At 46.4% G+C, this 52,368-nt stretch carries 50 protein-coding genes, 1 tRNA gene and 1 riboswitch (1 of these 52 cut by a window edge); of the genes, 12 read left to right on the top strand and 39 right to left on the bottom strand.

Annotation, left to right across the window (positions count from 1 at the left end):
• Positions 1 to 131 (bottom strand): UPF0236 family transposase-like protein (locus KKC1_RS17370; RefSeq protein ID WP_143288680.1); only part of this gene is annotated, 131 nt, incomplete at its 3' end.
• Positions 131 to 268, bottom strand: a complete 138-nt coding sequence (locus KKC1_RS15990) for a hypothetical protein (protein WP_153802846.1) — start codon at positions 266 to 268, stop codon at positions 131 to 133. The genes KKC1_RS15990 and KKC1_RS17370, both read right to left, overlap by 1 nt.
• Before the next feature lie 435 nt (positions 269 to 703).
• On the opposite strand from KKC1_RS15990, the gene KKC1_RS05405 reads away from it, so the two are divergent.
• A complete protein-coding gene (locus tag KKC1_RS05405) occupies positions 704 to 1,558 on the top strand; it encodes a uroporphyrinogen decarboxylase family protein (RefSeq protein ID WP_088553469.1) in 855 nt (284 codons plus the stop codon).
• A 226-nt stretch (positions 1,559 to 1,784) separates the two neighbouring features.
• On the opposite strand, the gene KKC1_RS05400 is transcribed toward KKC1_RS05405, so the two are convergent.
• Both KKC1_RS05400 and ytxC read right to left on the bottom strand, forming a co-directional pair.
• Positions 1,785 to 2,396, bottom strand: a complete 612-nt coding sequence (locus KKC1_RS05400; RefSeq protein ID WP_088553468.1) for a DUF445 domain-containing protein — start codon at positions 2,394 to 2,396, stop codon at positions 1,785 to 1,787.
• A gap of 105 nt (positions 2,397 to 2,501) precedes the next feature.
• Entirely contained in the window at positions 2,502 to 3,395 is an 894-nt protein-coding gene (gene ytxC / locus KKC1_RS05395; protein WP_088553467.1) for a putative sporulation protein YtxC, read from the bottom strand.
• Between the two features lie 163 nt (positions 3,396 to 3,558).
• Here ytxC and KKC1_RS05390 point away from each other — a divergent pair, with 163 nt between their 5' ends.
• Together KKC1_RS05390 and KKC1_RS05385 are read left to right on the top strand one after the other, a co-directional pair.
• Positions 3,559 to 3,747, top strand: a complete 189-nt coding sequence (locus tag KKC1_RS05390; protein ID WP_088553466.1) for a ferredoxin — start codon at positions 3,559 to 3,561, stop codon at positions 3,745 to 3,747.
• Positions 3,748 to 3,995: 248 nt separating this feature from the next.
• A complete protein-coding gene (locus tag KKC1_RS05385) occupies positions 3,996 to 5,945 on the top strand; it encodes an acetoacetate--CoA ligase (protein ID WP_088553465.1) in 1,950 nt (649 codons plus the stop codon).
• A gap of 82 nt (positions 5,946 to 6,027) precedes the next feature.
• Here KKC1_RS05385 and mobB read toward each other — a convergent pair whose 3' ends face one another.
• The 9 genes from mobB to moaA are packed head-to-tail and all read right to left on the bottom strand — an operon-like array spanning position 6,028 to position 13,938.
• Positions 6,028 to 6,525: a molybdopterin-guanine dinucleotide biosynthesis protein B gene (mobB, locus tag KKC1_RS05380; protein WP_088553464.1), complete on the bottom strand. Its 498-nt coding sequence runs from the start codon at positions 6,523 to 6,525 to the stop codon at positions 6,028 to 6,030.
• A gap of 56 nt (positions 6,526 to 6,581) precedes the next feature.
• Positions 6,582 to 7,829, bottom strand: a complete 1,248-nt coding sequence (locus tag KKC1_RS05375; RefSeq protein WP_088553463.1) for a molybdopterin molybdotransferase MoeA — start codon at positions 7,827 to 7,829, stop codon at positions 6,582 to 6,584.
• A 12-nt stretch (positions 7,830 to 7,841) separates the two neighbouring features.
• Positions 7,842 to 8,870, bottom strand: a complete 1,029-nt coding sequence (locus tag KKC1_RS05370; protein WP_088553462.1) for a molybdopterin-binding protein — start codon at positions 8,868 to 8,870, stop codon at positions 7,842 to 7,844.
• Positions 8,871 to 8,902: 32 nt separating this feature from the next.
• Positions 8,903 to 9,685: a formate dehydrogenase accessory sulfurtransferase FdhD gene (gene fdhD, locus KKC1_RS05365; protein WP_088553461.1), complete on the bottom strand. Its 783-nt coding sequence runs from the start codon at positions 9,683 to 9,685 to the stop codon at positions 8,903 to 8,905.
• Positions 9,660 to 10,280, bottom strand: coding sequence for a molybdenum cofactor guanylyltransferase (gene mobA, locus KKC1_RS05360; protein ID WP_088553460.1), 621 nt, complete (start codon positions 10,278 to 10,280; stop codon positions 9,660 to 9,662). The genes fdhD and mobA overlap by 26 nt, the downstream gene beginning before the upstream one ends.
• Complete coding sequence (locus tag KKC1_RS05355; RefSeq protein WP_088553459.1) at positions 10,280 to 11,386, bottom strand: ABC transporter ATP-binding protein; 1,107 nt, start codon at positions 11,384 to 11,386, stop codon at positions 10,280 to 10,282. The genes mobA and KKC1_RS05355 overlap by 1 nt, the downstream gene beginning before the upstream one ends.
• On the bottom strand, positions 11,387 to 12,148 hold the full coding sequence (locus KKC1_RS05350) for an ABC transporter permease (protein WP_088553458.1): 762 nt from the start codon (positions 12,146 to 12,148) through the stop codon (positions 11,387 to 11,389). It abuts the gene before it with no gap.
• 12 nt (positions 12,149 to 12,160) lie between these two features.
• Positions 12,161 to 12,949 carry a molybdate ABC transporter substrate-binding protein gene (modA, locus tag KKC1_RS05345; protein WP_192868089.1) on the bottom strand — a complete coding sequence of 263 codons (789 nt, stop codon included), beginning with the start codon at positions 12,947 to 12,949 and terminating at the stop codon, positions 12,161 to 12,163.
• 5 nt (positions 12,950 to 12,954) lie between these two features.
• The gene (gene moaA, locus KKC1_RS05340; protein WP_088553456.1) at positions 12,955 to 13,938 is read right to left on the bottom strand and encodes a GTP 3',8-cyclase MoaA; all 984 of its coding nucleotides are present in this window, start codon (positions 13,936 to 13,938) and stop codon (positions 12,955 to 12,957) included.
• 61 nt (positions 13,939 to 13,999) lie between these two features.
• Positions 14,000 to 14,135, bottom strand: a riboswitch (molybdenum cofactor riboswitch).
• A gap of 122 nt (positions 14,136 to 14,257) precedes the next feature.
• On the opposite strand from moaA, the gene KKC1_RS05335 reads away from it, so the two are divergent.
• The 3 genes from KKC1_RS05335 to KKC1_RS05325 are packed head-to-tail and all read left to right on the top strand — an operon-like array spanning position 14,258 to position 15,632.
• The gene (locus tag KKC1_RS05335) at positions 14,258 to 14,908 is read left to right on the top strand and encodes a YeeE/YedE thiosulfate transporter family protein (RefSeq protein WP_143288679.1); all 651 of its coding nucleotides are present in this window, start codon (positions 14,258 to 14,260) and stop codon (positions 14,906 to 14,908) included.
• Positions 14,889 to 15,116 carry a sulfurtransferase TusA family protein gene (locus tag KKC1_RS05330; RefSeq protein WP_202819956.1) on the top strand — a complete coding sequence of 76 codons (228 nt, stop codon included), beginning with the start codon at positions 14,889 to 14,891 and terminating at the stop codon, positions 15,114 to 15,116. The genes KKC1_RS05335 and KKC1_RS05330 overlap by 20 nt, the downstream gene beginning before the upstream one ends.
• 12 nt (positions 15,117 to 15,128) lie before the next feature.
• Positions 15,129 to 15,632, top strand: a complete 504-nt coding sequence (locus KKC1_RS05325; protein WP_088553454.1) for a YeeE/YedE thiosulfate transporter family protein — start codon at positions 15,129 to 15,131, stop codon at positions 15,630 to 15,632.
• A 43-nt stretch (positions 15,633 to 15,675) separates the two neighbouring features.
• On the opposite strand, the gene KKC1_RS05320 is transcribed toward KKC1_RS05325, so the two are convergent.
• Positions 15,676 to 16,587, bottom strand: coding sequence for a selenium metabolism-associated LysR family transcriptional regulator (locus tag KKC1_RS05320; RefSeq protein ID WP_088553453.1), 912 nt, complete (start codon positions 16,585 to 16,587; stop codon positions 15,676 to 15,678).
• Between the two features lie 380 nt (positions 16,588 to 16,967).
• Here KKC1_RS05320 and KKC1_RS05315 point away from each other — a divergent pair, with 380 nt between their 5' ends.
• The 4 genes from KKC1_RS05315 to tatA all read left to right on the top strand — a co-directional run bounded on the left by KKC1_RS05315 (position 16,968) and on the right by tatA (position 20,869).
• Positions 16,968 to 19,142, top strand: coding sequence for a molybdopterin-containing oxidoreductase family protein (locus KKC1_RS05315; RefSeq protein WP_192868088.1), 2,175 nt, complete (start codon positions 16,968 to 16,970; stop codon positions 19,140 to 19,142).
• A 16-nt stretch (positions 19,143 to 19,158) separates the two neighbouring features.
• Complete coding sequence (locus KKC1_RS05310; RefSeq protein ID WP_088553451.1) at positions 19,159 to 19,902, top strand: 4Fe-4S dicluster domain-containing protein; 744 nt, start codon at positions 19,159 to 19,161, stop codon at positions 19,900 to 19,902.
• A complete protein-coding gene (locus KKC1_RS05305; protein WP_088553450.1) occupies positions 19,892 to 20,563 on the top strand; it encodes a formate dehydrogenase subunit gamma in 672 nt (223 codons plus the stop codon). Before KKC1_RS05310 ends, KKC1_RS05305 begins: the two co-directional genes overlap by 11 nt.
• A 123-nt stretch (positions 20,564 to 20,686) precedes the next feature.
• Positions 20,687 to 20,869, top strand: coding sequence for a twin-arginine translocase TatA/TatE family subunit (tatA, locus tag KKC1_RS05300; RefSeq protein WP_088553449.1), 183 nt, complete (start codon positions 20,687 to 20,689; stop codon positions 20,867 to 20,869).
• Between the two features lie 113 nt (positions 20,870 to 20,982).
• Here tatA and KKC1_RS05295 read toward each other — a convergent pair whose 3' ends face one another.
• The 15 genes from KKC1_RS05295 to KKC1_RS05225 form a co-directional block, all read right to left on the bottom strand.
• Positions 20,983 to 21,180 (bottom strand): TatA/E family twin arginine-targeting protein translocase, encoded by a 198-nt coding sequence (locus KKC1_RS05295; RefSeq protein WP_088553448.1) that lies wholly within the window; start codon positions 21,178 to 21,180, stop codon positions 20,983 to 20,985.
• A gap of 25 nt (positions 21,181 to 21,205) precedes the next feature.
• The gene (locus KKC1_RS05290; RefSeq protein ID WP_088553447.1) at positions 21,206 to 24,328 is read right to left on the bottom strand and encodes a molybdopterin-dependent oxidoreductase; all 3,123 of its coding nucleotides are present in this window, start codon (positions 24,326 to 24,328) and stop codon (positions 21,206 to 21,208) included.
• Positions 24,321 to 25,634, bottom strand: coding sequence for an NrfD/PsrC family molybdoenzyme membrane anchor subunit (gene nrfD / locus KKC1_RS05285; RefSeq protein WP_238134209.1), 1,314 nt, complete (start codon positions 25,632 to 25,634; stop codon positions 24,321 to 24,323). Before nrfD ends, KKC1_RS05290 begins: the two co-directional genes overlap by 8 nt.
• Positions 25,635 to 25,657: 23 nt before the next feature.
• The gene (locus KKC1_RS05280) at positions 25,658 to 26,368 is read right to left on the bottom strand and encodes a 4Fe-4S dicluster domain-containing protein (protein WP_088553446.1); all 711 of its coding nucleotides are present in this window, start codon (positions 26,366 to 26,368) and stop codon (positions 25,658 to 25,660) included.
• Between the two features lie 206 nt (positions 26,369 to 26,574).
• Positions 26,575 to 27,903, bottom strand: a complete 1,329-nt coding sequence (locus KKC1_RS05275) for a sigma-54-dependent transcriptional regulator (protein ID WP_088553445.1) — start codon at positions 27,901 to 27,903, stop codon at positions 26,575 to 26,577.
• Positions 27,887 to 29,740, bottom strand: coding sequence for a sensor histidine kinase (locus KKC1_RS05270; RefSeq protein WP_088553444.1), 1,854 nt, complete (start codon positions 29,738 to 29,740; stop codon positions 27,887 to 27,889). The genes KKC1_RS05275 and KKC1_RS05270 overlap by 17 nt, the downstream gene beginning before the upstream one ends.
• A complete protein-coding gene (locus KKC1_RS05265; protein ID WP_088553443.1) occupies positions 29,733 to 30,758 on the bottom strand; it encodes an ABC transporter substrate-binding protein in 1,026 nt (341 codons plus the stop codon). Before KKC1_RS05265 ends, KKC1_RS05270 begins: the two co-directional genes overlap by 8 nt.
• Before the next feature lie 385 nt (positions 30,759 to 31,143).
• Positions 31,144 to 31,220: transfer RNA gene (locus KKC1_RS05260), tRNA-Val, on the bottom strand.
• Between the two features lie 285 nt (positions 31,221 to 31,505).
• A complete protein-coding gene (locus tag KKC1_RS05255; RefSeq protein ID WP_088553442.1) occupies positions 31,506 to 32,246 on the bottom strand; it encodes a GltB/FmdC/FwdC-like GXGXG domain-containing protein in 741 nt (246 codons plus the stop codon).
• Complete coding sequence (locus KKC1_RS05250; RefSeq protein WP_088553441.1) at positions 32,246 to 33,511, bottom strand: NAD(P)/FAD-dependent oxidoreductase; 1,266 nt, start codon at positions 33,509 to 33,511, stop codon at positions 32,246 to 32,248. The genes KKC1_RS05255 and KKC1_RS05250 overlap by 1 nt, the downstream gene beginning before the upstream one ends.
• Positions 33,512 to 33,531: 20 nt before the next feature.
• A complete protein-coding gene (locus tag KKC1_RS05245; RefSeq protein WP_088553440.1) occupies positions 33,532 to 33,999 on the bottom strand; it encodes a 4Fe-4S dicluster domain-containing protein in 468 nt (155 codons plus the stop codon).
• Between the two features lie 24 nt (positions 34,000 to 34,023).
• Positions 34,024 to 35,508, bottom strand: coding sequence for a glutamate synthase-related protein (locus tag KKC1_RS05240; protein ID WP_428844928.1), 1,485 nt, complete (start codon positions 35,506 to 35,508; stop codon positions 34,024 to 34,026).
• 33 nt (positions 35,509 to 35,541) lie between these two features.
• Complete coding sequence (locus KKC1_RS05235; RefSeq protein ID WP_088553479.1) at positions 35,542 to 36,636, bottom strand: class II glutamine amidotransferase; 1,095 nt, start codon at positions 36,634 to 36,636, stop codon at positions 35,542 to 35,544.
• 98 nt (positions 36,637 to 36,734) lie between these two features.
• Complete coding sequence (gene glnA, locus KKC1_RS05230; protein WP_238134208.1) at positions 36,735 to 38,066, bottom strand: type I glutamate--ammonia ligase; 1,332 nt, start codon at positions 38,064 to 38,066, stop codon at positions 36,735 to 36,737.
• A gap of 234 nt (positions 38,067 to 38,300) precedes the next feature.
• Positions 38,301 to 38,894 carry an ANTAR domain-containing response regulator gene (locus tag KKC1_RS05225; RefSeq protein WP_088553437.1) on the bottom strand — a complete coding sequence of 198 codons (594 nt, stop codon included), beginning with the start codon at positions 38,892 to 38,894 and terminating at the stop codon, positions 38,301 to 38,303.
• Between the two features lie 312 nt (positions 38,895 to 39,206).
• On the opposite strand from KKC1_RS05225, the gene KKC1_RS05220 reads away from it, so the two are divergent.
• Positions 39,207 to 39,449 carry a YkoF family thiamine/hydroxymethylpyrimidine-binding protein gene (locus KKC1_RS05220; RefSeq protein ID WP_368731554.1) on the top strand — a complete coding sequence of 81 codons (243 nt, stop codon included), beginning with the start codon at positions 39,207 to 39,209 and terminating at the stop codon, positions 39,447 to 39,449.
• Between the two features lie 42 nt (positions 39,450 to 39,491).
• On the opposite strand, the gene KKC1_RS05215 is transcribed toward KKC1_RS05220, so the two are convergent.
• A complete protein-coding gene (locus KKC1_RS05215; protein ID WP_088553435.1) occupies positions 39,492 to 40,709 on the bottom strand; it encodes a glycosyltransferase family 4 protein in 1,218 nt (405 codons plus the stop codon).
• A 341-nt stretch (positions 40,710 to 41,050) separates the two neighbouring features.
• On the opposite strand from KKC1_RS05215, the gene KKC1_RS05210 reads away from it, so the two are divergent.
• Complete coding sequence (locus KKC1_RS05210) at positions 41,051 to 41,263, top strand: DUF1657 domain-containing protein (RefSeq protein WP_088553434.1); 213 nt, start codon at positions 41,051 to 41,053, stop codon at positions 41,261 to 41,263.
• A 56-nt stretch (positions 41,264 to 41,319) separates the two neighbouring features.
• On the opposite strand, the gene KKC1_RS05205 is transcribed toward KKC1_RS05210, so the two are convergent.
• The 9 genes from KKC1_RS05205 to KKC1_RS05160 all read right to left on the bottom strand — a co-directional run.
• On the bottom strand, positions 41,320 to 41,763 hold the full coding sequence (locus KKC1_RS05205) for an ATP-binding protein (RefSeq protein WP_238134212.1): 444 nt from the start codon (positions 41,761 to 41,763) through the stop codon (positions 41,320 to 41,322).
• Positions 41,764 to 42,312: 549 nt separating this feature from the next.
• On the bottom strand, positions 42,313 to 42,972 hold the full coding sequence (locus KKC1_RS05195) for an ABC transporter ATP-binding protein (RefSeq protein ID WP_088553431.1): 660 nt from the start codon (positions 42,970 to 42,972) through the stop codon (positions 42,313 to 42,315).
• 29 nt (positions 42,973 to 43,001) lie between these two features.
• Complete coding sequence (locus KKC1_RS05190; protein ID WP_088553430.1) at positions 43,002 to 44,138, bottom strand: ABC transporter permease; 1,137 nt, start codon at positions 44,136 to 44,138, stop codon at positions 43,002 to 43,004.
• A gap of 12 nt (positions 44,139 to 44,150) precedes the next feature.
• Entirely contained in the window at positions 44,151 to 45,449 is a 1,299-nt protein-coding gene (locus KKC1_RS05185) for an ABC transporter permease (RefSeq protein ID WP_088553429.1), read from the bottom strand.
• A 12-nt stretch (positions 45,450 to 45,461) separates the two neighbouring features.
• Positions 45,462 to 46,715, bottom strand: coding sequence for a Fe-S-containing protein (locus KKC1_RS05180; RefSeq protein WP_088553428.1), 1,254 nt, complete (start codon positions 46,713 to 46,715; stop codon positions 45,462 to 45,464).
• A gap of 76 nt (positions 46,716 to 46,791) precedes the next feature.
• Positions 46,792 to 47,403: an iron transporter gene (locus tag KKC1_RS05175; protein WP_088553427.1), complete on the bottom strand. Its 612-nt coding sequence runs from the start codon at positions 47,401 to 47,403 to the stop codon at positions 46,792 to 46,794.
• A gap of 31 nt (positions 47,404 to 47,434) precedes the next feature.
• Entirely contained in the window at positions 47,435 to 47,908 is a 474-nt protein-coding gene (locus tag KKC1_RS05170; RefSeq protein WP_088553478.1) for an iron transporter, read from the bottom strand.
• Positions 47,909 to 48,063: 155 nt separating this feature from the next.
• A complete protein-coding gene (locus tag KKC1_RS17760) occupies positions 48,064 to 49,302 on the bottom strand; it encodes an FTR1 family iron permease (RefSeq protein ID WP_088553426.1) in 1,239 nt (412 codons plus the stop codon).
• Positions 49,303 to 49,658: 356 nt separating this feature from the next.
• Positions 49,659 to 52,368, bottom strand: the 3' portion of a protein-coding gene (locus KKC1_RS05160) for an NAD(P)-binding protein (protein ID WP_088553425.1). 845 nt of this gene lie beyond the right edge of the window; only the last 2,710 of its 3,555 coding nucleotides appear in the window; its start codon lies beyond the right edge, outside the window; the stop codon is at positions 49,659 to 49,661.

Below are 52,368 nucleotides of genomic sequence, written 5' to 3'. Positions count from 1 at the left end.
AGGTAAACCCAAGTTCCTTCTTCTTTGTCCCAATAGTAGCGCCGCTTAAAGGTGATTTCACCAACTAGTGTTTGTAGTGTCCTGGGTTTCCGTTCCTTCAAGATATATCGCTTGGTATCTCGCGTTGCCATCAAAAAAGATCAATTGCTTCAAGGATTTCCGCCATCAGGTGTCGAAATACTCCTATGAGTAAGTTAAACAGCATCCATTCTAATTTCCTAAAGTCCAAGTTCCCTTCATTAAGTTCTTTAATTAACCATGTCTTCATTTTGAGGCCTTGCTCCTTTCTGTTGTGGTTTTGGGTATATTTACTCTTATGGAGCAGGGCCTCATTTTCCTTCTTGGCCCCCGATATTTATTGACTCATACTAACACTGGGATAGTATCATAATTTGGAGGGTGTCTAAGATAAATTTTTAGATTTTAAAAACAACCTTCACCCGCAGACGATTATAGGTTCGATTTTCCGTTTCTTTTCCCGGACCCTCTCCAGGCGCATTTTTACTCCATGGACTTTAATGTATATTTTTCCAGTAGGAACTTCACCTTCTTTAAAATCCGCTGCCCATTTTTCCCCTTCTTGCTGCATAAAAAATATGTATTTTATATAATTAAATTTAAAATAAAATATGTATTTTATATAATTAAATTTAAAATAAACCAATTAAAAATCAACTACTTAAAACAAAGGAGAAATGTGTCCATGGGTTTTAGCTGTCTGCTTCAAAAAATGAAAACAAAAATTCCCCGCGGAGAACTCTGGATCGCGGGGGAAATTCTGAAGGAACTGGGCCTTGAACAAACGCAGGAATCCCTTATCACTCTCAGCTCGAGCATCGGTTCCGATATTTGTTTTTTAAGCTACACCAACCCCATACAAAATCTTCCTATTAATTCAGGGGAGATGACCACCCTCATAAACAGGGCTGATGCCCTGGGTTTAGTCAGTGGAGTTACTGTCGATGGTCCTTTTGAGCGAACTATTAGAGAACACGATTTTTGGGAAGTCATAAAATGGTTTTCTAGCGACCCGGAACGTCTGGATGAACAACTGAAAAAAAACGCGGAGTTGGCGGCGATAGAATTAATGGCAGCCGATAATGCCGGTGCTGACGTACTCATCCTGTGCGATGACATAGCCTATAACCGCGGGCTATACTTTTCTCCCGAGTTGTTTAAAAGGATACTCTTACCCTTATATCGCAGACTGAGAAATTTAATAAAAAGCGATAAACCCGTAGGCTTTCACTCTGATGGCAATATCGAAACAATAATCACTTCTTTGATCGATGAAGGATATTCAATGTTTTCCTTGGAACCCGAAGCCATGAACCTGCTGGAACTATGTCGCAGACTGCCGGAAAATATTGTCATTCTTTCGGGAATCAAAGCCGAATGGTTGATGGGGCCAGACCTAGAGGATAATGAAATGGCTGCCATATTTCGGTACATTGACGATCTGAAAAATAGCTGTAAGCTGATACTGGCTTCATCATGCGGGCTATCTGACATTCGCAGCCTAAAAAAGCTGCAGGAAATTTACAGGCAGCTCGAGTAACCTAATTTTACTTTATGCAAGAAAACTTATCTAATGAATGAAACAATTACTGAACTCAGATATCGCCGCTAGTTCTACCTACAGGCATTCAGCCAGAATTTTCTCTTTAAATTCCTCGATGTATTGTCTCCTTGACCGTCCTTTTCCTAAGGCTATTATAGGTTCTACTCGGAGATTTTCCAAATTGCTTAGGGGGCTAAATAGACTCTTCCCCTTCTGTTACTTACTAATTTATACGTTCTAATACTAAAAGCAATCCTACTTGAGCAAGGCCGATAAAAAAGCCTATAACGGCTCCCAAAAACTCAATATGCTTAAGCTCCCGCGTAGCCACTTGCAAGACCACGTTTTCTAGCTTTTTGAGATCAAATTTATTCATCTTTTCCTCGATAATCTCTCCCACTTTAATCTTTTCTTTTAGTTCATCCCCTATTTCTAGCACTAACTTGCCTAGGATTACCGGTGCCTCTCGGCGAACAATATCCTCCAGCAAACTGGCCAGGAAATCCCTAATTGAATGCGGGATGAAGGAAGGTAAACGTTCTATGAGGTGGTCTCTAACTGCGTTTGTAATGAGCAACGCCGTTCGTTGTTGAGTTTCTGCGTTATTTAAGTACTCCAACAGATCGTCAATGGAAAACAGCTCTTTCTCTATCACTTCTCCTACATTACGGGCCATCTCGGAACGTCTCTTGGGAATTAACCCTTGCAGCCAGAAATTTGTAAGGGGTATCCTGAGCGGTTGGTAGGGCCAGAAAATCAGCTTGATAGCTATTACATTAGTGATCCAACCGATTACCGCTCCTACTACAGGTATGAGAAATATATGCCATTTCATAAAGAATCCCTCACCTCGTAATTCTTCCGTTACTATAACAAATACCAACAGTCGTAGCAAGTCAAATTAAAAAGCCGGCTTAAGCCGGCTGGACATCCGTATTTTTTATCGATTTAAATGTCTACATCTACTGCAACCGGGGCAATGCTGAACCTTTTCCCCAAAAACATTTTCTATAGTCTCAACCGTATTTTTTAGCTTTTCGTGACCGTTCCCGTGTAAAACAATTTTCCCCGGCGCGATAGTAATCAGGGCGCTAATTAATAGGTCTTCGTAATTTATTTCGCTTTCAACCAAATCGACCACTACGCCTTCAATACATTCATTTTTAATCATATTTTCCTCACCGTCGTAAATTTGAAAAACCCCGCTGGGTTTAAGAACAACGTGAACTTTATCCACCCTATTTTCCTGTACGTCCACGAAATATTTTAAAAGGCGAATAAATTCCTTGTATTCCTTCTCCATCAAATATTCGTCTACCGTTTGATCAACAACTTGCTCGAGTTCCAGTAGATAGTCCTTCAATCTGAAGTTGATGAAGCCTTCTACTATAAGTTTATCATTCCCCTCCAGATATTCTAATACCTTGTTTAAGATCTTACTCTTGCGGTCAAAACGATAAAATACTTCTTCCTGGTCAGCCTGTTTTAAATACTGAAGTACTCTGTGGTAAATCTGCCGACGTTCTTCCTCGTTAAGATAGTTGTAATTGTTACGAATAATTCTACTTACCAAGGAACCTTCCCATTGATTTAGTATGAGGTCTGCGACCGCCCTAGCAATATAGTGCCTGAAAATGGAAACTTTATTTATGGATAGGGTCTCTTTGGGGCCGGTATCATCTATATCACAACCTAAGAAGGTAAATTCACCCAATTCGTTATGCCAAATGTTAACCTTAATCCCTTGCTTTTGTAAATGTTTAAATTCAGTCCCTAGACAATGGCGAATAGCGTCCGGATATTTAGCAGAACCTATAGATATCGGTTGGGCCATCGTATTCACTCCCTTCTGCAAATAGTATATGTGCGAAAAATTTTTTGTATACAGGCGGTAATAAAAGGAGCAGGTTAAATGTAATTATTTGGCTCCTTAGCATAATTCTTTAGTTTTAGCAACAAAATAAAAAAAACTCATTCCAAGGGGGTGAAAAAAAAAAATGAAAGTTAAAGTAGATCCCGACGAATGTATCGAATGTGGAGCTTGTATTGCTACTTGTCCAGCCGTTTTCGATTGGGACGATAATGGAAAGGCTCATGCCATCGTTGATGAAGTACCTCCCGAAGAAGAAGATGCAGCCCATGAGGCTGTGGAAGGCTGTCCTACGGACGCTATCTCCGAAGAATAAGGTACCAAGGGAACCGTCTTCAAAAATGGTTCCCTTTTTAATTTGTAAAACTCTCAGCCAAGGCATGTATAATTTATTTTACATTTAATCTCCCTCTGAGAAATGGGTAACACACTGTAACCTTACCCAAAAGCATAAATATAGCCCTTATTCTTTCTTTTAATTAAAAATTACCTGGCATCTTTATTGCATCGAAGCTAAGAAAAAGTGTTCCTTGGTTCGAACTTTTAATTTAAAGGGGGATTTGAATGCGTAAACTCTGGGAACCTTCGGAGGAGCGTAAAAGAAACGCTAACATGACCCGTTTTATACAATTTATTAATAAAAAATACGGACAAAATTTTAATTCCTATGACCAGTTATATGAATGGTCCATAAACAACATCCCCGACTTCTGGGCCGCCATGTGGGAATTTGGCCAAATTAAGGCTTCCCGCCCTTACGACCGGGTGGCAACTAACCTAGATGACATGCTGGAATGCAAATGGTTTGAAGGCGCCAGGTTGAATTTTGCCGAGAACCTACTCCGCTATCGAGACGAACACACCGCCATCATATTTAAAGGTGAAAAATCAGACACGGTCCGAATTACTTACAGGGAACTCTACGATACAGTAGCCCGCCTGGCTGCTTCCCTGCGCGAGGCCGGAGTTGAGACGGGTGACCGGGTGGCCGGTTTCATGCCCAATATACCTGAAACCGTTATGGCCATGTTAGCCGCTACCAGTATCGGGGCCATCTGGACCTCGTGTTCTCCCGACTTCGGCTTTAACGGTGTTATGGACCGGTTCGGCCAAATTCAACCCAAGGTACTCTTCACCGCCGACGGCTATTTCTACAACGGCAAGAGACATGATTCCCTGGAACGGGCGGCCAGAGTAAAAGGGGAAATTAACTCCATAGAAAAAGTGGTAGTCATTCCCTATACCGAGGAAAAACCAGACATTAGCATCATTCCTGGTGCAGTTTACTTTCAAAATTTTCTGTCCCCTTCTGCCGATCGAGATATAGCTTTTGAGCAACTTCCCTTCGACCACCCGGTATACATTTTGTACTCCTCGGGTACTACAGGAGTGCCCAAGTGTATAGTACATGGAGCAGGCGGTACCCTTATCCAACACCTAAAAGAATTAATTCTGCATACCGACCTCAAGCGGGATGATGTCATTTTCTATTTCACTACCTGCGGCTGGATGATGTGGAACTGGCTGGTAAGTTCTCTTGCCGTGGGAGCAACCATAGTACTGTACGACGGGTCACCCTTTTACCCGGACGCAGGTGCCTTGTTCCAACTGGCGCAAGATGAAAAGATAACTGTATTTGGTACCAGCGCCAAGTACTTGGCTTCCGTAGAAAAGGCAGGCTTAAAACCCGGTGCAAAATACGATCTCATTAGCTTAAAAGCTATTCTCTCCACCGGCTCACCCCTATCGGTAGAAAGCTTTGAATTTGTCTACCGGGAAATCAAAAAAGATGTGTGCCTCTCATCTATTTCAGGCGGCACAGATATCATATCCTGTTTTGCTTTGGGCAACCCAATTGGACCGGTTTATGCCGGCGAACTGCAGTGCCGGGGACTGGGCATGAAAGTAGAGGCTTACGATGAGGAGGGAAATCCGGTTTACAACCAGAAGGGAGAACTGGTCTGCACTGCTCCCTTCCCATCGCAGCCCATTGGTTTCTGGAATGATCCCGACCGTAAAAAATATAAAAGCGCTTATTTCGAATTTTATCCGGGTGTCTGGCGTCATGGGGACTATATTGAGATTACCGATACCGGAGGAGTTATTATCTATGGCCGTTCGGATGCTACCCTAAATCCCGGCGGTGTCCGCATAGGTACGGCAGAGATTTACCGACAAGTGGAAGCACTGCCCGAAGTTGTAGATAGCCTTGTAGTGGGGCAGAACTGGGAAAACGATGTACGGGTAGTCTTATTCGTCAAACTGGCAGAAGGCATCGAGCTTACCGACGATTTAATCAGGAAAATAAAAACCACCATCAGGGAAAACGCTACACCCCGCCACGTTCCGGCCAAGATTATACAGGTGGCTGATATACCCTACACGATCAATGGTAAAAAGGTGGAACTGGCGGTGAAAAAGATAATTCATAATGAGCCCGTCTTAAACCGCGATGCTCTCGCCAATCCAGAAGCCCTGGACCTTTTCAAAAACATCCCCGAGCTCCAATCTTAACCATGCCTCAAACCTAGCTAACCTACAGTAATTTTACACTAAGAAACGCCCATGCTGCTGTAGCGATCCAGTATAAGTATAATTAGACCTTTTTAAGAAACTTTTCCTCGATGAGGTCAGCGAGGCCTGCAACATCATCCAGCCCGTAGACAGGAACACCGATATCAAAAGACACATCGCTCGCAATTGCCAGAAGTTCCTCAGGACGGCAAAGGAGCTCTTTTTCGCCTCGCGCCGCTCGAAATACCTCTATCTTCGGCTTATTTCCTCGTTTATAACCTTCGGTAAGAACAATGTCAACAGGCGGTAACATAGTTACCAGTTCATCTAGGCTTCTTTCTTCTTCTACCTTAGCTATCATGGCAAACTTAACAGGCGAAGAAATCACCACTACGTCTGCCCCAGCTTGGGCATGACGCCAAGTATCCTTGCCAGGATGGTCGATGTCGAAGTTATGGGCATCGTGCTTAATGGTAGCTACCCGATATCCACGCCTTTTTAGTTCCGGGATTAACTTCTCTAACAAGGTGGTTTTCCCCATATCGGACTTGCCAACAACAGAAACTATCGGTGGTCTCATTTTTGTTTTCCCTCACTTTCTCTTGCGTTTCTTTCTAAAATCAAGGAATACACCCGCTAATCCAGAATAGTTTCCAGTTCGGTCAGGTCGCCAGTGAGAATCGCTTCCACCTCTTCTCCTTTCAACAGTGGAGCACGACCGCCGGGAATATCCAACAAAGAGTTGGCAGCGAGGAAAGACTTCATAACGCCGGGACTCTGGACACCAGACAGGCTGGCCCATAACTGTCCCTCTATTAAGCCTACCCTCGCCCGCAGAAAACGGCGCTGGCGACCTTTTTTCCGGAAGTCCTCCAGGAGCTTCACCGCAACCCGGGGCCGGTAAAGGTTGGTGAAACCAGCCATTTTTCTAATCAAGGGTCGGACCAACACCTCAAAAGAAATCAGAGCCGCCGCCGGATTACCGGAAAGTCCCAGAATGAGTTTACCTTCTGCTTCACCTGCTACCACCGGCGTGCCGGGTTTCATATCGATTTTCCAAAATAACAGTCGAGCTCCTGCCCGGCTCATAGCTTCCTGAATCATGTCATACTCGCCTACCGAAGCACCGCCCGTGGTCAGCAACATGTCAGCTTTTCGGAGACCTTCACTAATTTTCAGAGCAATCTCTTCCACACGGTCGGGGACCATTCCTAACAGAACAGGCTCTCCTCCCGCTTTAAGGACCGAAGCGGCCAAAGCATACAGGTTGCTATTACGAATTTTGCCCGGAGGTAGTTCCCCATCCAGACCCACCAGTTCATCCCCGGTGCTCAGAATGGCCACCCGAGGCCTCTTAAATACCTCTACCCGAGGTATTCCTAAAGCCGCCAGCACACCTATTTCCGGCGCGTCAAGCAACACACCGGGTTTTAACACCAATTCTCCTTGACGGATATCTTCTCCCGCCCGCACGATGTTGCTGCCGGGCGCAAGGGAAACAAAAATTTCAACCCACCCGTTGTTTTCTCTGGTATCTTCAAAACGAATCACTGTATCCGCGCCCGGAGGGATCGGGGCGCCGGTCATAATACGGATAGCAGTCCCTGCTTCCACCCTGCCCTTGGCCAAATAGCCCGCAGGCAGAGTTTCCGCTACTTTAAGGCGGGCCGGAGTTTGGGGTGAAGCGTTGGCTATATCAGCTCCTCGAACGGCATAACCATCTAGAGGAGAACGGTCGAAAGGAGGCTGGTTGCTAGGAGCAAATACTTCCTGGGCCAGCACCCTTTGAAAGGCCGAAAGAAGTTCCAATACTTCTTTCTCAACAACTTTCACCTGTTCCAATAAGAGCTCTAAAGCGGTCTCTAGAGGTAACATTTCACGCATCCTAATTCCTCCTTAACTCCCTTTTCCAAAGGGACAGTGCGGGAAAGTGCAGTTAGGGCAGTTGTTGCACAGACCGCCGTGACCCATAAAAGCTATATCCTGCCGGGTTAGCTTTTCTCCTGCTAAAATTCGGGGTAAAACTAGATCAAAGACAGTAGTCTTGTTGTACATAACACACCCCGGCAAGCCCAAAACAGGAATATCTTCCAGATAAGCCAGCATAAACATGGAGCCGGGCAACACGGGAGCCCCGTATGCCACTATTTCACCACCTGCAGCCCGGACTCCGGCTGGAGTAACGTCATCCGGGTCTACCGACATACCGCCAGAAGTCAAAATAAGTTGTGCTCCTTCCGCAGCTAATTTTTTTACTGCCGTGGCAATTTCACCAATATCGTCAGGAACAATGATTTGACGCAGAAACTTACAGCCGTACCGGGCTAACTTCTCTTTGAGTACGGGCCCGAACTTGTCCCGAATCCTGCCGTAAAAAACTTCGTTTCCGGTGGTCACCAAACCCGCTTTTAGCGGCAGCAGCGGCTTGACTTCTATTATGCCTTCCTTCGCTTCGTTGCACAGGGCCTCTACCTGTTCAATTTTGGCTTCTTCGACGACTAGCGGAATCACACGGACACCCGCAACCAAATCCCCTTTTCTTACCACCCGATTGCTATGGAGGGTAGCTACGGCGAGCCAGTCAAAGCAGTTCACCCTGTTCAGGCAATTGACATGTACCTTAAGCAGGCCATCCTGGTGAGCAATGAGATTGACTTTTCCTTCACGGGGCTCGGTAATCTCCAGCTTACCTTTGCACACTGCACGAGCCAAGCGAAGGGCAGCTTCATTTTCATGCACCAAGCCTTCTCTTGTTTCCCAGACATAAATATGTTCTTTACCTATTTTCAGCAGTTCAGGGATGTCTTCTTCCTGGATAATATGACCTTTTTTAAAAGCAACACCTTTGAATTCCCCTGGTACAATTTTAGTTATATCATGACAGAGGACCATACCAACAGCATCTTCAACACGCACTTTCCGCATCAACAGCTGCCTCCTTCACGTAAAAGCGCTCCTTATTGAATCCTCTCCGGATAAGTATAAACATTAAGCCGCCTGGCGCGGGCAAATCCGACGACCGTAATACCCAATTCCTCGGCATGAGCTAAAGCCAAGCTGGTGGGAGCCGACCTGGAAACCAGGATGGGAATACCCATCTTTGCTACTTTGATTAATATCTCCGAAGAAATGCGCCCGCTAGTTAATAAAATTTTGTCAGCCGTTGGTGTACCGTCTAGAAAGCAACGGCCGATGATTTTGTCTACAGCGTTATGCCGGCCCACGTCTTCGCGATAAAGGAAAATCTTATCCCTCTCACAAAGGGCAGCGCCGTGCACTCCCCCGGTAGTTTTGTAAAGTTCCGAAATTTGTTGTACTTTCCGCATTGCTTCCAAAATCTCAGCAGCAGTCACCCTCAGGTTGCTGGTAATAGGCTTGGCTAGATTGGCATCTGCCCAATGATAAAAAGTAGTGCCTTTACCGCAACCGGTCGTAATGTAGCGTTTCAAAAAAAGCTTTTCGGCTATCTGCGATTCCCTCGCGGTTTCCACCCAGACCATGCCCTGTTCCTCATGAGCCCTTACCCTAATGAGGTCCTTGGGGTCTTTAATCAATCCCTCGGAGGACAAAAAACCAACCGCCAGCTCTTCCAAGTTATCGGGGGAACATAAGAGGGTGACAATCTCTTTTTCGTTCAAGTAAATAGTGATGGGCATTTCCTTCACAATCCTGTCAGTGAAAGTCTCCGTTACCTCCGCCGTTTTGCGAAGAGCTTCAACTTCCTGAATCCTTTGGTCCATGCTTCTCCCCCTTTGCCATCTCTCTTGCGTGTACCAGTTCCTGAGGCGTATTAACATTGAAGAACACTTTCTCAAGGTCGGCCAAAGGTCGCATCCGTTCTATTCCCACAAATTTTACTTTAACCGCCGGATAAAAAGCAATAATTTTAAATATGCGGTTTTCTAAACACATTTTGATGGGGGCAATGCATGCCTTACTGTATACCGCATGGAGTGGTTCCAGGTAGTCCCCTTTTTGAGGCACTACCACGTCATACCCCGGGGCCTCCTGGACCAGATAAGCGGCTAGGCGATGGTCAATAAAAGGCATATCACAGGCGGTAACAAAGCTGTATTCATAGGAAGAAGCAGTCAGTCCAGCATGTATCCCGCTTAATGGCCCTAACCCAGGTATCAAGTCCGTTATCACCCGTACCCCTAGCCCTGAATAAAGGTGCGGCTCGTTGGTAACAATAATAACTTCTCGAAAGGCTTTGCGCATCTCCTCCACTACATGTTCGATCATAGTCTGGCCGTGGACTGCCAACAGGGCCTTGTTTGTCCCCATGCGGGAACTTTTACCTCCAGCCAGCACCACACCGCTTGCCTTAAGCATTAACTCTCAGCCCTCTCCAACAAATGTAAAGCCGATTTTTTCAAAGCCACGGTAAGTTCCATCCCAACTTTAAGTTGATGGTTTAAGGCAACATGAGTAGGAACCAGAATTTCCAAGTCATAAGTATCGGGAGTTATCTTCAGGAATAGGCGATACCCTGGACCTTCCGGAATCATTTCCACGAGTGTGCCATTGAGAACATTATCCCGTACCGGTTTGCGCAACTCAACTCCTTTTCTAATCAGGCGGATATCTTCCGGCCGGATACCGAAAACCACTTGATCTCCCACCTGGCAGGGGTAGTAGGGAAGGCAAACATTAAACTTGTTCCCTGCGATTTTCAAAAGATTCTTTTCAGGGTTGACTTCCGTTACTCTGCCGGTGAAAATATTCTTCATGCCCACAAAGCGTGCCACCCGACGGCTCTGAGGACGGTGAAAGACTTCCTCTCTGGTTCCAAACTGGAGAATCCGTCCGTTATCCAACACCGCAATTTTACCGCCAAGAGTATACGCTTCCTCAAGGTCATGGGTTACCATCAATATGGGAATGTTAAAATCGCGATGAACCCGCAACAGGTCCAATCTTAGTTTTCGGCGAATGAGTTCGTCCAGGTTGGAAAAAGGCTCGTCCAGCAGCAAAATATCCGGCTTGGTGATTAAAGCTCTGGCCAAAGCTACTCGCTGCTGCTGACCGCCCGATAGTTCCGTCACCTTCCTCTGCTCCAGCCCCTGAAGCCTTAAAAGGTCGATCAAATAAAGGGCTTCTCGTCTGATTTCTTCTTTAGAACCTCTGGCTCCAAAAAAAATATTTTGGTAAACAGTTAGATGAGGGAATAAAGCATAATTCTGAAAGACATAACCTACCCGTCTTCGGTAGGGGGGAAGTTGTCGGCCCCTTCTTGCCCCGGCAGGTTTTAAAAAGTAGGATACGTTTTTAACCCTAATAACACCTTCATCCGGCTCTATCAGCCCGGCCACCATGTGCAAGAGAGTCGATTTTCCGGCTCCGGAGGGCCCCAGCAGACAGATCAGTTCATTTCCCGCCGATAATGCTAAATCTATGGTAAAGGATGGGAGTTTCTTTTTAACCTGCATTTCCAGCATCTAACCAAGCCCCTTTCCTGCCAGCACTTTCACCGAAACCAGAACCAGAAAAGAAATAACGACCAGAAAAGCAGACATCACCATCGCCGCCGGAAAATCAGTTTCCATGGCACTGTACACTGCCAGGGGCAAGGTCTGGGTTCGCCCCGGCATATTGCCGGCAAATATCAAAGTTGCTCCGAACTCCCCTAAAGCTCGCGCCCAGGACATAATCAGTCCGCTGACCAGAGAAGGAAGCGCTAGGGGAAAAGTAACCCGCCAAAAGACTTGCCAGGGAGTTTTCCCCAAGGTCTGAGCAGCCCATTCCAGGTTCTTATCTACAGCCTGAAATCCGCTTTTAGCCGACCGTATAAAAAAGGGAGCAGCCACGAAAGTTTGGGCCATAACCACAGCCGGCAGGGAAAAAGGAAGAACCAACCCCATTTTGTACAACACTTCGCCAGCCAGTCCCCTGCGGCCGAAGGCGAGAAGTAACGCCATACCCGCTACCGCCGGCGGCAGAACCATGGGCAAATCCAACAACGTATCCAGGAAGACTTTCCCGCGCCAATTGCTGCGGGCCAAAAAATAAGCGGTCGGTAAACCAAGGCTCAGAATCAGTACCATAGAAATGCCTGTAGAAAGGGCACTTACTCTGAGCGCTTCTCGCACCAGCGGGCTCCTCAACCCGGCTATCAGGTCCGCTTGGGAAAAGGCGCCAAAAATAGAGAGTATGGGTAAAAGGATCAAAAAAAACCACACCAATGTCAATAGCCAATACATACTACCACATCCTTAACGGATAGGCAGGAACCCGAATTGAAGTAAAATCTCCTGCCCCCGGGAGGACATAAGGAAATCTATAAATTCCGCAGCAAGCTCTTTCTGTTTACCGTTCTTCCCGACGGCAATAAAGTATTTTGCTTCCACGTTGTACTCCGGCGGAATTTCCAGTACTTTAACCTGTTTTTTTAAATCCGGAGTAACATCCGTAGCATAAACCAATGCTCCTCCCGCCTCACCGAGGGCCACCTTGGCTACCACCTGCTTAACATTACTTTCCCAAGAAACCACATTTTCAATTACGCGCGATTTATACTGGGAACCGTAAAGACGGCCTAAATTGTCCAGGACCTGCTCTGAATAGGCACCCACCGGGACCCGAGGGTCTGCCAACACCAGGTTTTTAATCTTCACCAGGTCTCCCAGGTTTTCTATCCCCGCCTGTTCTTTAGCAATAACCGCCACCAGTCTGTTTTTAGCCATCAGACGAGGCTGCTCCGCTAGATTTTGCTCGACCGCTTCAGCCACATATCTCTCGTCTGCCGAAGCAAAGACATCCGCCTGAGCGCCAGCACTCAACTGCTGCATCAAAACTTGGCTCCCGGCAAAGTTGAGCTGAACCTTTACACCGGGGTGAAGTGCTTGAAAGGCGCGGGCTATCTCCCGGAAACTCTCAGTTAGAGATGAAGCCGCAAAAACCGTGAGGACCTCTTGTTCTTCATTTTTCGCACAACCATTAATCAAAAGTGAAAAAGCTAATACGATCATGCCCAATACTTTCCATCTGTCTAAGGCACTCACGCCCATCAGCCTCCGATCTGAAACATACTCCGTCGCTGATCCTGCCATCCTTCAGAGTCCATGGAATGCCGACGCGGCTTCCCCTGAATGGCTTGAGAAATAAGGGCCTGCAATTCTTCTTCCCGCGCTCCCTGACGGAGCGGCCCTTTAAGGTCAATCTCCCACTCGGAGTGCAGGCAGGGCCTGATTTGTCCCTGAGCCGTCAGTCTAATCCGGTTACAATGATTACAAAAATGGTTGCTCATAGCGGTAATAAATCCAATAGTCCCTAAAGCACCGGGCAAACGGTAGTATTTAGCAGGACCTCCCCCGGGCACCTCTTCATAGGCTACCAGGCTGCCCAATTCTTTCTCAATTTGTTCCTTGATTTCGTAATAGGGCACCCTTTTCTCTTCAGCCCAGGCATTGCATGTGCCGATAGGCATTAATTCAATAAATCTTACGTGTAGCGGAAACTCCATGGTCAGGCGGGCAAAATCAAGAATCTCGTCATCGTTAGAACCACGTATGATGACGGTATTGAGCTTCACCGGATGGAGGGAGGAAGCCAGTGCAGCCTTTATTCCTTGCCATACATCCGTTAAATTTCCACCCCTGGTAATTTCTTTAAACCTTTCAGGGCGCAAGGTATCTAAGCTTATGTTGACGCGGTTAAGCCCTGCCTCCTCCAGGCTCTTTAGATATCGGGCCAGCAAAATACCGTTGGTAGTCAGTGCTAGATCGTCAATACCGGGAACAGCAGAAAGTTTCCTCACCAACCTGACAATCCCCTTCCGGATCAGGGGTTCTCCACCGGTTAAGCGGAGTTTTCTGATCCCCACCGCAGCGGCTGCCCGCACAATGGTTTCGATTTCCTCCAACCGGAGGATATCCTCATGTTCTACCAGCTTGACCCCTTCCGGTGGCATGCAGTAAACACATCGTAAATTACACCTATCAGTTATCGAAATTCTCAAGTAATTGATTTCTCTTTGAAACCGGTCCTGCATTAATCGCCAACCCCTTGTCCACTTAAAATAAACAGGCGCCCCCGCAATAAAAGGCGCCGCGTCAAATCTCGTCGGGTCTCCTTTCCAAATGCGGGGGGCATGCCGGTTTCCCGCCATACCCTGGTGCTGCCGGAGCAGCACGGCCCATTTGCCATAGCCTGAGCCTTAGGCAAATAGGCTCGGAGAACATGTTTTTGCTTATAGTATAAGGAAAACTTAAAAAGTAAGCAAGGGGTTCTTCTTAACAAAATCGCAATAATTTGGATTATGCAATTCTTTGTTGATTTATGGTATAATTTTTTCCACAGAGGTGTAAAAAGTGAAAAAAAATCAGTTTCACTTCTTTCTGCTTACCTTTCTTGCAGTAATTCTAACAGGACTGACGCTGGCTCACTTTTCGCCTTTAAAAGCAGTCTATTGGTTTTTTGGTCTCGGTTTTGGGTTTGTTATTCAGCGGTCCCGTTTTTGCTTTGCCAGTGCCTTTCGCGACCCCATTCTCTTTGGCACCCTAAGCTTGACGAAAGCCGTGCTTTTAATGTTAATAATATCCACCATCGGATTTGCCGCTATTCAGTACAATTTTTTTGTACAGGGATTGACCATTCCCGGAAAAATCTACCCGGTTGGTTTAAATACAGCGCTCGGTGGTTTCCTTTTTGGTCTGGGTATGATTCTCGCCGGTGGCTGCGTCTGCAGTTGCCTGGCTCGTATCGGTGAAGGTTCTGTAATTTATTTATGGACTTTAGCGGGCCTTATATCCGGTTCCCTCCTGTGTATCTGGAGCTTTGGCTGGTGGGAGCAAGCTTTACCGGTGTGGCGACCGGTCTTTTTTCCGGATTATCTCGGCTGGGGGCCAGCCTTAATTGCCCAGGTAACCGTACTGGCAGGTATCTATTTCATCCTTTGTCGGATGGAAAGAAGCAGCATTGACAAGAGGGGGAAGGTTCAGCGTGGCAACCCACAGACTTGACGTTTTAGGAGAGGTTTGCCCCGTACCTCTGTTAAAAACTCAACAAATATGTCGAAGATTAAAAACCGGAGATACCCTGGTGGTAGAGACAAACTTCAGCCGTTCAGTTAGAAATATCCTGGACTGGGCTGAAAAAAACCGTTATGAGTTTACCGTAGAGTCTACTGAAAACGGTATCTGGCAAATCTTTTTGACCAAACAGGAATAGGCTGGTGAAAAGATGTCTAAAGAAGTATTACGGTTTCATGGTGTTTCTACCGGCTGGACGTATTGGTTTGGCGGTCTCCTCCTAGCACTTTTAAATATCATCCTCTTCGCCGCAACCCAAAAACCCTGGGGGATTTCGCTTGCTATAGCTAAATGGGGAGTTAAAATAGCCAGAGTCTTCGGCAGCCACCCGGAAAAATGGGCTTATTTCCAACATGGACACGATATTAGAGGTGAAGATACCTGGATGATTCTCGGCATGATAGCTGGATCTTTGCTCTCGACCTTGTTGTCATCAGATTTCCGATGGATAAAAATCCGGCGACGCCGCCAAATCATCCTCGCCCTAGGGGGAGGAGCGTTGATGGGGTTTGGTGCCCGGCTGGCCCATGGGTGTAATGTAGGCGCCTTTTTTAGTGCCATTTCTTCCCAATCTCTTCATGGCTGGGTTTTTGCTATCTTCGTCTTTGCCGGAGCTTATATCGGAGTAAAGCTATTGACCCGGATGTACCTATAATCGCCGTAGCCCGGGAGCCTATTCCCGGGCTACGGCATTTAATTTAACAAAACTCCAGTGTCTCGGGGGCAATAAACCGGATAAAACGCTTGGCTACTGGTTTTAAAAATTTATTTTTCATATAAAGGAGATAATAATCTATTTGAATGGGCAGCTCTTTGATCGGTATGGCCCTTAGAGTCCCCCGCCGGATATCCTTTTGGACCCCCTGCCGGCAGCAAATGGAAATAGCAAAACCAGCTTCCACCGCCGCTTTGATCCCCTCTAAACTGCTCATCTCGCTCACCACATTAAGTTCCGAAAGTTTTATCCCCTGGTTCTCCAGAGCTCTTTCCAAAGCCTCGCGAACCCCTGAACCTTTTTCCCGCACAATAAACCGCTCTTTCATCAATTCCTTTATAGTTATCTCTTCTTTTTGGGCCCAAAAGCCTTTATTAGGAACAATGACTACTACTTCGTCCGTAGCAATTTTCTTGGTGACCAGTCCCTTCTGACCAGGCAATTCAGTAGAACCTTCCACCAGGCCCAGTTCGACCTGTTGTTCGATGACCTTCTGAATAATTAACTTAGTGTTACCCACTTCTACCTTTAGCTTTACCTGCGGATATTTTTCCTGAAAAGCCCAGATGCTGCAGGGCAGGGCATGATTGCCGATAATGGAACTGGCTCCAATGACCAGCTCATCTTTTTCCACCCCGAAGACCCGATCCAGTTCCCTTTCCATCTGCTGGTGAATCTCCAATAACCGCCGGGCATATTCATAGACTACCCGACCGGCAGATGTCAAAATGACTCCCTGGGCAGTTCGTTCAAATAGTTTGGCGCCATAGTATTCTTCTAGATTTTGTATTTGCAGGCTTACTGCCGGCTGAGTAATATGCAGCAATTTGGCTGCTTTAGAAAAACTTTTAAGCCGGGCCACCTCGCAAAACAACTCCAGCTGGTTTAGGTTCACCCCTATCCCTCCCGGCTAGTTCTACTTTTCACTAATATATTCTAGCATAACATTATAACATTTTTTTTTAGTCCTTCTTACCAATAATTAGTGCCAATTAGTTACATGTTATAAGGATATAATAAAGACTCATAACCGCAACTGCCTGATATGTACTAAAATATAAATAGGGCAGAACAATTAGAAGCCCTTGGTTATATACAATCTATGTCTCGACTCTGTTGAAAAAGGAGGGTGTTTTTCATTCAAAAAGATTGTGAAAGTTCGCTCAAGCACAGAAGATTCTAGCAAATTTAAAAACTACCTAAAAAGGTCACTCAAATTATTTTTCGATTATTTGCTCCTAATTCCAAAATTCAAAAAAAGGGAGGTTGAACGAGTTGGCAAACATTTTGGACAAAGTTATTGAAGAACAAAAATTTAGCCGCAGGACCTTTTTAAAAGCCGCTACTGCGGTAACTGCCGCAGCCGGCTTAGAAGTGACCGGAACCAAGGCTGCTCATGCAGAAGATTTTACCTTACCTAATTACAAAGAAGTAGACAGTGTTTGTTCCCTCTGCAACGGTGGGTGCGGATTGAAGGTAATGATAGGACCAGATGGTAAAATTGCCCGGGTTTATGGTGATCCGGATAACCCGTATAACAAAGGGGGAATTTGCCCTAAGCCCATGGAAATGGCTCAAGCCATCTATAGCGAGCACAGAGTTTTATATCCCATGAAGAAAGTTAATGGCAAATTTGAACGAATCTCATGGGATGAAGCTATAGATATCATTGCGGAAAAACTCAAGTATTATTTGGATAATTACGGCAATTCGTCTATTATAGCATTTACTTCAAAAGTAGGACAGGCCGGGTGTAAGGAGGCCATGAAAACTTTCCAGCAGCTCACCGGAATAGCGACCTTCGGTACTACTCCTGTTTGCTATGCTACGGAAAAAAAGATCCTCACCTCCATGTTTGGGCAAGGTTGTGCCACCAATCCCATGGCCGATGTAGTAAACTCCAAAATCCTGCTAATGGTAGGCAATAACAATGCGGCCACCAAACCGGGGCAGTTCCACTGGATACAAGAAGCTCGCCGCCGGGGAATGAAGTTAATTGTAGTTGATGTTCGATATACTGATACTGCGAAAAATGCAGATGAGTTCTACATGATTAATCCCGGAACCGATGGTGCCCTCGGAATGGCCATGCTTAATGTGGTTATCAAAGAAAACATTTACGATAAAGACTTTGTTAACAATTATGTATTGGGCTTTGAAGCGTTGGCAGAAGCTGTAAAAGATTTTACCCCTAAAAAGGCAGCAGAAATTACCGGCATTCCTGAAGAAGCTATTGTTCGTTTAGCCCGGGAATTTGCCCGGTATAAAGGCGCTGGTATGTTTTATCCCGGTCGTGGGGTTGTGATGACCAATAACTCGAGCGGAACATTGTTGGCGTTTTATTCTTTGATGGCCATTCTGGGTAATGTAGGGAAGCCCGGTGCGGGTATTTTATCTCACTTAGCTTCCAGTTATGGTTCCGTAAAGAATATTGTTCCCCAAGAAGAAGTGGTTAAACCCGAAAGAAAATGGAAACATTATGAGATTTATGAAGGTATGGAAAAAGGTCAGATTAAGATGGTGTTAACCGCCGGTAATCCCTGCGTTACATGGCCTGATTCTATACGGATGAGAAAGGCGCTTGACGGAGTGGAATTTCATGTAAGTCATACCATATTCATGGATGATACCGCTGAGTTAGCTGATATAGTGCTTCCTGCCGCCCACTGGTTCGAGGTTTCCGGTCCCCAAAAAGGCGTGAATTGGGCGCTTATGTGGCGGGAAGCAGCCCATGCGCCTTTGGGTGAAGCAAAATCAGGGCAGGAATTTTATTACCTATTGGCTCAAAAAATGGGCTTTAATATGTCCTATTTTGTAAAAACCCCGGAAGAACACTGGGCCAGAATGGTCGAAAAGAACTCTAAAGTGGCGGGTATTACAATCGAACGAATGAAAAAGGAAAAGGCAGTACATTATCCCTGCAAATCCTTAAGTGAAAAACCTAAGTTAAAACCGCTGTATACTGATCTCAAATTTAAAACTCCCAGCGGTAAAATTGAAATTCAGCAACTTGACAAGAACCGTTTAAAAACAGAAATTGCGTATTATCAAGACCCGCTGGAAAGCCCGGGCAATTCTAAAGATAGGGCGAAGGATTACCCGTTGATGTTCAGTACCGCAAAGGTGGCAGCTCACTACCATAGCCAGTGCCAGTACAGTGCCTGGGCCAGGGAAATAGAGACGCCATATTTGGAAATTCACCCTGCTACTGCAGCTAAGTACGGGGTTAAAGACGGAGATAAAGTGGTGGTGGAAACCCCTTACGGTAAAATTACCCTGGCGGCTAAGCTAACGGAATTGATTTCTGAAAAAGTGGTTTCCACCCAGCCCTATTTTGGTTTAAAATCACCGTATAAGCAGGAGCCGGCCAATACTTTGTTTCCCGCTGACCACGATATCAATGGCAGTTTCCTGCAAAAGAACATCCAGTGTAGAATATACAAAGCTTAGAAAGGGGTGACGGTTGATGAGAAGGGCAATGTTAGTAGACTTGTCTCGCTGTGTGGGTTGCAAATCCTGTATAATTTCCTGCAAGCAAGAAAACGAAGTAATTCCCGGATTGTTTTATAACGAGTTAAAGGAAAAAGAAGGTAGTGATCATGAAGGGTTTTATAAATATACTTATCCCCGGTCTTGTATGCACTGTGATACCCCTACCTGCGTTAAGGTTTGTCCCGTAGGAGCAAACACCAAAAAAGAAGATGGCATAGTTTATCGGGAACCCAAAAAGTGTGTTGGCTGCAAATACTGTGTTAATACCTGTCCCTATAATGCTTCCAAATATAATGCACTGGCCGAAAAGGCAGAAAAATGTACATTCTGTATCAAGAGGGTAAGAAATGGGTTGAAACCGGCATGTGCTACAAACTGTCCGTCAGATGCCAGAACCTATGGGGAAATGAACGACTTGTTGGCGCTGGCCGAGAAGAGAAAAGCATCTTTAAAGGCAAAGGGTCAGGAAGCCGTTATTTACCGTGGTGATAAATTAAATACATCCATGATTTACTTGATTCCTGTGGGTGTAGATCTTCCTGGATTGCCTGCTCATCCCCAAATACCAACCAGTGTTGGGTTCTGGCAGGATATTGTTCAGCCGTTGGGCAAACTGGCCATGGGCAGCGTAGGCGCTGCGGTAATTACCAGTTTCCTGATTAACACCTTTAAGGCCGAAGATAAACCGGCGAAAGGGGGAAAAGTTAATGAAGGGTAAGGTATTGCGATTTAACAAAGCGGAAAGAATAGCTCACTGGGTCCATACAGTTTCATTTTTAACCTTATTACTGACCGGTCTGGCTTTATTCTCTATGAAACTTGGGAACATACTGGGGGTTTCTGGGATTCAAACAGCCCGTATGATTCACAGGTTCATGGCCATACCCTTTGCGATTGGTACACCCTTAGTGTTATTACTGGGTACGCCCAAGTCTACCTTCCGCTGGTTGAAAGATGTTTTCACCTGGGATAAGGATGACGTAAAATTTGTAATGGGATTTGCCAGGGAGTTTTTTGGGTTGGGTGCTGAATTACCTCCCCAAGGTAAATTTAATGCAGGAGAAAAAATTAATTCCATGCTCACCATCTTTGGCTCTATTATCCTGGCGGTTACCGGATTAATCATGTGGCAAGATCATCTTTTTCCCAGGGAAGTTGTGCAATGGATGTACCCCATTCATGATTTATTTGCCCTGGTGATGGGAGCAGTTATTATTGGCCACGCTTATTTAGCACTCTTGCATCCCGGTTCCAAGGAATCAATTAACGGTATGATTAGTGGATACGTATCAGAAGAGTTTGCTAAAAGCCACCACGAAAAATGGTTTATGCAAGAATTCAACCGTGACACAGGTGTAGATATCAAGAAAAGTGCTTGAAAAAAGAGTTGATAAAACATTTTCAACCCGCTCATCATAAACGTCATTAACCGTTTTATCAAAAAGATAGAGAATTCCTGAAGCAGTTGTCCTTAATTATCCTAACAGAGGGGGGAAAAGATAATGTTTGGCCTTTTACCGAATATCGGAGTCCCGGAACTGATTTTAATCTTGGTCCTTGCCCTCGTCATCTTTGGCCCCGGCAAACTGCCTGAAGTAGGCCGGGCCATTGGTAAAAGCATCCGGGAGTTCAAAAAAGCCACCAGCGAAGTCAAGGAAGAACTGGAAAGTACGGTAAAGGAATAAAACTAAGCCCACATTTTTGGTGGGCTTAGCCTTTAGCTCTGGTTGTGTAAAACCGGAGTTCACCTCTTTTCATTTTTCAAAGGGTGTGCCCATTACGGGCACACCCTCGAATGTTATTTGTTCTTCTGCTGCGGTTCTAATTCCGCAGTGATCTCTTCTTTAATCTCTTTGGAAGCATTCCTAAATTCCCTGATGGATTTACCCAGGGACCTACCGACTTCCGGCAACTTCCCCGGACCGAAAATGATCAACGCCAATACCAATATCAGAATCAGCTCGGGCACCCCTATACTTGGTAAGAAACCGAACATAGTTATCATTCTCCTTCTTTTATTTTTAGGCTTTTAACACTTCAACTCTCGTATCCAACTGAGCCGCTCCCCCGCCGACAGGGTCAGACTGAGCACCATAACTGAGTGCTTCGTCCCTCCTTAACAAGTAATTGACCGGGAAACCAGTTCCTCTTCCCAGGGCATAACCGGTGCCCGGAGTACCGGCCATACCGCTGGTATGACCGTACGGAGTAGCGTATGCTTGTTTGACACCGTCAATCTCTACCGGCCGGGATCCGTAGGCAAAATGTCCGTAACTAAAGGCCGCACCGACCACCCCTGGTCTAATTCTGGCAGTTACCAGCGCTGTGGCAGTAACTTCAGAATTAGCCGACCTTATCTTCACCTTAGCACCGCTCTTAATTCCTCGCTGGCGAGCATCCTCAGGATTTATCCAAAGCAGGTTTTCCGCCTCAATTTCTCTCAGCCAGACATCGCTGATATTGCGGTGAGTGCCCGTATAGGCACTTTTCCAGTTAATTAATACCAGGGGATAGGGATCATCCACCTTTTTACCGTTGTAAAAAGTCACTTCAGCCACCTTAGGCAAACCGTCAAAGAACTTCCCATCGTAGGAGTTCTTGGCCCCGGCTAATTTTTCATTGTAGAAGTTAACCTCGGAGGCCAATTTATATTTTAAATAAGGTCCGTCATATTCGTTGCCTCTAGCCTCAAAACGCCCGCCCCGGTTTAGAACATAGACCACCTTGCGCCATTCCTCCGGCTTCACTGCCCTCTTCCAGGCCTCTAAATCAAAAAACTTTCCTAGAGCCTTGCGGCGGGCCTTTTCGAAAATAGCCAGTTCCTCGTCATCAGCGTCCGGCACCGGCTCCTTCCCGTCATAGGCAATGTTGGCCACTACCTTGAGATAGAAGTCTTCCGCTCTGTTCAACGGACTGCCGTCCGGAAAGGCATTGTCCCCCACTCCCGGCAAGCCCATCTTTTTGGCAATATCAATGAGGACATCCTCTGCCTGGCGGACCTCCGGATAAACTCTGGTCACGGGCTGCTGGATATGGGATTCTTTCAACTCGAAATTGGGATAAATGACTTCTAAACCCCACCTCTCCAGATAAGTGCAATCAGGTAGAATATAGTCGGCATACATAGAAGTTTCCCCGATGACCACATCGGAAGCTACTATGAGCGGAATGATATTGGTATTCTTCAGTATTTCCACCTGCTCCTGTCCCAAAGGAGCCGAGACGACCGGCGAAATTCGGTGTATGAACAAGGCTTTAATGGGATAGGGATAACCGTCGGCAGCGCTCGGCAGCACTTCCTGGGTTAGATTAGCTGAAAACTGAAACCAGGGCCTTTTGGCCGGATAGCCGTCTCGTTTAAACAGGGAGGTCTTTTCATAGGCTTTTTTCGTCCGGTCTAGCGGAATCCCCCAGGCTTTAAACCCGTTGGGAACCTTAAGTACATCGTAGCGCCCGTTAAACAACTTGAACTTGGCTCCGGTGGTAATGCTACCCCCTTTCCAATCGTAATTACCGATAAGGTGATTAAGGCAGTTGATAGCCCTTAAGTTATAAAATCCGTTCACATGCATGGCAGGACCACGGTAGGAAATGATGGCCGCCTTTTTGCCATGGGAAGTAAACTCTCGGGCCAGTTCCACAATTTGTTCCACCTCAATCCGGCAGATACGGGCATACTCCTCTAAAGTATATTCCATCACCCGTTCTTTGAAAAGGGTAAAAACAGACTTAACGCGGATACCGTTGATTTCCGTATCTACTTCCAACTGACCCTCCTTAGCCTTATCATGGGGAACCGGGCGGCCGTTCTCCAACACCACCAACTGATCCTTGTTACCGATACCCAGGTCACTGGCCCGCAGCTTGGGCCGCTTCGGGTCGCTCAGGTTAACCAAATGGGTAGCATCGCTCCAGGTTGGTTCACCGTCTTCCGCCGCCGCCTGCCGGTTGGGATTGGTCAAATACCGCCGGTCATAACGATTGTTTTCGATAATCCAGCGAGCCATGGCCAGGGCCAATGCACCGTCAGTTCCTGGGTAGATAGGCACCCAAAGGTGAGCCTTTTCCGCAATCTTGCTCATCCGGGGGTCCACCACGGCCAGCTTCATGCCCCGTTTGAGGGCATTGGTGATTTTCGGCGCCAGCCAGGTGGGACCCTTATTGGCCACCAACGGGTTCGTCCCCCAGACAATCAAAAATTCCGCGTTATCAATGTCAGCATACATTCGTTTTTTGGGCTTGGGGCTGTTAAAGGACCGGATATTACCCATCACCCCGCTGACCCCACAAATACCCCCATGGTGGATGGTATTAATACTGCCCATGGTCTGTTTCCAAAACCGTTTCTGAAAGAAATCCCGCCGGTCTCCGAACAAACTAACCACCTGGTTGGCCTTTGGCCCCAGGTCAGGGTGGCGCGTGTCAATGAGGACGTCCCGGTATTTTTTATCAAACTCCTCCTGGCTCATTTCTCCTTTTTGAACCTTTTCCCAATCGGCCATCACGGGTTTCTCCGGGACAAAGGCCCAGATATCCTTCAATCCCGGGGTTCCCAGGTCAGGAGCACCATTAACAATTTCGTCGATAGCCTGCTCCCAAGAAATAGTTTGCCATTTGCCGCTACCCCGCGGGCCTACCCGCTTCAAAGGTTTGGTTACCCGTAAGGCGTCATAGGCCGTCTGAATGCCGGCCTGTCCCTTAAGGCATATGCGCCCCCCGCGAAAAGCGCGACCAACCCGCGCTACTTCTCCCTGGCCTTTTGCAGCCTCTTTCACCGGAGTATCGTAGGGGATTGCTCCGAAAGGAACCATATTCAGAGGACTGTACGGGTTTCCCGCCAGTTTACGAATAATCGAAGTGTACGGACCATCACCCGATGCAGGAGCGATCACTGCCTTGAGGGTACAGTGAGTGTTACACTGCTCACAGGTGGTATAAATGACATCCTCTGCCCCGTAGTCCTCAAAATCATCGCCCACCCCATGGGGATCATTCAGCCAAAGTTTTTCGATAGGAGGTAAAACAGTTCCGGTTATCAGGGGCTCTAGGGCAACCATCCCACCTGCTGCCATTGTCCCCTTAATAAAATTCCGGCGGCTAATCTTCTTAACAGCCTTTTCACAACTTTTGTCCTGTTTACTCATTTTCCTTCACCCCTTTATCAATTTCTTGCCGCACGTCAATGGGGAGCCCCGTTACCGCCAAACTGTAAAGGAATAATCCGAAAGCAATCACCCCAAGACTACTTGCCAGCTCAACCCAGGTGGGGAGATAATAACCTTCCGGCAGTCCTTCCATTACTGGCACAATCAAGGAAGGTAAAACAATATGGAACCGGACCGCCACAATACCGATGACTACCATGATTGCCGCAGCAGCAATGGCCGCGGGAGAATTTCTAGTTCTAGGATAAGCTAGAATGGCCAACGGGATAACGGCCCCGACCAGCATTTGGATACCCCAAAAGGACCAGGCAAACTGCCCGGCAAAAATGGTTTTGAGGGTGGCCAATTCAGTAGCCTCAAGCCCGTAGGCACCAATAAGAAATTCATAAAACTCGAGACCGAGGTCAATTGAAAGAAATAGCGCTAGCAGACCACCTAGGGATTTCAGCATTTCCCGGTCCGGTATTTGGCCGGAAACTTTTTTCCGGATGGTATAAGAAGCAATTAACAAGGCAGTCCCGGATACCAGCGCCGATACGATGAAAACGACCGGCAACAGAGCACTGTTCAGGTAAGGGCGGGCTTTCGCCACCGCAAAGAGGGCTCCGGTACCCCCATGGACACCAAAAATTGCGATGGGAATCCCAATGGCACCCAACACCTTCAAAATGCGATGGTCGCGCTTTACAGACTCCTCGCTTAAGTCTTTGCTTCCCAGGGTGCAGACCGCCGCTACGCGAGCCGCCCAGCCCGTTCCGCGAGAGGCACGAATTAAATCCTGTCGCATAGAAAAATACAACTCCGCTGCCAGCAATAAGATATAAATAACATAGAACCGGACTTCCCAGGCCAAAACACTAGTGGGGTTAAAATACCACAGAACATGCCAAAATCTTTCCATCCGGCCAAGATCGAGAAGAATAAAGGTAAGAGCTAGGACCATACTGATTATGGCCACCAGCAGGGCTTCCCGTCCCACTTTATGAAAACGTTCCATGCCAAACACATGGATAAAGGTAGATAGCAAGAAAGCCCCTGCACTCATCCCAACAAAGTAAATATAAAAAGCCACCCAGGTCCCCCAAGGAGTAATGGTCGTCAGACCTGTGCTGGCCAAGCCCTCTTTGGCCCGGATGATAAAAGCAACGACCCCCGCCACCATGGCCAGGACAAGAAGCCCGTACCAGACCAAGGCACCCCCTCTAGAAACCCGGGGTGAAACGACTCTGTCCGCTTCAGTCTCATTCTTATGAACCAATATGGAAGAATTTGTAGGACTACTCACCGTAAACACCTCCCTAATTCAATTCACTTCAGATAGATAACCCGGGGATGGGTACCTAGTTCCTCTTTAAGACGAAAAGCTCGCGGACTGGCAGCCAGTTTAGCCACGGTACTGTGGGGATCATTCAGGTCGCCGAAAAATCGGGCATCGCCGGGGCAAGTTTCTACGCAAGCCGGCTCTTCTCCCCGTTCCAACCGGTGGTAGCAAAAAGTGCATTTGCGCACAATCCCGGTCGGAATTTTTCCTTTTGTCCGCTTGCCCCAGTTCATCCCCCATTCATGGGCCTGCGCCGCAGAGTAGCCCACCATTTCCTGATCGTAACTGTCACCAAAATCAAAATAGCGGGCTCCGTAAGGACAATTCACGATACAGTATCGGCAGCCAATACAGCGTTCATAGTCCACGGCAGTAATACCGTTCTCCAGCTTATAGGTAGCCTGCACCGGGCAAACCTGGGCACAGGGTGGCCGGTCACACTGCATACAAGGGCGCGGCAGGTTAGTCCTGACTACATTAGGGAACCTACCCTGCTCTTCCTCCACCACAACATTGTAGGTTACCCCCGGCGGCGTACGGTTTTCTGCCTTGCAGGCAACTGTACAAGCATGGCATCCAATACATTTGCTGAGGTCAATGACCATAGCCCATCTAGGACTCCCGCCGTTACCACCTTTTTCTCCGGCCAGAGCAACCTTCAGTCCACTAAAAAACTCCCTTCTGCTTATACCGCCCATCTTGTCTCCTCCTTTCCGTGAAATTTGTAACTAGCTACTCCGGGATTGTGTAAAGTAGCAAAACAGGTGCCAACAAAAATAAATCACCGGTTAATTAACCGGTGCCCTGAAAAGTCAACGATTTGAGCTTAATCAATCATTTTATTCCTCTTCCATAGCAGTGACATTTTGTCCTTACGTGGTGACAAAATGTCACTGCTTCGTCATCATTCATCCAAATTATAGGCCTGGATTTTGCGATAGAGATTCCGAACACTAATCCCCAGTAAACGGGCTGCTTTTGCCCTGTTGCCGTTAACACTTCTAAGGGTGGCAGCAATATGTCTTTTTTCTACCTCCTCAAGCGTCATGCCAACCGAAATAGCCTCATTATTTTCATTGAAAAGATCTTCTTTTTTAATGACACTCCCCGAAGCCAAGAGAACTCCTCTTTCCACCATGTGAGCCAGTTCCCGCACATTGCCCGGAAAATCGTAAGCCATCAGGGCCCGCATCGCTTCCTCGTCTAAGCGAAGCTTCCTTTCCTCTCCGGCAAACTTAGTAATAAAATAGTCAACCAGCAGGGGGATATCCTCCTTACGCTCCCGTAAAGGCGGTACCACCAGCTTGAAAACATTAAGCCGGTAATAAAGGTCTTCCCGGAAACGGCCCTGCCGAATCTCTTCTTCAAGCCGCCGGTTGGTAGCCGCCACCACCCGCACATCAACATAACGTAGCCGGTTGTCCCCTACCCGCCTGAATTCTCCGGTCTCTAAAAAGCGCAGGAGTTTTACCTGTAATTGAGGATCTAGCTCGCCAATCTCATCAAGAAAGAGGGTTCCGCTGTCGGCTGCCTCCACCAGGCCTTTCTTTTGCATGACAGCACCCGTGAAGGCTCCTTTCTCGTGACCGAATAGCTCGCTTTCCAGCAAGTGTGCCGGTAGGGCCCCACAATTGACCACAATGAACGGCCGTCCCGCCCTAGGGCTCCACCCATGTAGAGCTTCGGCAATGAGTTCCTTTCCGGTACCGCTTTCTCCTTCAATGAGGACCGGTGAAGGGGACGCGGCCACTTTTCTCACCATCTCCTGCAGCCGGCGAATTTTCTCGCTTTCGCCGATGATCCGGCGGAAACCTAGATTTCTATTCAAGGCCTGCTGTAAACCTTTGTTTTGTCCCAGCAATTTTCTTTTCTCAACAGCTTTTTCTATCAGGATTTCCAATTCTTCCAGGTTACAGGGCTTGGTTAGATAGTCGTAGGCACCCAGTTTCATCGCCCGAATGGCCGTTTCAATAGTGCCGTGGCCAGTCAGCATCAACACCTGGGTTTCCGGCTGGGTCTCTTTGATCTTCTCTAAAAGCTCCAGACCGTCCATACCGGGCATTTTAAGGTCTACAATAGCCACGTCAAAAAACTCTTCCTCTAGCCGTTCCAGGGCTTCTGAACCCGATCCGGCACCAACTACGGCGAAACCCTTGCGCTGAAAACGCCGTACCAAGAGGTCCCGGAAGGTTTCTTCATCGTCCACAATCAGAATCCTAACTTGCCGTTTCATTTAATCCCTCCTTCCCCCGGCTAACAGGTAGACATACGGTCACTGTCGTCCCCTTACCGGTTTGACTGGTAACCTTGATCCGGCCTTTTAGTCTGGAAATAATACCGTAACAAATAGAAAGTCCTAACCCTGTACCCACTCCTGCCGGCTTGGTGGTAAAAAAGGGATCAAATATCTTAGGTAGTTGTTCCTCCGGAATCCCGCACCCAGTATCGCTTACTGTTACTTTAATATAGTTTTCTTCCAGAGAAGTACTTATAGTCAGGCGACCGGACTTGTCCATAGCGTCCAGGGCATTTTGAAAGAGATTGACAAAAACTTGTTGCAACTGCAAACGATCTGCCAGTACCGGTGGTAACTGGGGCTCCAGTTTTTTTTCGATTACGATGTCGGCCTGTTTAAACTGATATTCCAATAAAGCGAGCGCATCCTCGATAACGGAGTTAACAGATAATTCCTGTGGCTGCCATTCACTCTGTCGAGCAAAGTTCAACAGGTTTTGGGTAATCTTTTTCGCTCTGGCCACCTGTTCTTTTATCACCGTAAGGTAATGGATAAGCTCTCCTGATTCCAAGAGTTCTTCGGCTTTTTCGGTCTCCAGACGCTCCAGTAAATCCTGACTATACGCCGCAACGCTGGCCAGCGGATTGTTGATCTCGTGGGCCACTCCGGAAGCAAGGAGACCCACTGCTGCCAATTTGTCAGCCTGGACGACCATTGCTTCCATCTCCCGCTTTTGTTTAAGTTCTCTGGTCATCTGGTTAAAGGCAGCAACCAGCCGTCCAACTTCATCTTCGGACTTAAAATCTATAACATAGTCTAAATCTCCGGCTCCGACCCGTTTGACCCCCTCCTCCAGAATTTCAATGGGGCGGGTGAAGCGCAAAGCTGAACTAACACTGATAATGGTCACTAGCAGCGCCACCACCAGAGTAGCAAGGCCCAGTTTTAACGCCATCTGACGAATGGGTGTGAAAACCTGGTGGACCGGTTCTTCTATCACGACACCCCAGCCCAGAGAATTTACTGGAGCATAAACTCCCAATACTTCAAGACCGGTATAAGTTCGGTAACGGTGGGGTACCGGCAGCTTTGCCGGATCCGTCCCGCTGAGCAGTTCTTGTACGCAAAGAGAAGACAGTACAGACCGGTTACGCAGAACCTCACTGAAATCCGTATGCCCGATAAGCCTTCCCGTCTGATCCACAACCAACACATAACCGGCGTTCCCCGTCGGGATCTGCAATACCGCATCCATCACGTTACGTAGACTGACCCGAGCGGCGAGACCGCCCACCACCCTGGTTCCGCTAAGGTCCCTCACCGGTACGGCAATGGTTATCATCGGCCGGCCGTCTTCCCCCAGCTCGACCGGGCCGTGATAAGGACGGTCCTGAATAACAGTCCGAAATTCCGGTGTTTTTTCAACATTTCCTAAATCCTCCTGGATAATCACTTCGCGGCGGGAAACGCGGGCCAGTTCTTTTCCGCTGTTGTCCCACAATTTAACCTCTTCCAGAGAGGAAGTATCTTTGAGAATAGTGTACAGGAGACGTTCCCTTTCCCTGTAATCAGCCGTCAATAGTTGAACGTGGAAAGAATTGGCCGTCAGCATTAATTTTTCTTCTATCTTCTGCATCTGACCCTCAATTTCCCGGGCGATCTTCCGAGCAGTAGCCATTTCCCGACTCTGGATGGCCGACTCTAAGTTGAGACGAGCCGCCGAAATGTTAAGCAGGCCCAAAATCAGTAGCGGAATAATGGACATGATAAGGCTAAATGCTAAAACCCGGAACTTGAGGCGCCCTCGCCAACTAAAGATTTTGGAATTAATCACCGGGGCCAACTCCTTCCTGCTTCCTATCCAAAATCACGTCAGCGTAAGATAAACCGAAAGGCGAGATATTTAAACCGAGAACCCGGGCAGTGGAAAGGTTGACCACCAAGCGCAGGTCTTCCGGCAGCTCCACCGGAATACCAGCCGGGTCTTGACCGCGCAACACCTTTGCTACCAGGCGAGCGGCCTGAAAGCCCTGACTGTGAAAGGAAACACCGTAAGAAGCCAGATAACCCTGCTCCACTTCCTCCGCATATACTCCGATAACGGGTATTTTCTTCTGGAAAGAAAATTCAACCAATTGGTGGGTTGCCGATTCCAGATTAAAGCTGGGCAAAATAAGGATGGCATCTACCTCATGGTTGTTAACGGGAGACAAGATTTTGCCCAGTTCTTGGCGGGAATTAACCGCCACCAGGTGCGGTAAAATCCCCAATTTTTCCGCCACTTCCTGCGCCTTTTGTAAAGAAAAAGGAGTAGGCCTAACAATTGGGTCATACAGAATTATTACCTTCCTCACCTCAGGTAACAGCTTTTGCAAAAATTCTAATCTTTTGCCAGTAAGCTCTACATGAAAGTTGTCAACCCCTGTAATATTGGCGCCAGGGTTTCTCAGACTTTTCACCAGGCCGGTTTCGACACTGGAAGCAACACCCATGAACACCACCGGAATTTCCGTTTTTTCCGTGGCTAACTTGGCTGCTTCGGCCTCTATCCCTCCCGCCGCCACAATCACATCCGGATGGAGAGCCACCAGTTCTCTTGCCATGGGAAAGACCCTCTCCCGACTATACCGAGCATTTTTGACAATAAAGTGAACATTTTCTCCCTCGTAATAACCATAAGTCTTTAGTCCTTCTTTTAAGCCTGATAGCTTAGCCAGCCGGGCGTCACCGGAAACAAGAACACCGACTCGGAAAACGGGCTTCTTTTCTTCGTTATCAGTAAGAGCCATAGAGACAACTAAAATTACCAACAACGCTATCATAGTCAGGAAGATTAGACGTTTCTTTGCCATCCTAACCCACCCCTCTCAGAAAACTCCCATGCCAGGAAAAAACAATGAAATAATCACCGGACCCCAACTTCAGTTGGGCTTCCTAAGCCCCCTTTGTTCCAATTTTAAGTAAGGTCGCGTTAGGGTGTAGTTTTAATTCAGAAAAAAGGCCCATAGCCTTGTTAATCCAAGACCAGGGCATTAATTCTAATGTTTTTTTAATTATATCACAATTTCCAAAACAAACTATGACTGAAGAAACTGGGGGTTGTGTCAATAAGTAACAAGTTAAATAATCATCAATTTTCTTGTTTGGTAATAACCTACTACCGCAGGTTGGGCGCCAAACGGGCAGCAAAAAAAGGGTTCCAGGCAAATCACGGGAACCCCAAAACCTTTGAATTGCTGGTGGGGCTGTCCAGACTTGAACTGGAGACCTCTTGCATGTCAAGCAAGCGCTCTGACCAACTGAGCTACAGCCCCTCAATTAGTTTTAAGTTACTCTTTAATTATATTCATTTGATACCTAACCGTCAAGGGGTTGCAGGCGTCCTGAGAAACGCCGTCTTTTTGTCAGTGCCAGCACCGCCAGTTGCCGTTGCTCCTGCGTTAGGGAAAAGGCTTGGAGAAAAATTTTGCCTGTCCTTTAATGTATAGAGAAAAATTATGGACCCAAGGAAGAGTTAAAAAAAGGGAGCCAAAGGCGTTATCTCCTTTGGCTCTCAACTCCTATGCTAAATAGGAGGATGGTAGACATACGGTATTCTTTTACCACCTAGTGTATAGGTTTCCATATGGCCTCTTGTTATAGGGTATTAATTTCCTAAACTTTTTCTGCCAAATTGGTTCAGCTTCCAAGTCAAAAAATTGGCAAAAACGACCAACATAATACTCCAAAACTTTATAATCTTCATCAGTGGGTTCCAATACCTTCACTTCTTTTCCCAACTGATATTCCTGGATTTCTCCCCGAATGTACATCACTCCACCGTGCATTCCAGTACCACAGAAGTTACCTACGACTTCTTGACCCGTCTCTACGTTGAGGCCTAAAACTATGATGATACCTCCTGCCATGTACTCGCCCAGAAAGTCGCCAGCCGTTCCTCCAATGACAATAACTGGAACCTGGTCCTTGTACTCTTTCATATGAATACCTACCCGATATCCTACATTTCCTCTAATATAAATTTCACCGCCACGCATGGCATAGCCGGTTATATCACCGGCATCTCCATGAATAACTACCGTTCCCCCGTTCATAGTATTCCCTACTCCATCTTGAGCATTCCCTTTTACAATCAACTCAAGCCCGTCCATGTAAGCTGCCATGTCGTTGCCCGGAGTACCTTCAATAATTATCCTTTGCCTACCGCTGATACAGTCACCGATATATCTCTGGCCATTAACGTTCAACAACCTTATCTCTTCCGCCCCATTTGCTAAAACTTCTTTGATCTTTTCATTCAAATCTTTATAATATATCCCTTTGGCATCAATAGTTACCATCAGGCCACACCTCCGGACAACATACGACTCTTTCGTACAGATTCTGGGAAATAGATATACCCGAAGTCCTCCCGTATTAGAGCTTCCTTAAACGGACCAACGTTTATTTGATCATTAATCAAGCTCGTCAGTATTCCCGCACGGTCCACTTTATTAAGACAAATAAAACCGACTAAACGATCCTCTTTTAAAATTATTTTTTTATAATTTTGGTGTTCCGGCTGCGAAAGGGTGATAACCTCGTAACCTTCTCCTTCCGGATTTACAATCCCGGCGGTGATCATAGGCAGCCCGAAAAAGCCAATTGAATTCATGGCAAAACCGCCCGGGTAGGTCACTTCCTTTCCAGCCATATTTAATCCCGCCGTCTCGCCCTGCTTGTACGCCCCCGGTAGAATCGGAATAAGCCGCTGCTGACCATAAACAATGTCAAATCCCTGGGCTACATCCCCGGCGGCGTAAATATCTGCTACATTGGTCTGCATTTTTTCGTTAACTATAATCCCCCGGTCTACTTTTACCGGAGTTCCTTCCACCAAATCAATATTGGGCCGTACCCCGATGGCGATGATAAGAAAATCACAGGTAAGCTCTTTGCCATTTTGCAGGGTAACTCCGGTTACCTGCTTTTCTCCATGTATTTTCTGCGCAGTAGTGTTCAGTTCGAAGCAGATACCCTGCCGCTCCAAATGCTGCTGTACAATGGCCGCCGCTTCCCCATCGAGAATAGCGCTTAAGACACGATCGGCCAGCTCTACTACTGTCACCTGAACTCCCAGCAAACCAAGAGCCTCCGCAGCTTTAAGCCCAATTAGCCCGGCCCCTATTATTACCGCTTTGGCTCCCGGCCGCGCAACTTCTTTTATTTTTTCTACATCATCAAGTTTCAGAAAGGTAAACACCCGCTCTTTGTCAAGTCCATCTACCGGCGGCACAAAGGGTTTACTACCTGTAGCTATCAGCAAGCGGTCATAGGATACCGCTTCACCATTCTCCAGCTCAACCCGTTTTCCGGTCACATCGATTTTGGTTGCCTTTATTCCCAATAAAGGTTCCACCCGGTTTTGGTTGTAAAACTCTTTTTTCCGGTAAATCATCTTTTCTTTACTGACTTTCCCGGCCAAATAGTAGGATATCAGCGGACGGGAATAAGTATGATAAGGCTCGTCACTAATTATCGTTATAGGGTTGTCTGAATCTACTTTCCTTATTCCTTCTACAGCTCCGATACCGGCTGCCGAGTTGCCAATGATGACATAATGCAAAACCAACACCCCCCTGTAGCTTATCCGGCCTTTACTTGTTCTTCCCGTTCCTCGTATACCAGTGCTTCATTAGGACAGTTCTTGACACAGGCCGGCAAATCATCTATACCACTGCAGAGATCGCATTTGGAGGCAACTTTCTTCCCCGATTCATCCCGTCGAATGGCCCCGTGAGGACAGACAAGAATGCAGGTCCAACAACCGACACACCTTTCTTCTTCATTGGTAACTACTCCGGTCACCGGATCCTTCTGCATGGCTCCGGTAATACATGCCTTGGTACAGGGAGCCTCTTCACAGTGACGGCACTGAAGCGCAAATGAAACCTCACCCTTCTCCTCGACCGTTACTCGGGGAAGAGGACGGGGCTTTTGCTTCTTAAAAGCTTTCACAATATTATCGGGATAATTCGAGTGAGCAACAATGCAGTGTATCTCACACAGCCGGCATCCAACACAGTACTCTTCCCTGGCATATACCCGTTTCATGCTCTCCCTCCTGTACTCACTGCCTTACTCCCCTGCCGCTTTAATACCGAGGATTTTTAGCTCCCTATCCGTTAGTCCAATTCCCCGCAACATTAAGCGATTCCCCCGCAAACTGTCGATCGCGTTAATACCCATTCCGCCAAGCATTTCTTTAATTTCATGCTTCCAGGCCCGCAACAAGTTAGCCGCCCGGCGGGCTCCAATTTCGGGATTTAATCGCTTAACCAATTTAGGATCTTGGGTAGCAATTCCCCAGTTACATTTTCCGGTATAGCACTTCTGGCACACGTGACAACCCAATGCAATTAAAGCTGCCGTACCGATATATACGGCATCCGCACCCAGCGCAACAGCCTTAACTACGTCAGCACTGTTGCGAATACTACCTGCAATAATAAGGGAAACCTGATTCCTTATCCCTTCCTGGCGCAAACGAGTATCAACCGCTGCCAAGGCAAACTCGATAGGGATTCCCACATTATCCCGCGTCCGTAGCGGCGCCGCACCCGTCCCGCCTCGATAACCATCGATAACTATGGCATCAGCACCGGCTCTAGCTATTCCTGAAGCAATAGCTGCCACATTATGAACCGCCGCGATCTTTACAAAAACTGGTTTCTCATAGTTGGTAGCTTCCTTAAGCGAGTAAATCAATTGCCGCAAGTCCTCTATAGAATATATATCGTGGTGCGGCGCGGGAGAAATTGCATCCGTGCCTTCAGGTATCATCCGGGTCTGGGATACCTGTAATCCCACTTTTTCTCCCGGCAGGTGTCCCCCAATTCCCGGCTTGGCCCCCTGGCCAATCTTTATTTCTATAGCCGCACCGGCACGTAAATAGTCAGGATGGACACCAAATCTGCCCGAGGCTACCTGCACGATAGTGTTTTTCCCATAACGGTAAAGGTCTTTATGCAGTCCTCCTTCACCGGTATTGTAAAACGTGCCCTCTTGCTCCGCAGCTCGGGCCAAAGACTTGATGGCATTCAGGCTAATGGAGCCGAAGGACATGGCAGAAAACATCACTGGCACTTCCAGTTCAAGTTGTGGGGGAATCTTTTCCGCCAGTTTCCCGTTTTCTATTTTTAACCGTTCCGGTTTTCTGCCTATAAACGTCTTCAATTCCATAGGCTCTCGCAGCGGGTCAATGGACGGGTTGGTAACCTGACTGGCGTTAATTAACATATGGTCCCAGTACACCGGATAAGGTCGATCGTTTCCCATTCCGGTAAGCAAAATACCACCAGTTTCAGCCTGTTTGTAAATTGCGTTGATATAGTCAGGAGTCCAATTTGCGTTTTGCCGGTAGTCCAGAGGAAAACGCCTGATGGTTAAGGCTCGGGTAGGACACATTACCACACACCGGTGGCATCCAACACACTCCATTTCATCGGAAAATACCCGACCTTCTTCTTCATCATATTTATGAACTTCGTTGGCACACTGCCGAACGCATACCTGACAGTCAATGCAGCGGTCTCTGTCTCGTTCTATTAGAAAGTTTGGCATTTGAAGACTTAAAGCCAATTGCGCTCACCCCTTCTAGAATACAAATGCCCGGTTCTCCATCTGGAAAGTTATGTTTTCTAATTCGGCGTTCTTAGCTTCGGAAGTCTCCAGCCAACCGATCACCGGTTCCCCACCTTTAGGCGACCAAACCCGCTCTGGATCAGGGCAAATTTCCCTGATAGCCGACTCCTCACTGGCGACATAGAGAAAATCCCCTTTGGTAGCTGCGGTAAGAGGACGCAATTTTATACGGTCGTTGAGAGCCATCATTCCGCTGCTAGATCCCACTATAATGGAAAAAGGACCATTCACCAGCAGGCTGCTGTAAACACACCGGATGGTTTTCACCAGCTCCCGTTTCTCCGGGTCCAGCCGGTCAATTTGCGTCCAGAAAGGTGAGGCTACAGCGGTAACCGCTACATCCAAAGGCAAACCCTGTTTGCGTAGTAAAAAGTCAAAAATGTAGGTAATAACTTCCGTATCGGTTTGCAAAGTGCACTCATAACCAAACATTTCGAGGTAACGGCGATTGGCATCATAGGAAGATATCTCCCCGTTATGCACTACTGCCCAATCCAGCAGGGTAAAGGGATGCGCTCCGCCCCACCATCCCGGTGTGTTAGTGGGAAAACGCCCGTGGGCCATCCAGATATAACCTTTATACTCCTCCAACCGGTAAAATTCACCTATGTCCTCGGGATAGCCGACCCCCTTAAAGGCTCCCATATTTTTGCCACTAGAAAAAACGTAAGCTCCTCGGATACTGCTGTTAATTTCCATTACGCATTTAACTACAAAATCATTAGCCCCTACATCGGATTGCAAAATTTTCTCCGGCTTAGGCTTAACAAAGTAGCGCCACACCAGAGGAGGCTTTTCAATAGCGGGAACCTTCCGGGTAGGTATCTGTTCTGCTATCTCCACATTGAAATTTCGATTGAGAAAATGTTCCGTGTCTTCCCGGGCTTTCGTATCATCGTAAAAAAGGTGAAATGCATAATAATCCTTTAATTCAGGATAAATACCGTAGGCAGCAAAGCCTCCACCCAAACCATTTCCCCGGTCATGCATCAAAGCTATCGATTTAATGATGTCTTCTCCGGAGAAAACCTCTCCCTTTTTATTCATAACCCCGCTGATAGCGCACCCTGAAGGTATACGCACCTGTCCTTCCCTGAATGTCACAGTACCATCCTCCCTTTATATCACTTTCTTATCTACCGTTTTTAAAACTTGGTTAAATACTGTTCAATTTCCCACTGGTGTACCTGTATGCGATACTCGTCCCACTCCCGCCGCTTGGCTTCCATAAACCGCTGGTAAATATGGGGACCTAAAGCAGACTTAATAACTTCGTCTTTTTCCAGATAATCCAGCGCCGCGGCCAAATTTTCTGGCAAGCTGTCAATGCCCAGCTCAGACCTTTCCGCCGGGCTCATCTGGTAAATGTTTCTGTCCGTTGGCGGCGGGGGTTCGATCTTATGCTTAATCCCGTCCAGGCCTGCTTTCAACATCACGGCAATCGCCAGGTAAGGGTTGCTAGAAGGATCTGGATTTCTAAGCTCAACTCGCGTACCTAAACCGCGCCGGGCTGGTATACGTATCAAAGGACTCCGATTACGCGCCGACCAAGCGATGTAGACAGGTGCCTCATATCCGGGAACCAACCGTTTATACGAATTAACGGTAGGGTTGGTTATAGCTGTCATAGCCTTAATATGTTTTATTAAACCGCCGATATAGTAATAAGCCGTCTGGCTTAATTCCAGTTTGCCTTCAGGGTCATAAAAAGCATTCCGGTCTCCTTCAAAAAGGGACTGGTTACAATGCATTCCGGAACCATTTATTCCAACAATAGGCTTGGGCATGAAAGTAGCATGAAGTCCATGGCGCTGGGCCAGGGTTCTTACTACATATCGGAAAGTAACTATCTTATCGGCCGTAGCCAGAGCCTCATCGTATTTGAAGTCAATTTCATGCTGTCCCGGAGCCACTTCATGATGAGAGGCTTCAACCTGAAAACCCATTTGCTGCAGAGTTAACACTATATCCCGTCGAGCGTTCTCTCCTAAATCTACAGGAGTAAGGTCGAAATAGCCGGCCCGGTCATGAGTGATTAAGGTAGGCCTTCCTTTTTCATCTGTTTGGAAAAGAAAGAACTCCGCTTCCGGCCCCACGTTCATCGTATAACCCATTTCTCGGGCTTCAGCCAGTACCTTCTTTAGAGCATGACGGGGACATCCGGCAAAAGGAGTTCCGTCAGGATTGTACACATCGCAAATCAATCGGGCTACCGCTCCCTGTTGCGGGCGCCAGGGAAAGATAACAAAGGTAGAAGGATCCGGTCGCAAGTACATGTCCGACTCCTCTATACGGGCAAACCCATCAATAGAAGAGCCGTCAAACATCAGCTCTCCCTCTAGAGCTTTCTCCAACTGTTCTACCGTAATAGCCACATTTTTTAAAATTCCGAAGATATCCGTAAACTGTAAGCGAATAAATTGAACATCGTATTCTTTGGCCAGTTTAAGAACATCCTCTTTGGTTAGTTTTGACACTCCTAGGGACCTCCTCGATTTACCAATTATTGGTAGATAAAAACAAAAAGCGTCCCCTACAGGTCCGTACCGACCTGTTAAATGGGGACGCCATTGCCCACCAACATCCGGAGACGCCATTGCCTCCTGCGTTAAATTGTCCCTGCGCTTAAAAGGCATTATACCATAAAAGCACCAAATTGCAATAGCAGATATCAATGTATACTGTATGTCCGAACAGGATTCTACATAATTCTACTTCTTACCGTTTTTACTGATGTCATGAGCCAAAATAATTGCCTCCGCTATTGCCCGCATAGAAACACATTTATCCATACTTTGCTTCTGGATACGGCGGAATGCCTGACCTTCCGTTAACCCCAGGGTTTCCATCAGGATCCCTTTGGCCCTTTCCACCAATTTTCGGGTTTCCAGAGTTTCCTTTAACCGGTTAACCTCCTGCTCCAACTTCAACATTTTCTGAAAATTAACCAGGGTTACCTCTACCAGCGGCAACAAACTGCTCTCCTCAACCGGCTTGACCAAAAAAGCAAAAACCCAGTGTTCTTTCGCCTTTTCCACGTAGTCCTTCTGCCAGTTAGGCGTAAGCAATATCACGGGGGCGAGTTTATCTTCTTCAATGATTTTAGCTATTTCTAGACCATTCATACCGGGAAGTTCTACGTCAAGAATTACTAGATCCGGTGCCATAGACCGTATCATGCGTAACGCAATATGCCCTTCCTCCGCTTCCCCGGTAACTAAATATCCTTCTTTAGTAAGGATAGTTTTTAATTTTTTCAGCAGTGAGGAATCGTTGGTTGCAATAAATATTTTACACCTGTACATACGAACACCTCTGTAACAACCATAAAAGGATAGGTTATGTAACAATAAACATGAAAAATATAAAAAGGCCTCCCCACAGATTGAAATATGTACCATGAGGACGCCTTTGCCCTACAAGTTCTGCATAATATTAATTTTAAGCTACACTTGTAGTAAATTATATCAAAGCTTGGCGAAAAGACAATAGGTTTTTACTAAAATATATTGTATACACCCGCACCCTATTTTTCAACAGTGCAGATCTTGAATAAAGGCATTGCGGTAGGAAAGAATAACATAAAGAAACTATATTCCTAAGAATTAAAGGAGGTTATGAATTTGCTGGGGGCCGAGGTATCTCTTTATCCGCTTAAAACCAGTAATGCTAGTTCTATTATCACTGAAGCGATCAATTCATTACACGGACAAAATCTAACCTTTACCGTTGGTTCTATAAGTACAGAAATCCGCGGCGAACCGGAAGCGATTTGGAACGGTTTGAAAACTATGTTTAACAAGGCCCAGCAATCGGGAGAAGTCAGTATGGTAGTTACTCTAACCAATGCGGCCGATTAAACGCAGTAAACCCAGACCAGAGGTCTGGGTTTAGTTTCAAACTTAATAAAAACCTTTTTGGGCCGTTGCCGGAACTGCAAAGCCTCCGCTTAGAACTGATTTGTAAAATTCTAATGTGTTTTCGGTCATTATTTCTTTAGTATATAACTTTTCCACCATCTGGCGGCCGACCTCACCCATCTTCCGTGCCCGCGCCGGTCTTTTGAGCAACCTTATACATTTTTCAGCCAGGTCTTCCGGGTTCCTGCGTTCAACTATAAAACCGTTTTCCCCATGGCGGACAATTTCCGGCATACCGCCTGACCTGCTTACAACAATAGGTTTCGCTGTAGCCATAGATTCCAGCATAACCAATCCAAAGGGTTCCTCAAAACTGGAAGGGTAAATACAAATTTCGGCCGTTTGGTAAATGCGAGGCATGGTGGGCCAGGGAAAATGAGTGGCAAATACATTGTTTTGCAGACCAAATTCTTCCACTAACCCCATAACCATGTTAACTTCTCTTTCCTGACAATCGACCCAATCCACAATTTTTTGGTTACCTGACATGACTAAGAGTACCTCAGGAAACTCCTTGGCAATGATTTTCAAAGCCCTTACACTGTAATCACAGCCTTTAGCAAGGCTCATTCTGGCTGGATGGAAAATAATACGTCTTCCTTTAAATTGGGGGTATTCCTCTAAAATTTTTTGTAGATCTTCTTCAGTGGGCGGTTTGAATTTTTCGGCGTCAATTCCGTGATGGATAACCTTTATCCTTTCTGCTCGATATCCTGCTTTAATTAATTCTTTCTTAATATAGTAGCTGACGGCAATAACTCCATCCCAAATTTCTGCCATTTTGATCATTTTCCCCCAAAGTTCATCATCCCAGACGTTGTGGGCAGTTAATATCAAAGGAATATCTGTTTTTGCTCGAATTTCAGCTAAAATTTCTGTGTGCACAGGGCTGAAATAGTGCATGTTATGGGCATGTATCAGCTCAGGCTGAGCTTCTTCAATAAACTCAATTATTTCTTTTTTTATTTGTCCTGCTAAACTACTAACTTTTAAAGAACGGAGATTATTCAGATTCATTAAAGGCGTTCGTACAACTCTTACTCCTTGATAATAACTTTCTTCATCTTCGTTATCTTCGGAACCGGTTAAGAGATGTACTTGGCATCCTCGTTTTACTAATTCAGGAGCCAAGATGGCCAAATGAGTTTCGACCCCACCGATAGTTGGCGGGAAAGCCCAGTGTAATATAGCTATGTTCACTACCAAATTCCCTCCCTGGGTCGATCTTCTTTGAAAGTCATTAAAAATTATATGAAATTGTAGTTAGAGACTTGCCAAACTTATTGTACAGAGGAATTTCAGCAGCTAAAAAGCGAGGAGACAACTCCCCGCCAGTCAGCCAACCATCCGTAGAGGTTTGTTATAAATATTTTTGCCAATTTTAACGTTTTTATTAATCCACCTATTACCAGCCGTCAAAGGAAACGGAATTACAGGGATATTATAGCTCAAAGCCTAAACTTTACAGTTCATATTTAAAGTCGGTTAGGAGATGATAAATTGTAGATAACGTTTAAAACTAAACTAAGGAGGGCTTTATTATGACTATTGGTCAAAAAATGCATACTACCCTAGCCAGCTTAGAAGGGGCCATAGCTGATTTCAAAACTTTTGCCTTAGAAACCCAAGATCAAAATGCAAAACAACAGTTTTCTGCCTACGCTAAACAGTTAGAAGATATCACTAACGGACTTAAAGGAAGAGTAAATTATATTGAAAGTCAGGAACCTACCTACAAGCAATATCAGCAGTAGCACCATGAACCACGCGGTGGGACGGGTCTAAAAGCACCGTCCCTCTCTTTTAATCTTTAATCAGGTTGCACTACTTGGATTTCATCAAATCCTTCGGTTTCTTCGGGCCATTCAAATTGGTATGCCATGATTTTTATTATTTCTGCCGGCACCTTGTCTTGGGTTCTTCTTTCATTACGATACAAGCATTCTTCCAAAGAGGTATTCATGACGACGACTCGGGTGCGCGCCTTGAACTGATCGGCAATTTTTTTAATTAAACGCCGCCGTTGCCTGGTTATGTTAGTAGCATCGAATATAATATCCCTTCCCTGTTTAAGATATCCTCGTAATTTGCTAAAAGCTATCTGCCAAACTTCTGGTTCCAGCCGGAGGTCGTACTGGATACCAAATTCTTTCCACCGAATTTCATCGGTGCTGATCACCGCATCGGTTTTAGCATTTTTTTCAATCCAAGTGCTTTTTCCGGAACCTGGCAGTCCAACCATAATCGTTACCATACTCAATTGCTTTCACCTACAGCCATTATCTTCTGAAGTATATTGTCTCCCGGAATACAGCATCCATGCTAAAAATCATCCATAAATAATAAAAGAATATCTTATCAGCTCCTTGGAAAACTATATCTAAAGGAGGGATGTGGTTTGAGTGCACAAAAGAAAAGAAATTTTCTATCTATGTTGATTTATCCTCTATCCATCATAAGTGGAATTTTGCTCACCAGATTCTTCCGTCGCAGGTTACAAAAAGGATAACCCCAAATATCTCGACCGGCTCCAGTAAAACAGCCGGTTACTTTTTGTCCGAAATGACTTCCAATTTATATAACGGAACAAAACGGTAATTATTAGAATTGCTTTCCCCATCTTTTAAAATGGCTATTCTCTCCCCAGCCTTATTACGGGTAAACTCAATAATGTAAAACATAATTTTACAACCGCTTTCCTTTATGATTACCCGATCACCTTTTTTCATCTTTTCACCCATTGTAACCTGTACGCCCGCTATAACTCGTCTTATTACTAACAATAAAAGGTAATACAACCATATTATTCATTATTAATAATCTCTATAATTCTACCGTGATCCAGCCTTATCTGTCGCTGGGCTAATTGCCCCACTTCGGGATCATGGGTAACCATTATTATGCTGTGGCCTTCCCGGTGCAATTTCTGAAAAAGTTCCAATACTAATTTTTCATTTGTCTCATCCAGATTACCGGTAGGCTCGTCAGCTAGAATCAATTTTGGATAATTAATTAAAGCTCGGGCTATACATACTCTCTGTTGTTCGCCCCCTGATAGCTGGCTGGGCAAATGATGGGCTCTTTCCGCCAGCCCTACCCGTTCCAGAGCTGCAAAAGCTTCTTTTTCATCAGGCATGCTGTGATAATACTGAGCCACCATGACATTTTCCAAAGCTGTCAAATAAGGAATAAGATGAAACTGTTGAAAAACAAGTCCTATTTTATCCCTACGCAGCTCGGTTAATTGTTTCTCATTTAGCCGTGCCGTATCGACCCCGTCAATAAGTACTTTCCCGGAAGTAGGTTTATCCATGCCTCCAATAATATTAAGCAACGTGGTTTTTCCGGAACCTGAAGGTCCCATAATGGAAACCCATTCCCCCGCCGCTACCTGTAAACTGACATTATTTAAAGCTTGAACACTGCCGTATTTCTTGGAAACATTTTGCATCTCCAATATCATGACTTCCCCTCCTTAATCTCCTTTGAGAACTATTCTCCTTTGAGAACTGCCGCCGGCTGCACTTCCACGGCCGTCTTAACCGGTATTAAACTGGCTAAGCACACAACTATGATAGAAGTAAACAAGGCCAGAGGAACTACTGAAAATCTTAGCGATATAGGGGCCTGAAAAACACTCCAACCTATAAACTGGGCCAGCAAGTAACCCATAGCGATGCCTAAAGTTCCGCCTAATAAACCTAAAATAATGCTTTCTCCCAAAAACTCCAAAATAATATTTCTGTCGTAAGCCCCCAAAGCTTTTTTAAGGCCGATTTCCCGCCGGCGTTCCACTATCATCGTCATCATGATGCTGGAAACGCAAAGCAAGGTGGAAAGAAAAATTATTATTACCACCAGGTATACTAAAGCACTTATCCTCTCGAGTATCTGCCCCTCCGAGCGGGATATCTGCCTGATCGGTCTCATACTAACTTCAGTAAGGGAACTATTGATTTTTTCCGCCTTTTCTTCCAACTCCTGTCCTGACCCCATGACACTAAAATACGCTATGTGGGCTTGAGCCGGCTTTTCCAGAAGTTCTTGGGCCACCGCCAGGTTGACAAACACTTGATTATCTTCCGTGCTGCCAGTGGTAACAATACCCGCCACCTCAACCCCTATTCCGCGTCCTGTTGAGGGATTGACTAGGGTAATTTTGTCACCCTCAGAGAGCTGCAGCTTTTCTGCTACCGCCGTTCCTATGATAGCCGATCTTCGTTCCTCACGGCTAGTAATCCAGTTACCCTTTACCTCCCAGTAAGGACTGATATGTCTGACCTGATCCATCCAAGTTCCTACCAGGACCAGCCTTTGGGAATTAACTTTTACCACCCCATACAGAAATGGCGCATAACCCAACAATTTATCGGCCGCAAAAAAGGCCGCCGCTTTCTCTATTTTTTCTTCCCTGAGCAATCCTGCCTTCGAAGCTGGCAGCAGCACCATATTGGCACCGTAGGCCCTTAATTCCTTGCTCATTTTTAAACCTATATCGTAATAAACATTAACCATTCCAAAAATAACCGCTGTGCCGATAGCAATGGCCAAAGCAGCTATGCCTACTTGAGATTTCCTTTTAAAGAAAGCACGGCTGATAAGCCGCCAATACATTGCCGACCTTTTCATAAAGCTCCCCTCCTACCTTCCATGCAAAACCTCAGCCGGATTAAGTCGAATAATCAGCCGTACAGCCGCTAGACTCCCGGCCAAAGCCGTAACCACAGCCACTAAAAGAACTAAAGGGAAAACCAGTATTTTTATGGGAACACTGCTTCCAAAAACGGTATAGCCTACCATTTGCGCAAAACCTAAACCTACCAAATACCCTGCCAAGCCTCCCACCAGCCCGACGATAACGGCTTCCGTAAGGAACAAGGCTACCACTGCTAAAACCTGCGCTCCTAACCCCTTCAGAAGACCTATTTCTTTGCTTCGTTGTAAAACATTAGTGGTCATAAGGCTGGAAATCCCCAAAGCCGAACTAATCAAAGCGGCCAGGCTGACTACCAGCATCAACAGCTGAATTTTCTTCAAAATTTTCCCTTCCGACTGGGAAACCTGGCGGATAGCCTTTACTTTCGTTCCCGGAATTGCTTCTTCCAACTGGTAGGCAATGGCGCTCACATAAGCAGTACAATACCAACGCTCAAACTCTTCCGGGGTTAAAGAATCAGGGTCTTTGGCCGCCTTCCTGGCCAGCTCGTTTTCCGGAGTTGTCAACGCACTGACCTCTACCTTGGAAACCTTGCCCTTCAAATTCATTATTTCCTGTAAATAGGATAAAGGCACAAATATATTCTGGTCATCTTGTCCTCCGGCATTAACTATACCCGCTACCCGAAGTTTCCTTCTCTTTAAACCCTCCAGTGTTTCCACCTGCACTTCTATCTTATCACCAGGTTTTAAGGCCATGGAATTGGCCAGTTGTATACCTACCAGGGCATCACCGGAGTTATCGTCATCTTTTACCCAGTTCCCGTGAATTTCCCACCACGGCTTAATTTGTTTTACACCGGTAATTATTTTTTCTCCCGTAGGCAGCTCAAGTTCTTTCTCAAACCAGGTACCAATAAGAGCGACTTTTTCCCGGGTGTCACCTATCCCGGCTACTCCCTCCAGGTAGGGGGCAAAGCCAACAATGTTATGCCGCCAAAAAATCATCTTAATCTTGGGCAACTCTTCCTCCTCTATGTACTGCCGTTCCGCCAGAGGATTGTAGTCTATACCCCCGATTTTTACCGGGAGCGTATCCATCTGCGGCTCCATCAGCAGATTGGCTCCGTAAGTCTTCAATTCCCGGCTAATTTTATCTCCAATATCCAGGGAAACACTCAGCATAGCCGTAACTAAAGACGCACTAAAGGCTACAGCCGCGAAAGCCAACAATTTCCGCCTGAATTCCCGTATAAAGGACTTGCTTATCATACGCCAAAACACTCTGGTCACCGCCTACTCTTTAAAAATATCTTTTTTCTTTTCCAGGTCCTCAACGGTAATGATTAAATTCCCTTTTTCAATCCGGTGTTCTAAGGGAATTGGATTGCAGCCCCCCGGAAATCCTATGGTAGGTGTGTTGATAACCACGTCGCAGTTTAAACATACTACACTGTCTTTTCTCTGGTAATAACCTACCACACCACAAATGTTGCAGGCATCCAAAGCTACGCCGAAAACCTTCCCTTCCCCTTTCTGGATAACAATAAACCGCATCTCCGTCCCATCGGAAGCAGTATAGGCAAATCGATGAAGCTGTCCGTCGCTAACCTCCTCCAGGCTTATTCGGATTGCCCCCTCCTGGGGAGTTACCGGAACCGCAGGGGATAATTCTATCTTTCGATTAGCGTAAGCATAGTTCCCAACCAGCAGAGTAACAACCGATACCAACATAAAAACAGCTGATCCAGCCCAACGCATCTGGTTACGAAGGCGGGCCTTTTCTTTACGCACCTGGGCCGGGTTAAGTCCCTGCGACGGAACAGCAAAATGCTTTTTACCCATGACCGCCAGTATGTATATGCCGCTAATTACGAGGTACCCGTAAAACAGCTTCGGACGATGGTTAATAAGCGGCACCATAACTTTCAAGGCCAGAGGGGTCAACGGAAGGATACCGTTAACGAACGCTATTTGTAAAACGGTGATGAGCTGCCTCAGGAAGGCGATAGAAAATATACCGGCTGCCGTTAAGAAAAAGACTGCTTTATTTAAACGAACTCCGGCCCGAACAAGACTCAAGCCCAAAACAAAAGCCAACAAAACACCGGTTATACCCCCGAAAATCTTCAGGATCAACTCTGTATTTAAGTAGCTAGTTGTCTGAATAAATATCCGGGTGGGAAAAAGGACTATATTCATGCCCGGAACTAAAATCACCAAGAATAGCATAACCGGCACCGCTACCCGGACCAGCAAGGGGTTGAGGGAAAAACGCTTTCCCCTGAAGCCCTCTGCTAGTAACCACAACAAAATTAACAGCAGGGTTATGGTTGCTAATAGAGATAGTGTCCCCTCCACTATTTCCCGGTTCCCAAAATTGGCCACCGCCAGACCGGTGAATAAGCTCATGACAACAGAAGCTCCCAGTCCCATCCTGGCGGGAACTTCCAGGCTGCTTGTCCTTTTCTGAGCCAAAATCAACAGGAAGGCGACAATAACCGCCGCTTCTACACTAGGGACCAAAGTTTCTATCAGGGCCTTTAACATGTTCAGCACCTTCTTTTTGTTTATTCTTGGATATAGGGTACAAGCCTGGATCCCAAGGGAACCCAGGCTATCCAAGTTAGAATTTGCGCGGGATATAGTCGAACGTCCACTCTACCTCGATAGGCTTATTCCATAAGCGACCCTCCACACCGGTTTCACTATCGCTATGTAGAACTAATCCCTGTTTAACCGGTGATTCGATAATGTATTTCAGCCTATATTTTCCTGCTCCCAGCATTTTGACATTTGCTCCATAATGAGGCCCGTCGGCAGCATTCATAGGCATGAATGTCCCTTTTCTTTCTTCCCCCGTATCCAAGTTCTTCAGTTCATAATGGACCGTAAGGTAAGGAATGAATTCACCAAAGCCAAAACCGTTGGGATTTTCTTTCAAAGCTCGGATGTCTGCTTCCAGATGGATGTCCGCTTCCTCCGGCTTGAGACCGGCCTGTGCTTCCGGCTCCATAGCCGCCGGTTGGAAATAAACGGCAGCAATTTCCATCCCTTCGACCTCCTGCGGATCCCCTACCGGATACTCCCGAAATCCTCCTGCGTTATCGCTGGAGGTGTCCTGGCCTTTACTGCTACCAGGCGTGTTCGAAGAAGTAGTAGTGTCAGCTTTGCTGCAACCCGCCACCCAGACCGTCAGAGCTATAACCAGCAGTAGATAAACCCACTTGCGTCTCATCAGACCAGCCTCCTCTCGTGGTTGCCTATTGTTACCATTTTCTTCCTAAATAGGTAAAAGTCCACTTGACCTCAATTGGCTTTTGCCACCAGCGCCCTTCTACTCCCGTCTCTTTGTCCACGGGGAGCAAATAACTTTCCGGGGCCTCGATTATATAGGTAAGTTCATACTGACCCGCCCCCATCATCTTTATATTGGCCCCGTAATGCGGGCCGTCGCTGGCCACCATGGGCATAAAGGTCCCCTCTTGTTTTTGCCCGTTATCTAAATTTTTCAGCTTATAATGAACAGTCAGGTACGGAATGAATTCTCCGAAACCAAAGCCCAACTTATTATTCTTCAAGGCCCGGATATCGGCTTCGATATGAATGTCTGCCTCTTCCGGACTTAAACCAGCTTGATTCTCCGGCCACATAGTTACCGGCTGGAAGTACACTGCCGCTATTTCCATCCCTTCTACCTCTTGGGGATCTCCAATCGGAAATTCTTGAAAACCCATAGCCATACCGACCAGCAGACTTAACACCAGCAGCACGGAAATAAAGATACCCGGGAACTTTAAGGCAGGTGACATTTTCATTAATCCTTCTCCTCCTCCGTTGAATTTAAATATCTTTGCTTTTGTTAAGACTTGAGAAACTTTTAAATCTGCAGCCATTTTCACCTCCTAAAGGAAGTTTTTTCCGCTGCCTTACGGGAAGTAAAATAATGGTATATTATTCCTCCTAAGGCCGCTATTACCAATAGCAACTGTAAAGAAAGGCCTTCCCAGGTAGGATAAATCCCGAGGAAACCTATAGCCGGCAGTCCATTCACGGAGGTTATCCCCAACACTCCCCCTTCCTGCAGTTCTCGGACCCCTTCGCCGGCAAAGACGAAAGCCAGGTAATACATCAGAGCGCTGGTGCCGATGAAAAACGGCTTAAGGGGTAATCGCACGCTGCCATAACGCACTATATAAAAAACAATTGCTAAAATAAGACATCCTAAGACAAAGCCTGAAATTATCATGCCAAGGTGGTTACCCTCTTCCCCTGATAATAACGCCTGGTAGAAAAGAACCGTCTCTGCACCCTCCCGGTAAACCGCTAGAAAAGAAGCAAACCATAAGGCTAAACTGCTGCCCTTGGTCAAAGACGCCTTTACTTTACCCTCTATGTAAGCCTGCCATTTTTCGGCTTCTACCTTACTAATCAGCCAGTAGCTCACCATAAATAGCACCGCCATGGCTAAAAGCATAGTTACTCCTTCCAAAATCTCCTGGCTGGCACCGCTAATCTTAAATACAAACTTTATAGCTAGCGCGGTTAAAACACTGGCTCCAATAGCCGTCAGGGCACTCCCGTAGATGGTTTTGACTTTATCCTCGTTTCCCGTCTTAACCAAATAGGCAATTATGGCCCCCATGATCAATATTGCTTCAAAACCTTCCCGGACTATAATGCCCAGGGAATATAGGAAGGTGCTTACCGGACCGCTGGCTTCCTCCTGCAAAAGCGACGCATCTTCTTCCAACATGGCCACCAGCTCTTCAATCGCTTGTTTGACTTCATCCGGTTTAATGTTTTGGTCCATCATTTTTTTGACCTCTGTAAATGCATACTCGATTTCATAAGCCCGTCGCGAGGAAATATTCAGCCGAATAGCCTGTTCCATCTCTTCTCCCTCAAAGGGCCCAAAATAAGCCTCATCTACCAACTTTTTAGCTCCCTGAACATTTCCTTGTTGATAGACTGCCAGGGATTGGTTTAGCAGTTCCTCAATGTCCGCCACCACCTTGTCCCATGAACGGGCCGCCATAGCCGTCTGGCCCAACAGCAAAATTAAGACTAGCGCAAGGGACACCGCTTTGGCAAAAGGAATTGAAACTTGCAACCTGTTCTCTCCGAAACAATGCATAAGCATCCTCCTTTTAAATGATTTTCACCCCTAAGTTCGCCAGTGATTATCACTAACAATTATTTAATTATAATAATTTTTTTCATAATATATAAGGGTTTAACCCCATAATCCGGTATTGTTTCATCGTTTCAGGACAATTATTGATAATAATTATCACTGGACTATAATAATTATTGATATTGATTCTCATTGTTAATGTTTATTATATTGCCCAAATTAAACTTTGTCAATAGGTTTTCTAGGATAAAGTAAAAATAAACATTCGCTCTTTTCTTAGCAAACACGGAGGAATAGAGGAAGGGAAATGGGTGCCGAAAGTACGGCACCCATTTAGCGCGGACAGTGAAGAGAGTTCAAATTTGGAAAAACTTCTGGAGAGAATCAGCCCCCTGGATTTCCTTGAAGGCTTTACCTTCCGATGGTATATATAGCCTTGCCTTCCCATCATCAAAGTTAAAGCAGTAGCTGTACAGTATCCTGTACCCGTCCGGGGCCCAGAAGGCCTGTTTGAGGCAAATGTCTTCCATAAATACATGGTAGTATTCAGGTATAGAGGATTTTATACTGTTCCACAGTCTGTTCAGGTCAGTTTCAAGGGTAACGCCGAAGGCTTTAGCAAGCCCCTCAAGTACTTCCAGGTTGGTTAAACCGCCTTTGGGGGCAAGGGAAGCCTCTAGCTTCTGTATGCGCCTTTCTGCATTGGTGTAAGTTCCGGTGCTTTCGGCAAAGCTTGCTGCCGGCAGCACTACTTGGGCCTTTTCGGCGGACGGGGTCAGGAACAGGTCCTGGACAACTAAGAGGTCTAGATCCGCCGGGTCTGCTGCCGTCAATTCTTCCCCGAATAGGATAGCTGCCTTCACTTCTCGCCAGTTTATTTCTTCCGCTGATTTCCTTATGCCCATATCGTAGACTCCCTGGCTGTTGCTGAAGGGCTTAAGCAAAATTATGCCCTTTCTAGGTGAGCCTATCTTGCCTGTTATAACGGCCAGGTTGGCCAGAAGCTTGGCCGCTTCTTTACTGACGGTGCATTCATCTATCACTATCATGGCGGACCGGGAGCGGTTGTAAAGTTCAGCAATTTTCACTGCTATTGGTGACGGATCAGTCGATTTTAGTGCTTCCTCCAACTGAGCAAAACCAACTGCCCTTTTATCTACCTTCTCTTGATTAAGGTTAAGAATCTTTATTGAATGCTTCAGTATACCTTTAAAGATGTCCAGGCTGTTATCACCATAGACTTCTATTTCCGCCCCCTCGCCCGTCCTAATCTTGGCCGGGCTTATGGTAACTAGCTTAGCACCTTGTTTAACTGCAGAGAGTATTTTCATTCCCATAATAGGATGATTCTGGTAAAGCTCTCCGCCGACATAAAGTATTAGGTCTGTTGAGGCCAGTTCATCCAAAGTATTTGAAGAAGCATTGTATCCTAATACTTTTTCCAAATCTGTATTAAAGCTGTTGGCCGAGCTTGCAACATTGTCGGTGACGAGGCACTCCTTTGCCAGCCTAGTTAACAAGAAGCTTTCTTCATTAGTATATCTGGGAGAAACAAGGACGGCTACGCTGTTATTCCCGTGCTTTGACCTTATGCTGTTTATTTGCTTAGCTGTATAGGTAAAGGCTTCTTCCCAAGTTACCTCCTTCAGCCGGCCATCTATCCTTATCATGGGTTTGGTTATCCTTCTTCTGTCCTGAACATAGCCAAATCCAAAGCGCCCCTTTGCGCACAGCAGCCCGCCATCGACAGGGCTCTCCCGGTCGGGTAGGGCCCTCAGCAACATGGACCCCTTGGAGGTAAGCTTTATATTACATCCAAGGCTGCAGTAAGAGCATACCGTAGAATGCTGTTCTTCCTGTACGGGTACGGCTTTATCAACCGGGAGTTTTTCCTGCAAGGCTCCTACGGGGCACACTGATACACACTGGCCGCAGGATATGCAGTCTGTGTCCTGTAACTTCATACCGAATTCGGGCATAACGGTAGTTTCAAATCCTCTGTTTACAAAACCAAGGACGGTTAACCCGGTTACTTCATTGCATATCCTTACGCAAAGTCCGCAGAGTATGCATTTATTAGGGTCTCTATCGATGAAGGGGTGGTTATCTTCAAAGTCAGGATGACTTTTTTCTCCGGCCAGCTTTTCCGGTTCTACTCCGTAAATATTGGAATAGCAGATTAATTTACATTCAAATAAATCTCGACACCCGCATTCAAGACACCTGCTTGCTTCCTGCTTGGCCTCTTCTTCCCTGTACCTTTCCGATATTTCGAGGAAATTATTTTTACGGCTCGCAGGCTCCCTAACCTTCTGTTCCACCCGTGGAATTCTCTCTTTATCTGCAAAATCTTCTTTGGTTAAGTCTTCCCGGGTTACATAGTACTGCTCCTTAACAGGTATTAACTTGCCGGCCAGGTAATCGGATATTGCTCGGGCAGCCTTTTTACCCTGAGCAATGGCTTCTATGGCTATGCCCGGTCCTGTAGCCCCGTCCCCTCCGGCAAACACTCCTGGAAGGGAGGTTTGGAAGGTTGCTTCGTCATATTGGATTGTTCCCCATTTGGTGAGCACAAGGCTTTCTAGGCCGGAAGAGTCTACCTGCTGCCCTATGGCAGCTATTACCGTATCCACGTCAAAGGTTACTTCCTCTCCTTCTATGGGAACAGGACGCCTTCTACCCGAGGCATCAGGTTCTCCCATTTTCATTTTCTGGCAGCGTAACTTAGAAACCTTCCCCCCTTCCCCTATGACCTCAACGGGGGATAACAAAAAGTGAAATTCTACTCCTTCTTCTTTAGCTTCAATGATTTCTATTTCTTCGGCAGGCATTTCCTCAATAGTTCTTCTGTATATGACAAGTACTCGCTCTGCCCCCAATCTAACCGCTGTTCTGGCGGCATCCATCGCCGTATTGCCGCCTCCTATAACTGCTACCGTATTTCCTATTTTTACCGACTTATTCTGGGCAACCTTAATGAGAAATTCAATACCTCCATAAACCCCTTCCAGGTCTTCCCCCGGGCAGCCTATTCTTGAACTCTTCCATGCTCCTATAGCTACAAAC

Origin of the sequence: Calderihabitans maritimus, assembly GCF_002207765.1 — a bacterium.
In the GTDB taxonomy this organism is placed as follows: domain Bacteria; phylum Bacillota; class KKC1; order Calderihabitantales; family Calderihabitantaceae; genus Calderihabitans; species Calderihabitans maritimus.
This window is presented reverse-complemented; position numbering and strand designations above follow the sequence as displayed.

What these genes read in the sequence shown, in the direction of transcription:
- KKC1_RS15990 (WP_153802846.1), bottom strand. Translation starts at nt 268, where the DNA reads ATGAAGACATGGTTAATTAAAGAACTTAATGAAGGGAACTTGGACTTT.
- KKC1_RS05405 (WP_088553469.1), top strand. Translation starts at nt 704, where the DNA reads ATGGGTTTTAGCTGTCTGCTTCAAAAAATGAAAACAAAAATTCCCCGC.
- KKC1_RS05400 (WP_088553468.1), bottom strand. Translation starts at nt 2,396, where the DNA reads ATGAAATGGCATATATTTCTCATACCTGTAGTAGGAGCGGTAATCGGT.
- ytxC (WP_088553467.1), bottom strand. Translation starts at nt 3,395, where the DNA reads ATGGCCCAACCGATATCTATAGGTTCTGCTAAATATCCGGACGCTATT.
- KKC1_RS05390 (WP_088553466.1), top strand. Translation starts at nt 3,559, where the DNA reads ATGAAAGTTAAAGTAGATCCCGACGAATGTATCGAATGTGGAGCTTGT.
- KKC1_RS05385 (WP_088553465.1), top strand. Translation starts at nt 3,996, where the DNA reads ATGCGTAAACTCTGGGAACCTTCGGAGGAGCGTAAAAGAAACGCTAAC.
- mobB (WP_088553464.1), bottom strand. Translation starts at nt 6,525, where the DNA reads ATGAGACCACCGATAGTTTCTGTTGTTGGCAAGTCCGATATGGGGAAA.
- KKC1_RS05375 (WP_088553463.1), bottom strand. Translation starts at nt 7,829, where the DNA reads ATGCGTGAAATGTTACCTCTAGAGACCGCTTTAGAGCTCTTATTGGAA.
- KKC1_RS05370 (WP_088553462.1), bottom strand. Translation starts at nt 8,870, where the DNA reads ATGCGGAAAGTGCGTGTTGAAGATGCTGTTGGTATGGTCCTCTGTCAT.
- fdhD (WP_088553461.1), bottom strand. Translation starts at nt 9,685, where the DNA reads ATGGACCAAAGGATTCAGGAAGTTGAAGCTCTTCGCAAAACGGCGGAG.
- mobA (WP_088553460.1), bottom strand. Translation starts at nt 10,280, where the DNA reads ATGCTTAAGGCAAGCGGTGTGGTGCTGGCTGGAGGTAAAAGTTCCCGC.
- KKC1_RS05355 (WP_088553459.1), bottom strand. Translation starts at nt 11,386, where the DNA reads ATGCTGGAAATGCAGGTTAAAAAGAAACTCCCATCCTTTACCATAGAT.
- KKC1_RS05350 (WP_088553458.1), bottom strand. Translation starts at nt 12,148, where the DNA reads ATGTATTGGCTATTGACATTGGTGTGGTTTTTTTTGATCCTTTTACCC.
- moaA (WP_088553456.1), bottom strand. Translation starts at nt 13,938, where the DNA reads ATGCAGGACCGGTTTCAAAGAGAAATCAATTACTTGAGAATTTCGATA.
- KKC1_RS05325 (WP_088553454.1), top strand. Translation starts at nt 15,129, where the DNA reads ATGTCTAAAGAAGTATTACGGTTTCATGGTGTTTCTACCGGCTGGACG.
- KKC1_RS05310 (WP_088553451.1), top strand. Translation starts at nt 19,159, where the DNA reads ATGAGAAGGGCAATGTTAGTAGACTTGTCTCGCTGTGTGGGTTGCAAA.
- KKC1_RS05305 (WP_088553450.1), top strand. Translation starts at nt 19,892, where the DNA reads ATGAAGGGTAAGGTATTGCGATTTAACAAAGCGGAAAGAATAGCTCAC.
- tatA (WP_088553449.1), top strand. Translation starts at nt 20,687, where the DNA reads ATGTTTGGCCTTTTACCGAATATCGGAGTCCCGGAACTGATTTTAATC.
- KKC1_RS05295 (WP_088553448.1), bottom strand. Translation starts at nt 21,180, where the DNA reads ATGTTCGGTTTCTTACCAAGTATAGGGGTGCCCGAGCTGATTCTGATA.
- KKC1_RS05290 (WP_088553447.1), bottom strand. Translation starts at nt 24,328, where the DNA reads ATGAGTAAACAGGACAAAAGTTGTGAAAAGGCTGTTAAGAAGATTAGC.
- KKC1_RS05280 (WP_088553446.1), bottom strand. Translation starts at nt 26,368, where the DNA reads ATGGGCGGTATAAGCAGAAGGGAGTTTTTTAGTGGACTGAAGGTTGCT.
- KKC1_RS05275 (WP_088553445.1), bottom strand. Translation starts at nt 27,903, where the DNA reads ATGAAACGGCAAGTTAGGATTCTGATTGTGGACGATGAAGAAACCTTC.
- KKC1_RS05265 (WP_088553443.1), bottom strand. Translation starts at nt 30,758, where the DNA reads ATGGCAAAGAAACGTCTAATCTTCCTGACTATGATAGCGTTGTTGGTA.
- KKC1_RS05255 (WP_088553442.1), bottom strand. Translation starts at nt 32,246, where the DNA reads ATGGTAACTATTGATGCCAAAGGGATATATTATAAAGATTTGAATGAA.
- KKC1_RS05245 (WP_088553440.1), bottom strand. Translation starts at nt 33,999, where the DNA reads ATGAAACGGGTATATGCCAGGGAAGAGTACTGTGTTGGATGCCGGCTG.
- KKC1_RS05240 (WP_428844928.1), bottom strand. Translation starts at nt 35,508, where the DNA reads ATGCCAAACTTTCTAATAGAACGAGACAGAGACCGCTGCATTGACTGT.
- KKC1_RS05235 (WP_088553479.1), bottom strand. Translation starts at nt 36,636, where the DNA reads ATGAATAAAAAGGGAGAGGTTTTCTCCGGAGAAGACATCATTAAATCG.
- KKC1_RS05225 (WP_088553437.1), bottom strand. Translation starts at nt 38,894, where the DNA reads ATGTACAGGTGTAAAATATTTATTGCAACCAACGATTCCTCACTGCTG.
- KKC1_RS05220 (WP_368731554.1), top strand. Translation starts at nt 39,207, where the DNA reads ATGAATTTGCTGGGGGCCGAGGTATCTCTTTATCCGCTTAAAACCAGT.
- KKC1_RS05210 (WP_088553434.1), top strand. Translation starts at nt 41,051, where the DNA reads ATGACTATTGGTCAAAAAATGCATACTACCCTAGCCAGCTTAGAAGGG.
- KKC1_RS05205 (WP_238134212.1), bottom strand. Translation starts at nt 41,763, where the DNA reads ATGGTAACGATTATGGTTGGACTGCCAGGTTCCGGAAAAAGCACTTGG.
- KKC1_RS05195 (WP_088553431.1), bottom strand. Translation starts at nt 42,972, where the DNA reads ATGATATTGGAGATGCAAAATGTTTCCAAGAAATACGGCAGTGTTCAA.
- KKC1_RS05190 (WP_088553430.1), bottom strand. Translation starts at nt 44,138, where the DNA reads ATGAAAAGGTCGGCAATGTATTGGCGGCTTATCAGCCGTGCTTTCTTT.
- KKC1_RS05180 (WP_088553428.1), bottom strand. Translation starts at nt 46,715, where the DNA reads ATGTTAAAGGCCCTGATAGAAACTTTGGTCCCTAGTGTAGAAGCGGCG.
- KKC1_RS05175 (WP_088553427.1), bottom strand. Translation starts at nt 47,403, where the DNA reads ATGAGACGCAAGTGGGTTTATCTACTGCTGGTTATAGCTCTGACGGTC.
- KKC1_RS05170 (WP_088553478.1), bottom strand. Translation starts at nt 47,908, where the DNA reads ATGGCTATGGGTTTTCAAGAATTTCCGATTGGAGATCCCCAAGAGGTA.
- KKC1_RS17760 (WP_088553426.1), bottom strand. Translation starts at nt 49,302, where the DNA reads ATGCATTGTTTCGGAGAGAACAGGTTGCAAGTTTCAATTCCTTTTGCC.